Source organism: Methanomicrobium sp. W14 (genome assembly GCF_017875315.1).
Lineage (GTDB): Archaea > Halobacteriota > Methanomicrobia > Methanomicrobiales > Methanomicrobiaceae > Methanomicrobium.
Map to the genome: position 1 here is coordinate 1 of NZ_JAGGMM010000001.1, position 57391 is coordinate 57391.

The 57391-nt window shown below is 44.5% G+C and carries 60 protein-coding genes and 2 tRNA genes (1 of these 62 cut by a window edge); 43 read left to right on the top strand and 19 right to left on the bottom strand.

The window, feature by feature from the left end; genetic code table 11:
* Positions 1–288: 288 nt before the first annotated feature.
* A complete protein-coding gene (ppcA, locus tag J2128_RS00005; protein ID WP_209688740.1) occupies positions 289–1764 on the top strand; it encodes a phosphoenolpyruvate carboxylase in 1476 nt (491 codons plus the stop codon).
* A 61-nt stretch (positions 1765–1825) separates the two neighbouring features.
* Here ppcA and J2128_RS00010 read toward each other — a convergent pair whose 3' ends face one another.
* Genes J2128_RS00010 through dph5 form a run of 3 tightly spaced genes read right to left on the bottom strand, consistent with a single transcriptional unit; the run spans position 1826 to position 4259 of the window.
* Positions 1826–2878 (bottom strand): flippase-like domain-containing protein, encoded by a 1053-nt coding sequence (locus tag J2128_RS00010; protein WP_209688741.1) that lies wholly within the window; start codon positions 2876–2878, stop codon positions 1826–1828.
* 59 nt (positions 2879–2937) lie between these two features.
* A complete protein-coding gene (locus J2128_RS00015) occupies positions 2938–3510 on the bottom strand; it encodes a DUF357 domain-containing protein (protein WP_209688742.1) in 573 nt (190 codons plus the stop codon).
* Positions 3507–4259 carry a diphthine synthase gene (gene dph5, locus J2128_RS00020; RefSeq protein ID WP_209688743.1) on the bottom strand — a complete coding sequence of 251 codons (753 nt, stop codon included), beginning with the start codon at positions 4257–4259 and terminating at the stop codon, positions 3507–3509. Before dph5 ends, J2128_RS00015 begins: the two co-directional genes overlap by 4 nt.
* Before the next feature lie 159 nt (positions 4260–4418).
* Between dph5 and J2128_RS00025 the strand changes: the two genes are divergently transcribed.
* Complete coding sequence (locus J2128_RS00025) at positions 4419–4985, top strand: undecaprenyl diphosphate synthase family protein (RefSeq protein WP_245323226.1); 567 nt, start codon at positions 4419–4421, stop codon at positions 4983–4985.
* Here J2128_RS00025 and uppS read toward each other — a convergent pair.
* From uppS to lysS, 3 genes are read right to left on the bottom strand one after another with little or no spacing between them, the layout of a single operon-like run.
* Positions 4973–5749 carry a polyprenyl diphosphate synthase gene (uppS, locus tag J2128_RS00030; RefSeq protein WP_209688744.1) on the bottom strand — a complete coding sequence of 259 codons (777 nt, stop codon included), beginning with the start codon at positions 5747–5749 and terminating at the stop codon, positions 4973–4975. The two genes, J2128_RS00025 and uppS, sit on opposite strands and share 13 nt — an antisense overlap.
* On the bottom strand, positions 5746–6717 hold the full coding sequence (locus tag J2128_RS00035) for a radical SAM protein (RefSeq protein WP_348632344.1): 972 nt from the start codon (positions 6715–6717) through the stop codon (positions 5746–5748). Before J2128_RS00035 ends, uppS begins: the two co-directional genes overlap by 4 nt.
* Positions 6707–8251 (bottom strand): lysine--tRNA ligase, encoded by a 1545-nt coding sequence (lysS, locus tag J2128_RS00040; protein WP_209688745.1) that lies wholly within the window; start codon positions 8249–8251, stop codon positions 6707–6709. Before lysS ends, J2128_RS00035 begins: the two co-directional genes overlap by 11 nt.
* Before the next feature lie 131 nt (positions 8252–8382).
* Here lysS and J2128_RS00045 point away from each other — a divergent pair, with 131 nt between their 5' ends.
* From J2128_RS00045 to J2128_RS00065, 3 genes are all read left to right on the top strand, one after another.
* Complete coding sequence (locus J2128_RS00045) at positions 8383–9255, top strand: hypothetical protein (RefSeq protein WP_209688746.1); 873 nt, start codon at positions 8383–8385, stop codon at positions 9253–9255.
* A gap of 55 nt (positions 9256–9310) precedes the next feature.
* Positions 9311–10987 (top strand): PKD domain-containing protein, encoded by a 1677-nt coding sequence (locus tag J2128_RS12830; protein WP_209688747.1) that lies wholly within the window; start codon positions 9311–9313, stop codon positions 10985–10987.
* 184 nt (positions 10988–11171) lie between these two features.
* Positions 11172–13769, top strand: coding sequence for a PKD domain-containing protein (locus tag J2128_RS00065; RefSeq protein ID WP_281069270.1), 2598 nt, complete (start codon positions 11172–11174; stop codon positions 13767–13769).
* 117 nt (positions 13770–13886) lie between these two features.
* Here J2128_RS00065 and J2128_RS00070 read toward each other — a convergent pair whose 3' ends face one another.
* The 3 genes from J2128_RS00070 to J2128_RS00080 are packed head-to-tail and all read right to left on the bottom strand — an operon-like array spanning position 13887 to position 15317.
* Positions 13887–14279, bottom strand: a complete 393-nt coding sequence (locus J2128_RS00070; protein ID WP_209688748.1) for a Zn-ribbon domain-containing protein — start codon at positions 14277–14279, stop codon at positions 13887–13889.
* A gap of 10 nt (positions 14280–14289) precedes the next feature.
* On the bottom strand, positions 14290–14670 hold the full coding sequence (locus tag J2128_RS00075; RefSeq protein ID WP_209688749.1) for a DUF2073 domain-containing protein: 381 nt from the start codon (positions 14668–14670) through the stop codon (positions 14290–14292).
* 5 nt (positions 14671–14675) lie between these two features.
* Complete coding sequence (locus tag J2128_RS00080) at positions 14676–15317, bottom strand: Era-like GTP-binding protein (RefSeq protein WP_209688750.1); 642 nt, start codon at positions 15315–15317, stop codon at positions 14676–14678.
* A 287-nt stretch (positions 15318–15604) separates the two neighbouring features.
* Here J2128_RS00080 and J2128_RS00085 point away from each other — a divergent pair, with 287 nt between their 5' ends.
* The 23 genes from J2128_RS00085 to J2128_RS00195 all read left to right on the top strand — a co-directional run bounded on the left by J2128_RS00085 (position 15605) and on the right by J2128_RS00195 (position 32491).
* The gene (locus J2128_RS00085) at positions 15605–16174 is read left to right on the top strand and encodes a CBS domain-containing protein (RefSeq protein ID WP_348632345.1); all 570 of its coding nucleotides are present in this window, start codon (positions 15605–15607) and stop codon (positions 16172–16174) included.
* Between the two features lie 347 nt (positions 16175–16521).
* A complete protein-coding gene (locus tag J2128_RS00090; protein ID WP_209688751.1) occupies positions 16522–17385 on the top strand; it encodes a CBS domain-containing protein in 864 nt (287 codons plus the stop codon).
* Between the two features lie 246 nt (positions 17386–17631).
* Positions 17632–18414, top strand: coding sequence for a CBS domain-containing protein (locus J2128_RS00095; RefSeq protein ID WP_209688752.1), 783 nt, complete (start codon positions 17632–17634; stop codon positions 18412–18414).
* Positions 18415–18616: 202 nt separating this feature from the next.
* On the top strand, positions 18617–19597 hold the full coding sequence (locus J2128_RS00100; RefSeq protein WP_209688753.1) for a deoxyhypusine synthase: 981 nt from the start codon (positions 18617–18619) through the stop codon (positions 19595–19597).
* Between the two features lie 273 nt (positions 19598–19870).
* Positions 19871–19954 (top strand) — tRNA-Ser (locus tag J2128_RS00105).
* A gap of 32 nt (positions 19955–19986) precedes the next feature.
* Entirely contained in the window at positions 19987–20436 is a 450-nt protein-coding gene (locus J2128_RS00110; protein ID WP_209688754.1) for a 30S ribosomal protein S13, read from the top strand.
* A gap of 13 nt (positions 20437–20449) precedes the next feature.
* Positions 20450–20998 (top strand): 30S ribosomal protein S4, encoded by a 549-nt coding sequence (locus tag J2128_RS00115; RefSeq protein ID WP_209688755.1) that lies wholly within the window; start codon positions 20450–20452, stop codon positions 20996–20998.
* Positions 20998–21393, top strand: coding sequence for a 30S ribosomal protein S11 (locus J2128_RS00120; RefSeq protein ID WP_209688756.1), 396 nt, complete (start codon positions 20998–21000; stop codon positions 21391–21393). Before J2128_RS00115 ends, J2128_RS00120 begins: the two co-directional genes overlap by 1 nt.
* Positions 21394–21396: 3 nt before the next feature.
* On the top strand, positions 21397–22218 hold the full coding sequence (locus J2128_RS00125) for a DNA-directed RNA polymerase subunit D (RefSeq protein WP_209688757.1): 822 nt from the start codon (positions 21397–21399) through the stop codon (positions 22216–22218).
* A 2-nt stretch (positions 22219–22220) separates the two neighbouring features.
* Positions 22221–22586 (top strand): 50S ribosomal protein L18e, encoded by a 366-nt coding sequence (locus J2128_RS00130; RefSeq protein ID WP_209688758.1) that lies wholly within the window; start codon positions 22221–22223, stop codon positions 22584–22586.
* Positions 22587–22591: 5 nt separating this feature from the next.
* Positions 22592–23014, top strand: coding sequence for a 50S ribosomal protein L13 (locus J2128_RS00135; RefSeq protein WP_209688759.1), 423 nt, complete (start codon positions 22592–22594; stop codon positions 23012–23014).
* Positions 23015–23029: 15 nt separating this feature from the next.
* Positions 23030–23431, top strand: a complete 402-nt coding sequence (locus J2128_RS00140; RefSeq protein ID WP_209688760.1) for a 30S ribosomal protein S9 — start codon at positions 23030–23032, stop codon at positions 23429–23431.
* Between the two features lie 34 nt (positions 23432–23465).
* Entirely contained in the window at positions 23466–23654 is a 189-nt protein-coding gene (locus J2128_RS00145) for a DNA-directed RNA polymerase subunit N (protein WP_209688761.1), read from the top strand.
* An 8-nt stretch (positions 23655–23662) separates the two neighbouring features.
* A tRNA-Pro gene (locus J2128_RS00150) sits at positions 23663–23735 on the top strand.
* A 48-nt stretch (positions 23736–23783) separates the two neighbouring features.
* The gene (locus tag J2128_RS00155; protein WP_209688762.1) at positions 23784–23951 is read left to right on the top strand and encodes a DNA-directed RNA polymerase subunit K; all 168 of its coding nucleotides are present in this window, start codon (positions 23784–23786) and stop codon (positions 23949–23951) included.
* Between the two features lie 24 nt (positions 23952–23975).
* The gene (rpsB, locus tag J2128_RS00160; protein ID WP_209688763.1) at positions 23976–24584 is read left to right on the top strand and encodes a 30S ribosomal protein S2; all 609 of its coding nucleotides are present in this window, start codon (positions 23976–23978) and stop codon (positions 24582–24584) included.
* 34 nt (positions 24585–24618) lie between these two features.
* Positions 24619–25422 carry an AmmeMemoRadiSam system protein B gene (gene amrB, locus J2128_RS00165; RefSeq protein ID WP_209688764.1) on the top strand — a complete coding sequence of 268 codons (804 nt, stop codon included), beginning with the start codon at positions 24619–24621 and terminating at the stop codon, positions 25420–25422.
* 9 nt (positions 25423–25431) lie between these two features.
* Complete coding sequence (gene mvk, locus J2128_RS00170; RefSeq protein ID WP_209688765.1) at positions 25432–26331, top strand: mevalonate kinase; 900 nt, start codon at positions 25432–25434, stop codon at positions 26329–26331.
* Positions 26297–27058, top strand: a complete 762-nt coding sequence (locus tag J2128_RS00175) for an isopentenyl phosphate kinase (protein ID WP_209688766.1) — start codon at positions 26297–26299, stop codon at positions 27056–27058. Before mvk ends, J2128_RS00175 begins: the two co-directional genes overlap by 35 nt.
* Before the next feature lie 335 nt (positions 27059–27393).
* A complete protein-coding gene (fni, locus tag J2128_RS00180; RefSeq protein ID WP_209690163.1) occupies positions 27394–28455 on the top strand; it encodes a type 2 isopentenyl-diphosphate Delta-isomerase in 1062 nt (353 codons plus the stop codon).
* A 4-nt stretch (positions 28456–28459) separates the two neighbouring features.
* Positions 28460–29806 (top strand): RNase J family beta-CASP ribonuclease, encoded by a 1347-nt coding sequence (locus J2128_RS00185; protein ID WP_209688767.1) that lies wholly within the window; start codon positions 28460–28462, stop codon positions 29804–29806.
* Positions 29807–29836: 30 nt separating this feature from the next.
* Positions 29837–30802 carry a polyprenyl synthetase family protein gene (locus tag J2128_RS00190; protein WP_209688768.1) on the top strand — a complete coding sequence of 322 codons (966 nt, stop codon included), beginning with the start codon at positions 29837–29839 and terminating at the stop codon, positions 30800–30802.
* 3 nt (positions 30803–30805) lie between these two features.
* Positions 30806–32491 (top strand): glutamate--tRNA ligase, encoded by a 1686-nt coding sequence (locus J2128_RS00195; protein WP_209688769.1) that lies wholly within the window; start codon positions 30806–30808, stop codon positions 32489–32491.
* A 77-nt stretch (positions 32492–32568) separates the two neighbouring features.
* Here the strand turns inward: J2128_RS00195 and J2128_RS00200 are convergent, their stop codons facing one another.
* Entirely contained in the window at positions 32569–33318 is a 750-nt protein-coding gene (locus J2128_RS00200; RefSeq protein WP_209688770.1) for a TrmB family transcriptional regulator, read from the bottom strand.
* A gap of 57 nt (positions 33319–33375) precedes the next feature.
* Here J2128_RS00200 and J2128_RS00205 point away from each other — a divergent pair, with 57 nt between their 5' ends.
* The 5 genes from J2128_RS00205 (at position 33376) to rpiA (ending at position 37483) form a co-directional block, all read left to right on the top strand.
* Positions 33376–33558 (top strand): 4Fe-4S binding protein, encoded by a 183-nt coding sequence (locus tag J2128_RS00205; RefSeq protein ID WP_209688771.1) that lies wholly within the window; start codon positions 33376–33378, stop codon positions 33556–33558.
* Positions 33542–34732, top strand: a complete 1191-nt coding sequence (locus tag J2128_RS00210) for an NAD(P)/FAD-dependent oxidoreductase (RefSeq protein WP_209688772.1) — start codon at positions 33542–33544, stop codon at positions 34730–34732. Before J2128_RS00205 ends, J2128_RS00210 begins: the two co-directional genes overlap by 17 nt.
* A gap of 141 nt (positions 34733–34873) precedes the next feature.
* Positions 34874–35827, top strand: coding sequence for an EF-Tu/IF-2/RF-3 family GTPase (locus J2128_RS00215; RefSeq protein WP_209688773.1), 954 nt, complete (start codon positions 34874–34876; stop codon positions 35825–35827).
* A 101-nt stretch (positions 35828–35928) separates the two neighbouring features.
* Positions 35929–36663, top strand: coding sequence for an SIMPL domain-containing protein (locus tag J2128_RS00220; RefSeq protein WP_245323228.1), 735 nt, complete (start codon positions 35929–35931; stop codon positions 36661–36663).
* 130 nt (positions 36664–36793) lie between these two features.
* On the top strand, positions 36794–37483 hold the full coding sequence (rpiA, locus tag J2128_RS00225; RefSeq protein ID WP_209688774.1) for a ribose-5-phosphate isomerase RpiA: 690 nt from the start codon (positions 36794–36796) through the stop codon (positions 37481–37483).
* Here rpiA and J2128_RS00230 read toward each other — a convergent pair.
* Together J2128_RS00230 and J2128_RS00235 are read right to left on the bottom strand one after the other, a co-directional pair.
* Complete coding sequence (locus J2128_RS00230; RefSeq protein WP_209688775.1) at positions 37475–37852, bottom strand: helix-turn-helix domain-containing protein; 378 nt, start codon at positions 37850–37852, stop codon at positions 37475–37477. The genes rpiA and J2128_RS00230 overlap by 9 nt on opposite strands.
* A gap of 133 nt (positions 37853–37985) precedes the next feature.
* Positions 37986–38552: a TATA-box-binding protein gene (locus J2128_RS00235; protein ID WP_209688776.1), complete on the bottom strand. Its 567-nt coding sequence runs from the start codon at positions 38550–38552 to the stop codon at positions 37986–37988.
* Between the two features lie 299 nt (positions 38553–38851).
* Between J2128_RS00235 and J2128_RS00240 the strand changes: the two genes are divergently transcribed.
* Positions 38852–40912, top strand: a complete 2061-nt coding sequence (locus tag J2128_RS00240) for an acetate--CoA ligase family protein (RefSeq protein WP_209688777.1) — start codon at positions 38852–38854, stop codon at positions 40910–40912.
* 192 nt (positions 40913–41104) lie between these two features.
* On the opposite strand, the gene J2128_RS00245 is transcribed toward J2128_RS00240, so the two are convergent.
* Positions 41105–41419 carry a transcription factor S gene (locus tag J2128_RS00245; protein ID WP_209688778.1) on the bottom strand — a complete coding sequence of 105 codons (315 nt, stop codon included), beginning with the start codon at positions 41417–41419 and terminating at the stop codon, positions 41105–41107.
* A gap of 143 nt (positions 41420–41562) precedes the next feature.
* Here J2128_RS00245 and artA point away from each other — a divergent pair, with 143 nt between their 5' ends.
* Positions 41563–42375: an archaeosortase A gene (artA, locus tag J2128_RS00250; protein WP_209688779.1), complete on the top strand. Its 813-nt coding sequence runs from the start codon at positions 41563–41565 to the stop codon at positions 42373–42375.
* On the opposite strand, the gene J2128_RS00255 is transcribed toward artA, so the two are convergent.
* Positions 42350–42988 (bottom strand): CDP-alcohol phosphatidyltransferase family protein, encoded by a 639-nt coding sequence (locus J2128_RS00255; protein WP_209688780.1) that lies wholly within the window; start codon positions 42986–42988, stop codon positions 42350–42352. The two genes, artA and J2128_RS00255, sit on opposite strands and share 26 nt — an antisense overlap.
* Before the next feature lie 230 nt (positions 42989–43218).
* Between J2128_RS00255 and J2128_RS00260 the strand changes: the two genes are divergently transcribed.
* The gene (locus J2128_RS00260; protein WP_209688781.1) at positions 43219–43902 is read left to right on the top strand and encodes a dihydrofolate reductase family protein; all 684 of its coding nucleotides are present in this window, start codon (positions 43219–43221) and stop codon (positions 43900–43902) included.
* Between the two features lie 52 nt (positions 43903–43954).
* Entirely contained in the window at positions 43955–44758 is an 804-nt protein-coding gene (sppA, locus tag J2128_RS00265; RefSeq protein ID WP_209688782.1) for a signal peptide peptidase SppA, read from the top strand.
* A 65-nt stretch (positions 44759–44823) separates the two neighbouring features.
* On the opposite strand, the gene truD is transcribed toward sppA, so the two are convergent.
* Positions 44824–46098 (bottom strand): tRNA pseudouridine(13) synthase TruD, encoded by a 1275-nt coding sequence (gene truD, locus J2128_RS00270; protein ID WP_209688783.1) that lies wholly within the window; start codon positions 46096–46098, stop codon positions 44824–44826.
* Positions 46095–46457: a peptidyl-tRNA hydrolase Pth2 gene (pth2, locus tag J2128_RS00275; protein ID WP_209688784.1), complete on the bottom strand. Its 363-nt coding sequence runs from the start codon at positions 46455–46457 to the stop codon at positions 46095–46097. Before pth2 ends, truD begins: the two co-directional genes overlap by 4 nt.
* A gap of 93 nt (positions 46458–46550) precedes the next feature.
* Here pth2 and J2128_RS00280 point away from each other — a divergent pair, with 93 nt between their 5' ends.
* From J2128_RS00280 to J2128_RS00300, 5 genes are all read left to right on the top strand, one after another.
* Positions 46551–47723 carry an NAD(P)/FAD-dependent oxidoreductase gene (locus J2128_RS00280; protein WP_209688785.1) on the top strand — a complete coding sequence of 391 codons (1173 nt, stop codon included), beginning with the start codon at positions 46551–46553 and terminating at the stop codon, positions 47721–47723.
* Positions 47724–47738: 15 nt separating this feature from the next.
* The gene (locus J2128_RS00285; protein WP_209688786.1) at positions 47739–48047 is read left to right on the top strand and encodes a hypothetical protein; all 309 of its coding nucleotides are present in this window, start codon (positions 47739–47741) and stop codon (positions 48045–48047) included.
* A gap of 233 nt (positions 48048–48280) precedes the next feature.
* Positions 48281–50197 (top strand): DNA topoisomerase (ATP-hydrolyzing) subunit B, encoded by a 1917-nt coding sequence (gene gyrB, locus J2128_RS00290; protein ID WP_245323230.1) that lies wholly within the window; start codon positions 48281–48283, stop codon positions 50195–50197.
* Complete coding sequence (gene gyrA / locus J2128_RS00295; protein WP_209688787.1) at positions 50187–52682, top strand: DNA gyrase subunit A; 2496 nt, start codon at positions 50187–50189, stop codon at positions 52680–52682. The genes gyrB and gyrA overlap by 11 nt, the downstream gene beginning before the upstream one ends.
* A 71-nt stretch (positions 52683–52753) precedes the next feature.
* Positions 52754–53419, top strand: coding sequence for a hypothetical protein (locus J2128_RS00300; protein WP_209688788.1), 666 nt, complete (start codon positions 52754–52756; stop codon positions 53417–53419).
* A gap of 163 nt (positions 53420–53582) precedes the next feature.
* Here the strand turns inward: J2128_RS00300 and J2128_RS00305 are convergent, their stop codons facing one another.
* Positions 53583–53846, bottom strand: coding sequence for a UPF0147 family protein (locus J2128_RS00305; RefSeq protein WP_209688789.1), 264 nt, complete (start codon positions 53844–53846; stop codon positions 53583–53585).
* A gap of 93 nt (positions 53847–53939) precedes the next feature.
* Between J2128_RS00305 and J2128_RS00310 the strand changes: the two genes are divergently transcribed.
* The gene (locus J2128_RS00310) at positions 53940–54311 is read left to right on the top strand and encodes an Sjogren's syndrome/scleroderma autoantigen 1 family protein (RefSeq protein ID WP_209688790.1); all 372 of its coding nucleotides are present in this window, start codon (positions 53940–53942) and stop codon (positions 54309–54311) included.
* Positions 54312–54455: 144 nt separating this feature from the next.
* On the opposite strand, the gene J2128_RS00315 is transcribed toward J2128_RS00310, so the two are convergent.
* Both J2128_RS00315 and glyS read right to left on the bottom strand, forming a co-directional pair.
* The gene (locus tag J2128_RS00315) at positions 54456–56735 is read right to left on the bottom strand and encodes a DEAD/DEAH box helicase (RefSeq protein WP_209688791.1); all 2280 of its coding nucleotides are present in this window, start codon (positions 56733–56735) and stop codon (positions 54456–54458) included.
* A gap of 5 nt (positions 56736–56740) precedes the next feature.
* Positions 56741–57391 carry the final stretch of a glycine--tRNA ligase gene (gene glyS, locus J2128_RS00320; RefSeq protein ID WP_209688792.1) on the bottom strand. 1068 nt of this gene lie beyond the right edge of the window, so the window shows 651 of its 1719 coding nt (coding positions 1069–1719); its start codon lies off the right edge, out of view — the gene reads right to left on this strand; it ends in the stop codon at positions 56741–56743.

A 57391-nucleotide genomic window follows, 5' to 3' on the forward strand; every position in this document is an offset into this window, starting at 1 on the left:
TCAGATGGTGTACTGAGATACGCGAGTTCTCGGGAAACATCTAACGCTGCAACTGCTTAATAGAGAAGTGATGAGTGTCTTTTTTTGTGTTTTTGGTGATTGGTTTAATGATTGTTTTTTGATAAGAGTTAGTGTTTAAGTGGTTGTTTTTTTGTGCGTTCCTTATTGTTAAAAGTGTAAATTTTGTTGTATTCTTCGCTTAAATTTGGTTATTTTTACAGATTTTCTTTTTTGTCAACCAAGACTTTGAATATAGTTGACATCAAATATTTATATGTGAATTTGATAATGAAAGATCAATGTCACTACAACGTGCCGAAAACGATGAGCACGCAGCATCCGGACAATGTAAATACTCCTTTTTTTTCGTGTAATTCTCTTTTGGGTGGTGAAGAAGAGGTTCTCGAGGCTTACTATGCATATTCTCACCTTAACTGCAGGGAGCAGATGTGGGACTGTGAGGGAAAAGAGGTCGATAATTTTGTTGTAAAAAAACTACTTTCTAAGTATGATTCTTACTTTTCCCAGAAACAGCTTGGAAAGGATGTTTTTTTAACTTTAAGGCTTCCTAATCCTGAGATAGAAAAGGCTGAGGCTAAAATTCTTATAGAAACTCTTGAGAGTATACCAAGGTCTTTTGATGTTGCAAAGCTGTTTTATGAAAATGAAATACCCCCGATATTTGAAGTAATTCTTCCGATGACGACATCATATGTATCAGTAGACAACATCTACCAGTATTACTGTGATTTTGTTATAGGAAAACAGCATGAAAGGCTGGGAGGTCGTGATATAACGGTCTCAGACTGGATTGGTGAATTCAAGCCTGAAAGAATTAATGTCATACCTTTGTTTGAGGACAGGGAAGGTATGCTGAATTCGGATGAAATTGTAAGAAGATACGTCGAAAATAAAAATCTGGAATATCAACGTGTATTTTTTGCACGTTCAGACCCTGCCATAAATTATGGGAACATAGGTGCCGTTATTCTTAACAAGATTGCCCTCATGAAGATGTCCCTTCTCTCAGAAAGCCTTGATATGCCGGTTTATCCTATAATCGGGGTAGGATCGTCGCCTTTCAGGGGAAACCTTAGACCTGATAATGTTGAGCGTGTAACTGATGAATATCCTGGTGTACGGACGTTTACTATCCAGTCGGCGTTTAAGTATGACTATTCTCCTGATGTCGTGAGGGAAGGGGTGAAAAAACTTGAGGAAAGAGAATTCACCAGGTCCAGAATTGTTGATGAGAATAAATGCATGTCTCTCTTTGAAAAGTGCTCGGCTGAGTATCATAAAAGACTTGTGGATTTATCCCCCGTGATAAACAAAGTGTCGGAATACATTCCGGGAAGGAGGAAGAGAAAACTTCACATAGGTCTTTTTGGTTATTCAAGGAATCATGAGGGTCTGACTTTGCCAAGGGCAATTACCTTTACGGCGGCATGTTATTCTGTAGGGGTTCCGCCTGAGATCCTTGGAATATCAGTGCTTGGTGACAAAGACAAAGACTTCCTGAATGAGGTGTATCTTCATTTTGAAGATGATTTAAGGGATGCCATGAGATACGTGAACCCGGATTCGCCTTACCTTCCAAAAGAGGATTATAGTTTTGCAAAAGGTATACTGGAAGATTTTGAAATAGATTCTGAGCATAAAGAGGCAACTGATGTGATACTAAAAAAATACACTTCAAGTCATATGGACGAGGCAGAACCTTATATTCTTAAGGCTGCAAATAAAAGGCATTTTCTGGGATAATCTCTGAAAAAAATTGTTTTTTTTATTTTGATGTCCCAAATTCCGGGAATATTTTATTTTTTCATGAATTTTTTTTCAGCTGTATTTTCTTTTTCAGAGCTTTTCTAAGCACTTCTCTTTTGACGATTATAACGGTTCCGAAAATCCCAACAAATATATTGAAGTAATAGAGAAGCAGACGCCATAAAACTACAAATATACCTACTATTGAGGACGGTATGAAAAGACTGTAGAGTGAAGTTGCCGAAAGTTCGGCAATACCAGAACTTCCGGGTGTAAGCGGGACCATCATGATGATTGCTATGATTATCTGTGCAACGAATGATTCGACAATGTGCGGGCCTTCTCCGAGACCCATGAGTATCAGTGACGCTATAAAAAATTCGTTGAACCAGTATATAATGGTAAAAAGAGACCCCCATACAAGACCGGTTTTGGAATGGCTTACATAATTTTTAAGGGCGTGGTTGAAATTGTCTACCTCTGAGTCTATATCCCTGGTGAGTTTTTCAATTTTTTCAGCATGCCAGCGTTTTGTAAAAAATGCCGAAAATTTTTTGATAAGCCTTTTTAAAAATTCAGGATTTTTGACGGAGTAGGCAAAAAGAATTACAAAGCCGGTAATTAAAAACCACATGAAGAACAACGGAAGCGCGATTGAAAGCCCAAGGTCTTCTGATCCTATCCACAGCAAAAGCATTGCAACGCCGCCTATAATTCCAAGCAGAATTCCATCAAGAACCCTTTCCATTATGACGACAGCAGTTGCGTCACCCAGAGGAACGTCAGCCCTGTAAAGCTCGTGAATCCTTACGGGTTCTCCTCCTGCCTGCGACGGTGTTACCGCTGCAACCAGAAGGTTTGCAAAGACAGCATTTAGGCAGTGAAGGAAAGGGACTTTGTAGCCAAGTGACCTTGACATGAATTTTAGTCGCAGGGCCCATGCACATAATGAAAGCATATGGAGGACAATTGCGGCCAGGAGGTATATGGGCTGGAGTTTGCTTAAATATTGTATTGTATTTTCATCAATTGTGAAATATAAAACAAGAACCAGAACTATCACGCTGAACGCAACGGATAATGCCAGCCATCTCCACTGATTTCGATCCATTTGAGTCTCCGGATTTATCTGAAAAGTTTTGTTCTGCGGCTATAAACCTTTTGAGGTTTTCATATTGTAAACAGACTTCTTTTGCCTGTAATTACGAGAAGTCCGCATCTGACCGCTGCATCAAGTATTCCGTAACCGTAACTGAATTCGGCAAGAGCATTTACAAAAAACTGTTTGGACAGATAAAATTCTCCGCTTTTAAGGTGTTTTTGTGCGGACGAAATTATATCTTTTGAGAAAGGAAACATTGTGCACCCTGTATCCGGGGCAGGGCGGACCGATTCCAATGCCTCTTTAAGCATTTGGTTGTACCTGCCGGTTTTTTCGTGCAGGTGTTCCTGAATGTTTGCAGGCATCTTCTCTTCGAAACAAAAAAGTCTTTTTTCGGGGATTTCTCCTTTTATCAGTCCTGAAATGATCCCGAAATCAAGCCACCCGAACCCGTATGTAAATGAGGCATGGGCGTTTACGGGGTCTCCTGATTTTAAAAACGAAAAGCCGTCGCTTCTGTATGCACAGGCCATTTCAAGAATTTCCTCCGAAATTCTGGAGAACGGAGTGCCTTTCTCCGGGAAGATTTTGGATTTTTTAAGCTCGGACTCCAGAAGACTCCCGAAATCTTCAGGTTTCATAGGTCCGCAAAATTCTGGAGATATTCTTTTTCCATCATATGAAGAGATGCAGGGATTGCCATAACGTGCAAAGGCCCGCCGAAATCGACTGATTTCAGTTTTTCAGCATCACCTGCGGATACGAAAGGTGATTTTGAGCCGGCGCGTGCCATTCCTATGTATATTTCAGGAGGTTCTGTCTTCTTTTTTTCTGCCATCTCTTCAATAAGAGTGACTCCCTCTTTTACTGTCATATGTCTGTCGGGCTTTATGTCAAGAAAAACAAGGGTGTGCAGGTCCAGTCTGATGTTCTGCATAATTGTATCAAGAGGGGTTGTAGGAAACCATTTCCCTTCCGGGTATGGTATTGAACAGGATTTCCCGAACCTGTAATTCTGGAGGCCTGACAGCCCGCATACGGCACTCTGGATTGATGCACCGTGGATGATTCCGGTCTCAATGTCCTTTTCTTTTGCCCGGATGCGAAGGTCGGAATGTGTTGTTGAAACCATAGGATCGCCCCCGGTAAGAAAAACGGCGTTTCCGTTAACTGCTGCCTTCAGTATTTTCTCAGGGGACTTCTCCACGTCGTCGCGCCCGAGAAGCGTAATTTTCCTGTCGTAATATTTTTCCATTTTTTGTACGTCCGCCCCCATAAGGCGGGACGTATAGCCTTCAAGGAATACCGAATCTGCGCTTTTAACTGCTTCAAGACCTTTTATTGATATATCTTTCTCATCGTAGAGACCAAGACCAACGAATGTAAGCATTTTTTTCCTCTTTTTTTGGAATCGTATAGTATGTATTTATCTTCAAAGAGAAAAAAGACAATAGTTAGTTTGTGGTGAATGCCACAGACATACATCCGAACGACTGGAATGTCTTTGGGGTGTTGGGAATATATGCTGATTCACCGTTATTATGAACGAATGCTGAGAAAGGAACTGAAAAACTTTCCTGACTCCGTGTGCTTCATGATAACTGATGAGGACATTACCAATGCCCCAATGAAACCAGAAGAGGTCTGCGGGTGGTGCATCAGTTTAGGAATTAAAAGAATTATTTTTCATATAGATACAGATTCTGCAGAATCCGTTTTTTCATATCTTGACGAAATCCGGAAAATATCCGGGATTGCTCATCTTAACCTTTGCTGCGACGGAAAAACAGAGGTGTCAGGTAAAGGTGCCGAAGTATCAGTGGCTATAGGGATGAGCGGAAGGGATGAAATTGTAAATGCCATAAAGCAGATGGCAAAAGACGGCGTTAACCCTGAATCTGTTGACGAAAAAAAGATAGAATCATATTTGAACTTTAAATTTGAGCCTGACCTTGTTATAAAAGCCGGGGGAAGCCACCTGACCGATTTTCTTATATGGCAGTCGGTTTATTCTGAACTGTTTTTCCTTGACGTCAACTGGAAGGGATTCAGGAAAATTGATCTTTTAAGGGCCCTTCGTGATTACCAGCTGAGAAAACGTCGTTACGGAAAATGACCTTCACGGTATCTCTGGTCATACAGTCTCACTCCGCGTAATAGGTCTATTTTACGGAAAAGGGGCCAGTAAGGTGCGCAGAAATATACTGCCGATTCATTTCCGTTGGCAAGCCACGGCAGAAAGTTGGATGTCCTCTTTTCGTTTCCTGTTCTTATGATAAGGTCAACTTTCGGGATATTCACCGTATGATAAAGACTCTTTTCAATTGTGTCGTAATTGATGTCTTCCGTGTTTATTCTCTTTTCACGTATATCTCTTAATATCGAACGTGTTGCGCACAGGATCTCGTTTCTGCCGCCGTATGCAATTGCAAGGTTTATCGTGAAATGTTCGTAGTCTTTTGTAAGCTCTTCGACTCTCTCTATCTTTTCAAGAAGGTCTGCGGGCACAAGGTTTCTGTCGCCGACCATCTGTATTCTTATTTTGTTTTTATGAACTCTTTCGTCAGACCCGGCCTTGACCGCCTTTTCGGTAAACAGCTCAAAAAGTTCGTGCAGTTCGGATTTGGACCTGCTGAAGTTCTCTGTCGAAAAACAGTAGAGAGTCATATGGTGGACTCCGATTTCCTGCGCCCATTCCAGAACCTTTTCAGTAGTCTGTGCCCCCAGCCTGTGGCCTGTTGATACTTCAAGTCCGTATTCTTTTGCGAATCTCCTGTTTCCGTCCTGGATTATCGCGATATGGTTAGGGACATGGGATATATTTCTGAGAAGATGCTTCTCGTAGATTATGTCCAGATATTCTCTTATTTTTGTGTTCACTGTACCGGTGTCACCTCTACTATCATGCCGTTGTTGGGGTATCTTTCAATGATTTTTTTCTCTCCGGGAAAATCATTCGGATAGTCTGTTAAAAGCCACCATGAAAGCTCGATGTGATCTTCAAACCTTTCATACATTGAATCATCAAGGTCTTTTGGCAGTTCACTTTCGGGAGTCAGAAATCCGTATACTACAGTTCCGTCTTCTGTAATCTCTTCGAAAGGCCTTGCAGTATTTTTGGCAATACGCTTGAGCCTCTCTCTAAGCTGCACTGAGTCCTTAAAAGCTGATGAGCACCAGTGAACCTTGCTGTCGGCAGAGATCAGTTTATCGGCCCACTGTTTTGCGCCTGAGACTGCGTTGTGGTAGTTGTCCTCCAGGCTATAGCCCATATTTCTCATAGCTTCTGCGTTTGTCTCGCTCCACTCAAGTTCGTTTATGTTGAGGTGGTCGAGGTACGGGAGCGCAGGGATAAGGTTTTCAAGTCCTGGCAGGGAAGGGACTTCGAATGTAACTTCAAAACCCATCTCTTTTGCTTTTATTGCAGATTTTATGTAGTCTGTTGATATAATATCTTTCCACAGTTCCTGCGGCGGGTGCATTCGCAGTTCATCCACAAGACCGGTAAGTTTTGAAAGCGTTTCTTCATCCGGAGCAGTTCCTGTATACAGGTGTATGTGGTGTTCCTTTCCGAACTCTTTTTTCAGCATGCGACAGCAGTAAACTACTCTTTCTGTCTCAAGAAGCGCTTCTCCGCCTGTGACGCCTGTCCCGAGAGCACTCATCATTCTGGCTTCGTCCAGAATGTCCTGCGGGGTTTTTACCGGTCTGTCGTTGGCATATGTATTGTCTTTTCCTTTTCTTTCATAGGATATCGGGCAGTACCAGCAGGATTTGTTGCATTTGCCTGTTATAAACAGGACCATTTTTGCTCCTTTATGGCACAGTCTGCATCCTTCACTGAGCACCGGCACTCACCGCTTCAGTCAGTCTTCTGGTCACAAAGTCTTTTCCAAGTGCTTCAAGGAACCATCCTGCACGCGGGCCCCTTTCCTGGCCGAGAATTGACCTGTATATGCAGGTGAAGACTGATTTTGGATTTATTCCAGCCTCTTCTGCGGTATTGTATACTGAATTGTGCAGATTTTCAGCAGTCCAGTCAGAAAGTCCCTCCATTTTTGATACAAGGATTCCAAGAGCGTACTTTTCGGCGTCATTAAATGAGAAGACATCCTGCGGGAGCTCTTTTTTGACCGTGAATTTCACCATATCCGGGGCGTATTTCTCTACCCAGATTCTCGCACGGCTTGCCCTCTTCAGGACGGCTCCCTCGTCTTTTATGTCATATCCACTTCTTTTCAGGACTTCCATAACGGATTTGTCATCCTTTGCTATCTGCACGACCGTGACAAGGTGCCTGAACGGGATATCGGTTGCGAGGTTTGAAGAAATCTTTGAAAGCTCGTACTCACGGCTGTCGGCCTTTTCTGCAACTCTTGCATATTCGTCGATAAGTGTCAGAAGACCCATTCCGGGGTCGAAAGTTATGGCTTTTTCCGGTTTGCTTCTTGCTATTAGATATCTCAAAACGTCGGGAGGGACAATTTCAAGCATTGAATCTATTGTAATTGCAACGCCTGTTGACGATGCCATTGCGCCTTTTCCCTTCAGGCTTATCCATTCATACGGGACAGGATATGGTGCATTCGCGTTGAATATTTTTTTGACAATCTCTTTCCCGGTCTCATACGACCCGCCTGATGCTGCATGGTCCTTCCCGAAAGGCTCTATCGTAACGCCGAGGTTTGCCCAGCGCATAGGCCAGTCAACACGCCAGACAAGTTTTCCTTCGCCTTTTGAATAGTCGCAGACTCCTTCGTAACCGCAGCTGCACCTGTATTTTACCTGGTGTTTTTCAGGGTCGTGCTCAAGTATCTCTGCGTTGCTTATTTTTTTGCACTTTTTGCATATAGGGTAAAACGGGACCCAGTTTTCCGGGAGTTTTCTTCTTGATACGCGTTCGAGAATCTCTTTAATCTCCGCCGAATGCTCAAGGACGGTGCTGATTTCCTCTGTAAACCTTCCTGACCTGTAAAGTTCGCTTGATCTGAGAACTGTCGGCTTTACGTCAAGCTCTTCAAGTGCTTTCAGGAAGGGTTCAAGGAAATGCTCCGCGTAGTTTTTGTGCTTTCCGCACGGACACGGGATGTCGCATATAGGAAGGCCTATGTACTGCGAGTAGCTTTCCGGAAGGAAGGGGTATACTTTTCTTAACGGGTCGAAGTCGTCGGCGTTATATATCAGCTTTACTTCAAGTCCCCTGTCTTTTATTGCCTTGTATACGAGGTCGCCTGTGACGACTTCCCTCATGTTGCCGAGATGAATCGGCCCCGAAGGTGTTATTCCTGTGGCTATAAGGTGGGGTGTGTCCTGATTTACTTCTGATGCACAGACATCTGCCCAGTATATTTTTTCATTTGATTTTCCGTTGCTGTTCTGCATGTGCCTTATATATTATTATTCTGAGATTAACAATATGTAGGTTAAGGTCTTCCTGACAATAGAAAAGTAATTAATTTTTGGCGGTTGAATAAAATCATTAATTGTCCTTAAGAATACCGGTATCTGAAACGATGAGTCCTACAAGGAATGAAGATGGTCTTTCCGAAGTAATCGGAATTATACTGATTCTTGCTTTAATAGTGATATTTCTCTCTTTATGGGTTGTTTACGCAGTCCCTGCTGACGGAAGGCAGGACGAAATAGAGCACATGGACTACGTCCAGAACTGGTTTACGCAGTATAAGATTACGGCAGATTCACTGTGGATAAATTATAACGACAACAGTGAGTCAAGGACTTCGGGTATTACTGTTTCCGATTCACTGATGCTCGGTTCGCAGGGAGGCGCCACGAACAGCCAGGGACTGTTTCTTGCTCTGATGAGGCCTTTCGGGTCTTCGGGTACAATATCTGTTGAAAACGAGGGACCTGAGTTTTTTGAAATAAGAAACGGCAGCGGAGTTTTTCTTAACGGGAGTCTGGTGAGGGTCCAGTACGAGGCGCAGAACAATTACTGGATACACCAGACTTATTACTACCAGATGGGAGGTGTGTTTTTAAACCAGAGTGACGGGACGGTTAACAGGATTTCTCCCCTTATCAGTTTTGGTTCAAATGGCAGTCAGAAAATAGCCAATATAATTATAATAAATATCACCCCCGGAAAGGCAACTTCTATCAGCGGAGAGGGTCCGACGAGGATTGACACAGTCCTGACCAGGATTTCAGATCAGGAGAGGCTGGAGGGAGACCATGATCTGGATATAGAACTGACGCTTCAGGACGAATCCGCTGCAAAAGCCTGGCGCAGTATTTTAAGAGGGCTTGGGGGCAATGCCAGTGTTGTCGGCAACAAGGTCACAGTAAGCGGTCTGAGTGAGGTTTACTACAGATATGCAAATTATACTGTTTCTTTGCAGTCAGTTGCAGCTTCATTAACCTGATGACTGAAAGGTTAGAGAATTTACTTAAGCCTGGTAAAAAAGTGGAAGTTTTAAAATGGAGTCGGAGAAGCATGGGACAGACAGGGCAGGGCAGGGGGTTGCGCCCGGATATGATGATGGTGTAGCTGAAATTATCGGTGCACTTCTTCTTATTGCAATTATTTCCGTTACTGTCGGAATAGTTGCAATAGTTGCCTTTTCAAATGTTTCTTCTGTAGTTGAAACTCCTGCCCTGAGAGTAGGGCTTTATGATGACAGCGGAAATATCAGTCTTCTTCACCAGGGAGGAGACCCCATGTACAGGCAGACCACGCGGATAACGGTCGACGGCGTTGACAGGACAGATGATTTTGAAAACGAGGGTGAAGGAGGTGTCTGGAATACGTTTTCGACGGGAGACCTTCTTACAAGTTTTGTTCCTTACGCTGAAGATGCGAAAGTCCAGATAATATATACCGCTTCTGAAAACCCGACGGTCATTGAGGAACTGTCAGGTCAGCCTGAGGTTTCTTCTGCACCTGTTGCAAACTTCTCGTTTTCTCCCACTTCGGGATACGCACCTCTTGAGGTATCCTTCGAAGATCAGTCTTCAGGAGATACAACATCATATTACTGGGACTTCGGTGACGGTAATACCTCAACCGTTTCCAATCCTTCCCACACATACGCCAGTTCAGGCACATACGAAGTAACACTAACTGTGTGCAACGGGGATGCATGCACCTCAATAACAAAGAGCATAACAGTCTTTGGATTTTCAGACTTTGTCGTGAATGAAAGTGTGTTTGTGTACGGTGATTACGTATACCTTCATGGTGGTAATGATGTTACAGGCACAGGTTCTACTGTTATAATAACGGGTGACCTGGAAAATAACGGTGGAGTTCACTTATATGTTACTAATGTATACGTTGACGGGTCAGTTGATCTTGGAGGGAGTGCAGTTCTTGGCTCTGAAACTGACTCAAATATAATTTATATAACCGGAGATATGAGCCTTAAAGGAGACCCAAATGTTTACGGTGATACATACGTAGAAGGGAATGTTGATCTTGGAGATTCATCGTATATTCATGGTGACCTGTATACAAATGGGAATCTCAATTTTGGTACAGGTGATCTTTTTGGTGAAACTCATGTAAACGGAGATTTCACTATGACTAATACTGGTACAATACATGGGAATATGTACATTAACGGTGATCTATCTCTGGAAAAAATTCCTGCTATTGATGACGGGGTGTTTATCTATTATACTGGATCAGATCACAAAGAAAATTATCCTCAGGATATAATTGACAAATGCATTCATGTTGATTCTGTCCCGGAATTTTCAATGCCGGAATTTATTGGTATGCCTATACCTTCTGCAAAATCATCTGACTGGTATGGTTCACGAGGGTACGTTTTGGGTAGCGATGTAAGCGTTCTGAAAAACGGAACGAAGATATATTCTGAGAGCGGATATTCGAAAACCTGGCGGTGGAATGATGAAGGTGCTGAAAATATTGTTATCATTGCAAAGACTGGTGATATCACATTGGATCGTTTCTGGAATATTCCTGTAACAGGTGTTCTCTTTGCCCCCAATGGAAAAGTAACATATACAGGTTCGTCTTTTGAGGGAGTTGTCATTGCAAAGGATGGATTTTATGTCACAAACGGAGGGACAGGTATAGTATTCAAGAATTTGGATGAATACATAGCAGACCCTGCTGATTATCCGTTTTAGTCAATAATCAGCAGTCTGTGATATGGAAGATAATGAGTATATTTTTAAATACCTATAAAATGTAGGAACACACAAAGGTCATCTGTTAAGGGGTTTTCATTGGTGTATGAAAAAATAGGTTTTCCCGTTTTTTTGGATTACAATATAAATTATAATTTTGTCATATTGAGGGGGCTGGCAACTATTGACTGGAGACGGCATGGTGGACGAAGACAGATATAATATATGCGTTTGTGAAGCGGTTTCGGATATCGTCGGAGCTATTCTTATGATATCACTGGTTGTAATAGGTATTGCCATTGTAGGAGTTTTTGTAACAGGCCAGAATACTCCGACTGAAATTCCGAGTCTGTCGGTTATTCCTGATACCACAGGTAATGACCTGCTTTTGTATCATTCCGGAGGAGACTCTCTAAAAAGCGGAGAATTTTATGTCCGTGTCGATGGCACTGATTATTACCCTGATCAAATGGAGCTTATAGATCAGGGCGATGACATATATTCCGGTTCAGATAACTGGAATTCATGGGATGTCGGGCAGACGCTTGTCATACCGGATGAAAGCGATTATAAGCAGGTTCAGATAATCTCCACAACCGGATCCGGCAGTGTTATTGCAAGTATAGGTGATTTCACAGATACGTCTGCACCTACGGGTACCACCTCTCCTACAAGTCCAACAGGCACTACTTCTCCTACAAGTCCTACAGGTACTACTTCTCCTACTCCGGGACCACTGCCTGTAGCGGACTTCACAGCCAATGTCACTTCAGGAATCGCGCCTCTTATAGTGAACTTCACCGACCTTTCCTATGGAAACGGGGCCAATATAACGTCATGGTCATGGAACTTCGGTGACGGTTCTGCCTCGGCGGACCAGAACCCGGTCCATGTGTACAATTACGGAGGCAGCTATAACGTCACTCTTACAGTTTCAACCATTTACGGCAGCGATTCGGAGATCAAAGCCCGTTACATCAACGTGAGCGGACTTCCGCAGCCTGCCGCGTGGTGGAAGTTCGATGAGTCTTCAGGAAATACCGCTGTTGACTCGTCCGGAAATAATAATAACGGGGTCATAAACGGCCCTGTATTGCGTGGTGTTGGAGCATGCGAAAATGCGCTTTATTTCGACGGTACAACAAATTACGTCTCCGTTCCTGACAGCAGCACGCTTGACGCCCCGTCTGAGATTACTTTAACTGCATGGATTTATCCCGAGCACCCGGTAAACAAGTCCGGAATTCAGGACCAGTACAGAAACTACGTTTCCCTCGTTGACAAAGGCGAAGACGACAGTGACAACTACGAATTTTTCGTCCAGAAAACTGACAATATAAGCCGCCTGACATTTGAATCGGGTAACACGTATAATTTCAACAGTCTGTCGTATGGATACAACAGGTGGCAGCACCTTGCATGCGTTATAGATTCGGGCTCTTCAACAGGAACAGTATATATTGATGGTGAAGAGGCCGGAACATTTACGGTCGGGTCATCTCTCACCACAAATGACCAGCCGGTCTATATCGGCATGCAGAGGATAAACTCTCATCCCGACTGGGCGACATTCAACTTCAAAGGATGGCTTGATGACGTTAGACTTTACACGACTGCCCTTACAGGTGACCAGGTAAGAGACATCTATGACACCTGCACACCGCCGGCAACTCCTGTTGCAAACTTTACTGCGAATCAGACTGTCGGAGAAACACCGTTTGCAGTTAATTTCACGGATCTTTCAACGGGAGACCCGATATCATGGATGTGGAATTTTGGTGACAATACCATTTCAACAGAGCAGAATCCGGTTCACACATATACTGATGCCGGAAATTATACGGTTTCACTGACTGCAACAAACAATGGAGGTTCTGATACTGAGGTAAAGACAGATTATATAAATGTCAGTCTTTCTTTTGCAGATTACATTGTAACTGAAAATGTGTTTGTTTATGGGTACCAGCTGGAATTTAACGGAGGAACTATAACCGGTTCCGGTTCAACCATTGTAGTTAGGGGTGGCGGAGTAACAACCGAGGATTTAAACGGCGGAGCCTCACTTTCGGCGTCTTATATTTACATTGATGGCCCTGTGGATCTTGACGGTGGAAGTGCTGATTTGGGATCTCAGGTGTATCCAGGAATTATATCAGTTAATGGTGATGTAACACTTTGGGCTGGTGATCGTGATGTTTATGGGGATCTTTATGTAAATGGCGACTTTGCAATAAAAGATGCCAATATACACGGTGATGTTTATGTTAATGGAGACCTGACACTTGGATGGACACCTAGCTTTGATTCTGATTCATACATTTATTATACAGGAACCATAACTTACCCGGATAATTATCCTGTGGATGTTATTAACAGATGTATACATGTAGATTCTGTCGAAGTCATTGATATGCCTGATTATGAAATTCCCCAGGCAAAGTCGTCTGACTGGTATAATTCCCGAGGATACGTGTCCGGTGGTACTCTTTCGAGCGGAATTAAGATATTTGCTGACAGTTATTCCTCTACAGACTGGATTAAAGGTGGCAAGGCGGAAAATGTTATTGTTGTCGCATCAACAGGTGATATAACGATAAGTCATGGAGGTATTACAGTGACAGGAGTACTATTTGCACCCAACGGAAAGGTAATCTTTAACGGAGCTTCCTTTGAAGGTGTAGTCATTGCAAAGGACGGATTTTATGTCTCAAGCGGTGGAACCTCAGTTGTCTTTAAAAATATGGATGAATACATAACCGACTCATCAGATTATCCGTTCTAAAAATAATTTTAACATTTTGATAAAAAATAGAGAATGTTGGTATATTAAATCTCTAGTATATCCCATTCTATGGTTCCTACCTAAAAAATAAAAAAAAGCACAATTTTTAAAAATATTCTATTTGGTTTTCTTTCTGCCCTTTTTCTTCTTTGCCATTGAAAGAATATCGACGATGTATTTGTCGTCAGACCCCATCTGCATAATCATGTCATCGCCCTTTGCCAGTTTCTCTATATTAAGTTCATAAGAACCGGGACTGACCACCCTGATGCTCTCTATTCTGTCATAAATTTCGGTCTTTTCATCGCTTTTGCCGGTTTTTAACTCGACAATCTCTTCTTTCTTTTCTTCGGCAAGTTTTTTTATGGATTTCTCTTCAAGGACGTCCTTGTGGACGTCCTCGTTTTTGATATACAAAAATTTTTTGCCGCCGCAGCTTGGACAGCCTTTTAAAATCTCCGTGGAACCGTCCCCAAATTCCCTTCCACACTGTATACACTTATGCGGCATGACTATTCTTTCACCTTGAAGAGACCCAGGTACTTATGAGGTCCTTGTCCTTCTTTAATGTCTTCATCTGGTTTGCAGGACCAATTACCGTAAGACGTCCTGAAGAGCTCTCCTTCTTCCCGAAAAGACCGCCGAAAAGACCACCCTGCTTCTGGTTTTCCTGCTTGTCTGCCGAGTAGGTCTCCATCTCGATACCTGCAAAGCCGTCAGGTGTTATCTCACGCATTGTCGTCTCGATGAGCATACTCTGTTCGTCAGGAGAAAGACCCTTTTCGAGGACAACAACGTTTCCATCCATGACCTCGTCCAGAATAAGCCTTACCTTCTCAAGGGTAGTTAAATGTTCGAGACGTTCTGCAGAGATTAGGTCTATTTGTACACCCTGGATCATTGGAATCACCCGAAGTAGTCGATCATTTTTTCATATAGCTCTTCCACGTTGTTGCCCTCAAGTCCTGATATTGAAATTACGGGGTGTTGCGGGAAAGCGCTTTTAATCCTTGCTGAGGATGCGTCAGGCAGGTCGTTTTTGTTAGCCACAATTATAACGGGCAGGTCACGGCTTTCAATAATCCCCACTAACATGATATTGACCTGTATAAACGGATCCTGCGTAGAATCAAGCATGTATATTACTCCGTCGATATCCTCACGGAGCCAGTGCATTGCTTCTGCAACACCTTCTGTCGCCTCTCTTGCCCTGACTATTGCCTCGTCCTTGTCCATTCCGTATTCCAGGAACTCCTTATAGTCAATCTTTGTTGTAACCCCGGGTGTGTCAACGATATCGATTTTGATTGAGTTTCCCTTTTCGTCGGATATCTTTATACCTTCCTTTCTTCGTGCCCTTCGTGTCTCGTGGGGGATCTCGCTTACGGGTCCTATTGCATCCCCGGTCCAGTCACGTACAATTCTGTTGCTAAGCGTTGTCTTTCCGGCATTAGGAGGGCCGTAAATACCGATCCTCATCTGCTTTTTTTTGAAAAGTCCGCTGAACAGTTTGGAAAATTTTTGTTTTGTCCTTACGAAAAAATTCATGTCCCAGTCTCCGTTTGTAACTAAAACTCTTTAATGTATTACATTATGTACAGTATAAAATAATATCATGTATCCTTTTGGTGAATAAGATTTCTATTGAGTTATGCATAAAAACGCCTTTTTTGCAATACATCACTTTTGTATATATTAATAGCGCTTTATGAAAATACAGAGTCATTAGTCTTTTATACTGACAGGATCATAGGTTAGCTTGTAGCCCTCTCTTCTGCCAGGAGAGGTGAAATATCTGCTTTCCTAAAAAGGGGGCAGAAAACGGAGGTGATCATGTGAGTGAGAAAGGGATAGATACAAGGCGCTTTCAGATTGACGTACCCGTTAAGGAGGTCATGAGGTATAATCCTGTAACCATAGGTTCTGAGGCAACAGTATGGAAAGCGGCGGAAAAGATGTGCCGCAATGAAGTAGGCAGCTGTATTGTTTTGCAGAACAATGTGCCCAAAGGCATAGTGACAGAGGAGGATTTGACCTGTAAAATTGTTGCTCTCAACAAAAAACCCGGTGAGGTTTACGTAAGTGAAATTATGAGCACACCTCTGATAACAATTGACTCCGACAAAACAGTGGGAGAAGCGACTCATATGATGGTATCACATAAAGTAAGAAGACTTCCTGTTGTTGAAAACCAGAAAGTGGTAGGTCTTGTTACTGTACGTGACATACTCTCTGTCTCAAACGAGCTCAATGAGATTATGTCAGATTTAATAAAAGTGAATCATGATTATGACGAGTCGATGACAGGAGTATGCGACGTATGCGGAAAGATGTCCGACAGTCTTACACCTGTTGACGGAAGGCTTCTTTGCCCCGGCTGCAAAGGAAGCGATGATACTGATTAATTTAAACAAGGCCTTTTAAGACCTTTAAAAATAATGATAATGGTTCTCTGCTGATGTAGCAGAATAAAAAGAGTAATCCGAAACGGAAATGAAACCGGAGAAGTGATTTTTGTTCTCTTTGGCAGAATTAAAAATCTTTTTTCCTGTTTTTTAAAGGAGAATTGACATAAACTAAAAAAGCGGTAAGAAAATGTAACACCAGTGCAAAAGTTCAGATTACGCTTTACGGCTTCACTGTGTTCATTTTCCCTAAACAATCAAAAAGACTAATATGATTACCAGATTTCAGTATAAACCGTGGATTTTACAGGAATAACTGCCCGGTTACAGCAATAGGGAATGATTTCATGCGTAAGGAAGTGAAACACCGCAATAATAAAGAAGTTGCAGACATAGCCACACATGATGTAATCTCGGTCTCCCCGACCATGAGCATCATAGGTGCTGTTGAAACAATGACCCGCAAGGGCTTCAGACGCCTTCCGGTTACTGATTCCGGAACCAGCAAAATTATAGGAATGGTAACTGCAGGAGACATCATAAATTTCATGGGAGGCGGTGAAAAGTTCAATCTTGTATCCGGAAAGCATAAGGGAAACATGATTGCCGCTTTAAATGACAGTGTCCGTGAAATTATGAGCACAAGGCTTCTGACTGTAAAGGAAAACACCAGAATAACTGATGTCGCAAAGACTATCGTTGATAAAAAATGCGGCGGGATACCAATTGTAGATGAAGAAGGTATTCTTACCGGGATAGTTACGGAAAGAGACATCCTTAAAGTGTTCTGCAAAACCCCGAACTATCTGTGTGTCTCGGATATAATGACAAAAAATCCTCATGTCACAACTCCGGACTCCCCTATATGCAGTGTCACAAAAGAGATGGTGACAAAAAAATTCCGCCGTCTTCCCGTTGTAAGCGACGATGTGCTCTTCGGGATAATCACGGCAATGGATATTATGAATTATGTCGGAGACAAAGATGTCTTTAAGGAAATGATTACAGGAGATGTATCTGATGTCATGTCTGTTCCGGTAAGAAAACTTATAAACGGGAACCTGTATACAACGACTCCTGACGAAAGCATAAGCAACGTCGCCATAGAGATGGTGGAAAAAGGCGTAGGTGCTTTGCCTGTAATCGAAAATTCACGTCTTGTAGGTGTAATCACCGAGTTTGACCTGGTAAGGGAATTATCAGTTGAATGACAGACTAAATGAAATGTATAAGGTCTTTCTTTCATAAAGGAGGGAGAAATCAAATAAGCCTGATGCAGTTGGAAAAAGGGTTTATCCATCTGAAAAATCCAAAAAATAAAAAAATCTGCCTGAAAAATAATCTGACGGCCCTGATGCCTGTTAATAAAAACGGGCGTTTCTGAGCCAGGCCTGGCAGAACGGGGAAATGAAAGAGAATAAAAAAATATCATAAAACCTTAAACAGAGGTGTAAAAAATGAGTGAAAAACTGCTAATAAAAGATGTAATGTCAAAACCTGTAACTATTGCAAAATCTGCTGTAATTACCGAAGCTCTTGATAAAATGCTTGATCTGGGTGTTGATCCGTTAATTGTCACAAACAGTGGTGCCGTTACAGGCACAATATCCCGGCAGTCCATTGCAGATGTACTGGGAAGCAAAAAAACCTCTGCGATTTCTCCTACCCAGATTCATGTCTCAAACAGGATGGATGAAAATTTTACTTCAGCATATCCTGATCAGGATGCAGAACTTCTGGTCCCGCTACTCCAGGAATACAGGATTGTGGTTGTTCTTGACAACGATCATAACCTTGTCGGAAAGGTGGATGCAGCAGATCTTTTGTCAGTAATGCTTCCTGAAGCTCCGGTTGAAAAGCTGATGCAGACTCCGCATACTATACATCCCGGAGACCGCGTCGTTCACCTGCGCAGAAAAATGATGGATGAAAAAGTCATAAAGTTCGTTGTAACAGATGAGGAAACAGGAGAAATAGTAGGTGTTGTCACCGAAACCGACATTGCTAAGTCCATGCGTGACCTGCGTGAGAGCGTAAACGCCAAGCATCAGGAGTACCAGGTCAGAAATCTCCTGGTAAGCGAAATAATGACAAGTCCTGCCATATCTGTTGATGTGGGTGCCGGCCTTGATGAGATAAGAGATCTTATCATAAAAAAGCGCATCAGCTCGGTTCCGGTAATAAAAAACGGAAAACTTGCAGGAATTCTTTCAAAAGAATCAATTCTGGTTGCTCTATAAGAGCATCCTGCTTTTTTTATTTTCAAGAGGGCTTATTATATTTCTATGGCAGAATGAATAGAGTAATGATTAAGCGTTTTATAATGTTTCTGAACGACTTGATAATAATTTATTGAAAATTCAGGAACCTGTACTGCCGGTTTTCATTTCCGGGCAGTTTTCAGGATTTGTTTTATTTGTAAGGAGAAATCAGGGAGAAAAAATGAAGAGAGTAGATCCCGCGGTTCCCGCGGGAAATGTAGCAGAACTGCTTGCCAATATGAGCAATACGGGTTTTCAGGGCAGAAAACTTGGAGAATCCCTGGATATCTGGAGCCGGATGATAGAGGATGAATCATGTACTATATTGCTTGGTCTTTCAGGTGCCATGATACCTGCCGGGATGCAGGAGATTATACGTGAACTTGTTAAAAGAAGGTATATTGACGTTTTGGTCTCTACGGGGGCGAATATGTTCCATGACACCTGCGAGCACCTTGATGTCCACCACTATCTCGGGCACCACCATGTAGATGATGTGGACCTTTTTTCAAAAGGGATAGACAGGATATACGATGTTTTTGCGTATGAAAAGGAGTTTCGGACCATAGATTCGGCAATATCCGGTTTTGCCGGGGAACTTTCGCCTTACACCGGCTCATCACGCGATTTCACCGGCAGACTCGGCAGGTGGCTTTCGGAGAAAAATCCTTCGGGCAAGTCTGTACTTTCGGAATGCGCAAAGTCAGGTGTACCTGTGTTTATTCCGGCTCTCTGCGATTCGTCTATTGGAATCGGGCTTTTGATGGCAAGAAGAAAAGGTGTCAGCACTTTTGTAGACCAGATAGCAGATGTCGATGAAATCACAAAAATCGTCGAATCCTCGGAGAGAACAGGCGTTATATATGTAGGAGGCGGTGTCCCGAAAAATTTCATCCAGCAGACCCAGGTGATAGCCTCAATTCACAATGCCGGGAATGACGGTCATCATTATGCTATCCAGTATACAACGGACTCTCCCCACTGGGGCGGCCTTTCCGGGTGCACATTCGAGGAGGCCATCAGCTGGGGGAAGGAGACGCCCGACTGCCGGAACGTGCAGTGCTTCTGTGATGCTACAATTGCGCTTCCCGTCGTCGTTTCGGGTCTGGTGTCTGCCGGAGTGCAAAGAAAAAAAGTGCCTGATGTCATGAATATGATTTAAAGGTCAGTCCCGCGGGAGATTCCGGATAAAATTTCCCAACCGGCTTATTTGTTAAATTCCATAAACTCCTGATTTCAGGAAATAATGATTAATCTGCCAGGAAGATATTTTCTCCTGCAGAAAAAATTGTTATTGCCGGTGCTGTTTTTTACAGAATATTTTACAGAAAAACCACAATACTTAATAGTGAATCCTTCTGATCTATATAAGCAACATTCATGGAGCAACACAATCTTTGTGTGTTGCGAGTGTCGAAAGATGCGAGATTACTCTGTTGAGGTAGCCAAGCCAGGCATGGCGCGGGGTTGCTAACCCCGTGTCCCTTGGGACTCGGGGGTTCAAATCCCCCCCTCAACGCTTTCGAGCGAATCTCACTGTGAGGCAGTTGAATGGAAGAAAAAGAGATTAACTACTTTGTTAGGATTGAAAACGCTGATCTTGACGGTACAAAACCGGTTCAGATAGCTCTGACCGGACTTCCGGGCATAGGGATGCACACGTCCGTAACAATCGCGAAAATGGCTGAAGTAGACCCTCGTGCAACGATTGGTCTTCTTGAAGAAGATTCGGTCAACCGTATACGCGAGGTTTTATCGTCCTATATAGAGCGTGTTCCGTCATGGATGCTTAACCGCCAGAAGGACTACTACGCAGGAGAAGCAAAGCAACTTCTGGGTTCGGATCTTAGCATGGCGATTGATGACGATGTCAACCGCATGAGAAAGATCCGCTGTTACCGTGGTATTCGTCATGAAACAGGCCAGAAAGTCAGAGGACAGCGTACGAAATCGACAGGAAGACGCGGAACTACTGTTGGTGTCAGCAGGAAGAAGGTCTAAACGGGTGATGTAAATGGTATATCCAGGAAAAAATCACAAATCATATGATACTCCCAAAAGACGCTTTGAGAAGTCCCGTATCGAGGATGAAAACAGGCTTTTGATTGAATACGGTCTCCGTAACAAGAAAGAACTGTGGAAAGCGGAGAGTATTCTTAGACGTTACCGCCGTGCGGCAAGGCATCTTCTTGCACTGAAGTCATCTTCTGTGGACGCAGACCTCGCGAAGAGCAAGGAAGATGAGCTTCTCGGTCACCTTGAACGTTATGGACTTCTTGGTGGAAATGCAGGTATTGGTGATATTCTTTCGATGAAGATTGAAAACGAGCTTGAGCGCCGCTTACAGACAATTGTCTACAGGCGTGGTCTTGCACGTTCACCAAAGCAGGCACGCCAGATGATTACTCACGGTCACATCTGCGTTGAAGGAAGAAGGGTCAACATCCCCGGATTCCGCGTGAGAAAGTCAGAAGAGTCTTCTATTGGTTATTACAACTCATCCCCGCTCAACGATGACGCTCATCCTGAGCGTGCCAGAATCCAGTCGGGAGGCAGAGCATAATGGCAGATTCAAATGAAAAATGGGGTGTTGCGCACATCTTTGCTTCATTTAACAATACTGTGGTAACAGTTACCGATTTATCCGGTGCAGAGACAATAACAAAGTCCAGCGGCGGAATGGTTGTGAAGCAGGCCCGTAACGAGAGTTCACCTTATGCCGCAATGCAGATTGCTGCAAACGTAGCCCAGGCTGCAAAGGATAAAGGGATTTTCGGTCTCCACGTAAAGGTGCGTGCGCCCGGCAGAGGAAAACAGCGCAGTCCCGGTCCCGGTGCGCAGGCAGCAATTCGTGCGCTTGCCCGTGCAGGGATGAAGATTGGACGTATTGAAGATGTAACGCCCGTTCCACACGACAGCATTCGTGCAAAGGGTGGAAGAAGGGGCAGGAGAGTCTGATTAATGGATATTGCGTTCAGCAGACTTGAGAGCGAAGCCGTGAAATTTGTTCTCTCCGGCTCACACCCGGCGTTTGCGAATTCACTGAGACGGTCAATGATAGGTGAGGTTCCAAAGCTTGCAATAGAAGATGTTATGATCTATGATAACAGCAGTGCACTCTTTGATGAAATGCTTGCGCACCGTCTCGGCTTAATTCCGCTCAAAACAAACCTTTCAGATTACAAAAAAAAGTCCGAGTGCTCCTGCGGAGGAAAAGGGTGCCCGTCATGCGAAGCAGTGTATACGCTTAGCGTCGAAGGTCCCGGTCTTGTTAAATCAAGTGATTTAATTCCGCAGAATCCTGATGCAGCACCGGTAAGCCCTAATATCCCTATTGTCAAACTTGAGGAAGGGCAGAAAGTGGTGCTTGAAGCGCACGCAGAGATTAACATAGGCCTTGAACATGCGAAATGGCAGTCGACACTTGCATGTGGCTATAAGGCATACCCTGTCGTTAAGATTGATGACAGGTGTGATGCCTGCGGTCGTTGTGTAGAGGAATGCCCTAGGAATGTCCTGAAGCTTGGTAAAAAATCCGCAGAAGTGGTGGATGGAAAGCTTGAGGCCTGTTCCATGTGCAGGCTCTGTGAAAAGGCATGCCTTGCAAGCGGAAATGAAAAGTCGGCTATACACATCGAACCTGACAATACGAGGTTCGTATTTGTTGTGGAAAGCGACGGATCAATGGCTGTAAAGGATATAATATTATACGGACTTTCCAATCTCAAAGGCAAATCCGATAGTCTGGTGGATGTATTAACCAATATTTCTGGAGCGATCTAAAAATGAAAGCTGCAAAAACAAATCCACGCTATACTGCCCTTGTTACAATGCTCAGGGAAGCATCCCGGGCAAACGAAGCAGGCATCTGGCGTGAAATTGCAAAGAGACTGGAAGCTCCCAGCAAAAATTTCGCTGAAGTGAACCTGGGCAAGATAAACAGATACGCCCGTGAAGGCGAAACTCTGATTGTACCGGGAAAGGTACTCGGGAGCGGAATTCTTGACACCGGGGTCAGTGTAAGTGTTGCAGCACTGAACTTCAGTGACGCTGCCGCATCAAAGATAAAAGATGCAAAAGGAACCTGTATGACAATAGAAGACCTCGTGAAGACCAACCCCGAGGGTAAAAAAATCAGGATTCTGAGGTGAAGGATATGGTGACCGTAATTGATGCAACAGACCTTCGTCTTGGAAGGCTTGCAAGTAATGTGGCAAAGCGTGCCCTTGAAGGTGAGGAAATTGCAATTATCAACGCTGAAAACGCGGTAATTTCCGGTGCCCGTGCCCGTGTCCTCTCGGACTATGACACAAAGCGCAAGCGCGGCTCAAGAGAGGGCGGGCCTTTCTTTCCCAGAAGGCCTGAACATATTGTAAAACGCACGATAAGAGGTATGGTCCCATACAAGAGGCAGCGCGGTGCAGAGGCACTTAAGCTTATCAGAGTTTATGTCGGCACTCCTGTGCAGTTTGCAGATGCAGAGGTTGAAATAATCGAGTCTGCACACGTTGACGGAATGTCAACGCCAAAGTATGTAACTGTCGGTGCGGTAAGCAAAAACCTTGGAGGAAAGTTCTAAGGGGGTTTAACAAAGATGTCCAAAGTTGTTAATACAAGTGGTAAAAGAAAGACGGCAATTGCCCGTGCAACTTTAAGAGAAGGAAATGGACGTGTCCGTATAAACTCCATTCCTCTTGAGATCTACGGGACCGATCTTTCCCGCATGAAAATATCCGAGCCCCTTCTCCTGATTCCGGGAGTCCTTGACGGCGTTGATGCAAGCATTGACGTTAGCGGAGGCGGATACATGGGCCAGGCTGAGGCAGTCAGAACAGCACTTGCACGCGGCATTGTTGAATGGTACAATGACCCGAAGATAAAGGATACGTTCCTTGCATACGACAGGACGCTTGTTGTCAACGATTCGCGTCAGAAAGAAGCCAAGAAACCTCACGGCCGCGGTGCAAGAAAGAAATTCCAAAAGTCTTATCGTTAAGATATGCTAAAACATAAGGGAGAGATCTGATCATATGATACCAGTCCGGTGCTTCACGTGTGGAAAGGTAATTTCTACTGAATGGGAAGAGTTTAAAAGACGCAGAGATGCCGGGGAGGATCCAAGAGAGATTCTTGATGATCTTGGGCTTGAGCGCTACTGCTGCAGGCGTATGCTGCTCACCCATATAGAGATCATAGACGATCTCAACCATTATCAATAAATTTAGGAGGGGTCGTGGGGTAGCCTGGAATCCTATGGCGTTCGGGATGCTGTGACCTGAGTTCGAATCTCAGCGACCCCATTTTCCAAAAATTATTGTAATTACATTATAAGATTTTGTGGAGTCATAATGGAATCATACACCAGATATGAAAGAGCCAGAATTGTTGGGGCACGTTCCCTTCAGATATCAATGGGAGCCCCCGTTCTGGTGAAAAGTGACAAAATCGATCCTTTGGAGATCGCAATTGAAGAGTACCAGAAAGGTGTCATACCAATTACTGTAAAAAGAAGTTAGAGTTAGTTATTAGGAGCTGATGTATTGAACGCAAATGAAATAGATATTGAGCTTAAAGAATCGCTTGTTCCTGTGGAAGACTATCTGGCGGCAGGAGTACATATCGGTACCCAGCAGAAGAGTCAGGACATGAAAAAGTTCATCTACCGCGTACGCGGTGACGGACTGTATATTCTTGACATTCAGCAGACGGATGAGCGTATAAAAACCGCAGCAGAGTTTCTTTCAAAGTATGAACCGGCAAAGATACTCGTAGTCACCTCCCGTCAGTACGGTCAGTATCCTGCGAAGAAATTTGCAGACGCAATCGGAGGAATTTCCAAGGTAGGACGTTTTATCCCCGGTATGCTTACCAACCAGAAGATTTCACAGTATGTTGAACCTGATGTAATTGTTGTAACAGACCCAATCGGAGATTCGCAGGCAATCAATGAGGCAGTTCAGTGTGGAGTTCCTGTTGTTGCACTCTGCGACACAAACAACATCACAAAGTACATTGACCTTGTAATCCCGACAAACAACAAGGGAAGAAAGGCACTTAGTATGATCTACTACCTCCTGACCCGGGAAATTCTTCTGAAGAGGGGAATTACTACTTCACTTACTCCCGAGGATTTCGAGATAGAATTATAAATATTTTTAAGGTTTTTTAGGTACATCACTTTTTATGGTGACACGCAGGGCTACTTATGCGGGGATGTTCTATCCCGACAATCCTGCTTTATTAAAACAAGAGATTGGCGCTTTTTTTGACAATGTAAAATCTGAATCGGGTAAAAGGCCGTATGGAATAGTCTGTCCGCATGCAGGAATAGTTTATTCGGGCCAGACTGCGGCATATTCGTATTCTGCTGTCAAAAATAGTTTTAAGGGGACTTTTATAGTAATAGGCCCGAGCCATGCCGGGTATCCCGACTGCACCTCGTCTCTTTCGTGGCAGACCCCCCTGGGAGTCGCGGAAAACGATTCCGTTTTAACGGAGAGTCTTTCCGGGTATATAAGCGAAGACAATTTTTCCCAGGAACAGAGGGAGAACTCTCTTGAGGTCCAGATGCCTTTCATAAAATACAGGTTTTCCGGTGCGAAGGTTGCAACGGTTCTTATGGGGGATCAGAGCAGGCGCAACGCACTTCGTGTGGCAAAGGCAATATATAATGCTGTTTTAGATACAAACTCTGATGTAATAGTTGTTGCATCTTCCGACTTTTCGCATTACGTTCCTGTTTTTCAGGCGGAAAAATATGATAAATATGCGATAGATGCGCTGAAAAATCTGGATACGGCTGAATTTTACCGTCGAATTTTTGATGAGGGTATCAGCGCGTGCGGGTACGGCCCTATAACGGCAATGGTTGAATACTCCAGGATGAGAGGAGCAGAGTCCGGGGTACTTCTCAACTATTCGACAAGCGGCGAGATATCGGGTGATTATTCACAGGTGGTCGGTTATGCGGCAATATCAGTGGAGTAAGATATCTATATGGCTACCTGGAGTGCACCGGGAAAGGTGTTTTTGTTTGGCGAGCATGCCGTGGTTTTCGGCAAACCCGGCATAGCTATGGCTATAAAACCGAGAGTTTATGTGACCGTAAGAAAGTCGCGGACCCCTGCAAGGGTGAATTCACCATATATAGAAGAGTGCTTTTCAGAGACAGGAGTTACAGGAAGCGTCTATATTCATTCCCAGCTTCCGAGTTCATCCGGTCTCGGCTCATCTGCCGCTGTAACAGTCGCAACGCTTTCTGCAATAAATGACGAGTTCAGACTGAATCTCGGTCGTCTTGATATAGCCTCTCTTGCATATAAAATAGAGAGAAAAGTCCAGAAGGGGCGCGCAAGCCCGACGGACACATTTGTGTCAGCTTATGGCGGCCTCGTCCTGATAAAGGACGGCAAAAGAAGACGGCTCCCTCCAGAAAATTTCAATATAGTCATAGGAAATACTATGGTCTCGCATAAGACATCCGAACTTGTGGAGATGGTTGGTGAGTTTCGGATGAGCAACCCTCTTGTCGTAGACCCTATCCTTGATGCGATTGAGGCCGTAACGACACGCTCCATGCACAACTTCCAGAACCTTAAGCTTCTGGGGAGGTACATGGACGTAAACAATGCACTACTGGAGGCGCTTGGTGTCGGGCACCCCTCGCTTTCAAAACTTGTCTCGGCTTCACGTGCAGCAGGAGCATATGGTGCAAAGATGACGGGCGCAGGAGGGGGGGGGTGCATGATAGCGCTCTGTCCAAAGCGTTCGAAAAGCAAAGTTGCAGGTGCTATTGAAGCGGCTGACGGCAAGGCTATCATAACGACGATTGATACTGACGGCGCAAGAAAAGAGGACGATAATGCCAGAACTGATTATACTAAAACTGGGCGGTAGCGTAATCACCGATAAATCAAAGAAATGCAGCGTGAACGAAGAGCGTATTTCTGCACTTTCACGGGAGATTTCCCAAAGAAAGGACATATTCCCGGTAATAATCCACGGTGCGGGTTCATGCGGACATCCTGAGGCGAAAGAACATCACCTTGATAAAGGGTTAGATCAAACAAATAGAGCAGGTATATTTATCACGCACCGTGCAGTCAAAAGGCTTAACAATGCGGTGGTAAACGCGCTTCGTGCCAGTGGTGTTGAGTCTGTAGGGATTCACCCGCTTGATGCATGTACTGCGAAAAACGGACGTCTAATATCATTTGAATGCAGGCCTCTGGAGCTCCTCATAAAAAACGGGGTTGTACCTGTTCTTCACGGGGATGTCGTGATGGATGAGGATAGAGGAGCCTGCATTGTATCAGGAGATCAGCTGGTAAGTTATCTTGCATGCGCAATTCACGCTGAAAGAATCGGGCTTGCAACAGATGTACCGGGCGTACTTAAAGACGGCAGGGTGATACCCGTTATCACATCCGCTTCCGCCCGGAGTCTTGAAATCAACGAATCAGGAAATACGGATGTCACCGGGGGTATGAGAGGGAAGATAAATGAACTTCTTATGCTTGCAGAGAACGGAATTGAATCAAGCATATTTCACGTCTCAAGGACTGGTGATTTCCTGGACGGGCGCGACCATGGCGGAACGGTTGTTACCAGTGAGAGGTCATAAAAGGGTTTAAGACTTTTTGCAAAGTGGAAATTTAAGAATTCCTGCTTAAAAGAGGCTGACCCCGGCTTAAAACTCAGATAACACCCTAGAAAGGCAGGTGCAGTAAAAAAAGGGCCGTTTGCATGCAGGTGTCAAAGGCCGGTTTATGGGCAGAAATTTAAAAAAATGCGCTGAAATATCGTAAATCGGTTGTTTTGGGACAGACAGAAAAACTTTGGAGATAAAAAAATTTCTGTCCACGGTCTTTTGCAAAGTTCATGCTGTGTTCTGCCTTTTAACTGCAATCAGACACTGTCATATATACTGAATAAATCAAAAACCAGGGGCTGGTTAATATAAAGAAATCCGGATATACTTCCTCGCGGAAAAAAGAGCATCTGGAAATCTGCTGCGAAAAAGATGTGGAAGCAGGATTTTCAGGTTTTGACGATATCAGGCTTGTGCATAACGCACTGCCTGAGTGTGGTATGGATAAGATAGATACTTCTGTCAGGTTTCTTGGGTTTAATATGTCCTCTCCGCTGTTTATTGCGGCAATGACCGGAGGTCATCCCGATACGCGTGAGATAAACATGCGGCTTGCCTATGCTGCCGATATGTTCAATATAGGAATGGGTGTCGGATCCCAGCGTGCTGCACTTGAAAACCCGGAACTGGAGGACAGTTTTACCGTTGTCCGCGAAGCCGCACCCAAAGCATTTCTGTGCGGAAATCTCGGGGCCGTCCAGCTCCGCGAGAAGGGTCCCGAGTGGGCAGACAGGGCCGTGGAAATGATTGACGCCCAGGCTTTATGCATACACCTTAACCCTTTGCAGGAAGCCATACAGCCTGAAGGCGATCATGATTCAGAAGGCTGCCTTGAAGCCATAAGAGACCTGTGCAGAACGTCGAAGTATCCTGTTATAGCAAAGGAAACCGGATGCGGAATCTGCTATGAGACTGCAAAGAAACTATGGGGCGCCGGTGTTTCCGCGATTGACACGGGAGGTCTCGGCGGGACGTCGTGGGCCGCCGTTGAAGCGGTTAGAGCGGATGACATGCGTCTTGTGGGTGCCGGCAGAAAATTCTCAGACTGGGGTATTCCCACGGCAGTCTCTGTCATGGAAATTGCTGGTAAAGATAAGCCCGTTATTGCGACCGGAGGCTTAAGGTCAGGTATAGATGTCGCAAAGGCGGTCGCTCTTGGTGCAGACCTTGGAGGCATGGCCCTCCCTCTTTTAAAGCCTGCAATGCAGAGCCGTGAGATTCTTGTAGAAAAAATAGAGGAATTCCTGCATGAACTTACAATTTCCATGTATCTTACAGGCTCCAAAAACTGCGCCGAACTTTCAGGGGCCAGGACATATATGACCGGTCTGACCCGGGAAATAATTGAATTCGAAAAATTCAGGAGATAACAATATGGATGTTGAAATAATAGCCGTAGGCGGTTATAATGAGGTAGGCAGAAATATGACTGCCGTCCGCTGCGGCAAAGAGATCGTAATCTTTGATATGGGGCTGAGGCTTGACCAGATTATGATCCACGAGGATGCTGAAGTCGAAAATATGCATTCTCTGGATCTAATCGAGATGAAAGCCATTCCCGACGATACAATCATGAATATGGTGGAGGGCAGTGTCAAGGCTATTGTATGCACTCATGGTCATCTTGACCATATCGGCGCAATACCAAAGCTTGCCCACAGGTACAATGCACCGATTATAGGGACTCCATATACTGCCAAACTCATAGAGCAGCAGATTGAGGGAGAAAAAAAGTTCGGTGTTACGAACAAAGTGTTCTCACTTAATGCAGGACAGAAATACAGGTATGAGATTTCAAAGGACTTAAGCCTTGAATTCGTAAACGTCCAGCACTCAATTATTGATACGGCGATGGCGGTTTTGCATACACCTGCCGGAATAATCGTTTACGCCAACGATTTCAAGCTTGACAGGACACCTGTCGTAGGAAACCCACCTGATTTCGCCCGTATGCGTGAACTCGGAAAGGAAGGTGTTCTTGCACTTATCATCGAGAGCACAAATGTCAGGCTTCCGGGAAGATGCCCGAGCGAGAGGGTTGCCCAGAGGCTTGTACGGGATGTGATGACAAGTTATGAAGATGATAAGAGTGCAATGATTGTAAGCACATTCTCATCCCACATCGCCCGTGTAAAGACTATTGCAGAATGCGCATATGAAATCGGAAGAAAGCCGGTTCTTCTCGGAAGGTCCATGGAAAGGTATGCTGCAACCGCTGAACAGATGAAGCTTGTCGGTTTCCCTGACAATGTGTCTATGTTTGGTAACCGTAAGACTGTTGACAGGACTATGCGTCGTATTATGAAGGAAGGGAAGGATAAGTATGTCCCAATCGTTACCGGCCACCAGGGAGAACCCGGTGCGATTCTCACGCGTCTTGCCGCCGGGAATACGCCGTACCGGATTGACAAGGGAGACAAGATTTTATACAGTGCCAATGTCATTCCGAATCCTATGAATTACGGGCAGAGGCATCATCAGGAAATACTTCTTAAGATGAAAGGCGCACGTATATTCGAGGGCCTCCACGTAAGCGGCCATGCACAGCGCGAAGACCATTACGAAATAATCAACCTGCTGAACCCCCAGCATATAATTCCGTCTCACGGCGATGTCGACATGACCGGTGAGTACGTCAAACTTACCGAGGAATGCGGGTATACGCTTGGGAACGATGTGCATCTTTTAAGAAACGGCATGAGAGTCTGTGTAACCAAATAGAAAAAATGTATTACTGAAGGGATTATTGACATGAAACTTGAAGAGTATCTTGAATCTGTTGCAGAGGACGTTGATCTTGAGCTCAACCGGCTTTTCGGTTCGGCTCCGGGGGAACTTAACAAGGCAAGTGCCCACCTTCTTCTTGCCGGAGGCAAGAGGCTCAGGCCTGCTGTAGTAATACTTGCGGCAGACATTGTAAAAAATGGAAGTTCACGTGAAATTTTTCCGGCGGCGCTTGCCCTTGAGGTGACGCATACTTTCACTTTAGTGCATGACGACATAATGGACGATGATTCCCAGCGGCGCGGTGTCCCTACCGTTCACTGCAAATGGAACATGCCGACGGCGGTTCTTGCAGGTGATGTCCTTTATGCTGAAGCCTTTGAGCTTATTACAAGGGCTATTGCTGACAGCCAGGCAAAGGTCCTGAGTGTTGAGATTCTTGCAAGGACCTGCGTTGAAATCTGCCAGGGCCAACACGAGGATATGACTTTTGAAGACCGCAACGATGTGCTTGACTACGAGTACATAGACATGGTCGGGAAAAAGACCGGAAAACTCTATGCGGCAGCAGCCGCTATAGGAGGTACTCTTGCCGGCGGAAACGTAAACCAGGTGCAGGCACTTCACGACTGGGGGTACAACAGCGGAATTGCCTTCCAGATTCAGGACGATCTTATAGATTTGCTCTCAACTTCTGATAAGAGCGGAAAGGACAGGGCTTCAGACCTCCGTGAAGGAAAACAGACTATTGTCGCAATAAAAGCCCGTGAGGCCGGAGTCGACCTCTCCAAATACAGAAAACCCGACCTCACTGATGCGGAGATTGATGAAGCGATAGCTCTTCTTGAAAAGTCAGGTGTTATTTCGGAAGTAAAAAAGAATGCGCAGAAATATGTCACCCGTGCAAAAGAGATGCTGGAAGGTCTTCCCGACTGCGATGAGAGAAAACTTCTTGGAGATATTACAGACTATTTCATCAGCAGGTGTTTTTAAAGTATGCCAGTAGACCCAAAAGAGTTTTTTCTCGTATATGCACTTGAAAATGCAGTCACACATAACAGCGTTCCGAAGGCAGGTGCAGTTCTCGGGATGCTCATGGGGAAGCATCCTGAATTCCGGTCGCAGGCAAAGGAGATGTCTGCTGTTCTTAAGGATGTCCTGAATGAGGTGGAAGCCCTCTCTTCCGAAGAGAGAGTTGAACGCCTTAAAAAGCTATCTCCTGAATTTTTCACTCACAAGGATGAAAAGAAAGAGAAGGTGCGCGGTCTGCGCGAGCTGAAAAATGTCGGTGAGAACGGAGTTGTGATGCGTTTTGCACCAAACCCCAGCGGTCCCCTGCACCTCGGACATGCACGTGCGGCATACCTTAACGACTACTACGTGCGCCGCTACAAAGGGCGCTACATCTTAAGAATTGAAGATACCGACCCGAGACGTGTTGAGCCTGAGAACTACGGTCTTCTCCTGGACGACGTGAAGTGGCTTGGAATAAACATAACCGAGACCGTTTACCAGAGTGACAGGTTTGACATATACTACGAATACGGTAAGAAGCTTATCGAAATTGGCGGGGCTTATGTATGTACATGCGATTCCGAGGTATTCAGGGAGCTTAAAAACAGCAAAAAGGAATGCCCGTGCCGTAAAAATTCGATAGAAAAGAACCTTGAACTGTGGAAGAGGATGCTTGCAGGTGAGTTTCCTGAAGGGACAATCACTGTAAGAGTGAAGACCGACATGAACCATCCCGACCCTGCGATGCGGGACTTTTCAATTTTCAGGGTCGTCGACCACCCTCACCCGAAGATTGATGCGAAGGTCTACCCGATGATGAATCTCTCTGTCGTCATTGACGATCACCTTCTCGGAGTGACCCATGTTATCCGCGGCAAGGACCACATTGCAAACACAAGACGTCAGGCATATATCTACGATTATTTCGGGTGGAATCCTCCCGAGTACCACCATTACGGCAGGATGTCAATAGGTGACGTTGTTCTTTCTACAAGCGCGATGAAGGAAGGAATAAAGACAGGCATCTATACATGGTGGGACGATATTCACCTCGGTACTCTGAAGGCGATTGCAAGGAGGGGAATTCTTCCCGAGGCTGTAAGAAACTGCATGATTGATATCGGCGTAGGTCAGACTGACATAAAGTTCTCATGGGAAAATCTTTTTGCTGAAAACAAAGCACTTGTTGACCCTGTTTCAAACCGCTACTTCTTTGTTCCGAGTCCTGTCAGGTGCGATATAGCCGGCGCACCTAAAGTTACTGCAAAGGCTCTTTTAAACCCGAACGATGAGTCGAAGGGTTACAGAAGTCTTGATTTTGAAGGGTCGCTTTATGCGTGCAGAGACGACCTGAAAGACGTTTCAATGGTCAGGTTCAAGGACCTTTTCAATGCTACGGTAAAACCGGAAGGAGACGGTTTTACTCTTAAATACTGCGGCAAATCCCTTGAAGACGCAAGAAATAAGCATGCCCCGATAATTCAGTGGGTTCCTGCCGGAAAGAATGCAAGATGCACTCTTCTGTCGCCTGATTCAAAAATGGAAGGGTTCTGCGAGGAAGGCGTTATGTCTGAAGTCAACAACGTCGTTCAGTTTGAAAGAATCGGTTTTGCAAGAATTGATTCCGAAAAGGGTGGGAGTGTCACTGCATATTTCGCCCACCACTAATATTTTTATAAATTTTTTAATTGCCGCCCTCTCTCTTGTAAAAAACAGATTTTTTAAAGAAAATTCCTTTTGGAGAGTTATATATGGTCTTCAATCAGATTCAGGTGTGTCAGCCAGCGTGTGATAATATAACTTATGACAGGCAGTTTTGACACAACTCCTATTTTTTTGCTTCCTATATTTACCACGTCAAATGACTCTGTTCTGTCGATTATAACTGAAAAATCGTTTCTGTATTTTATTCCGTCATGGATAATATCCCCCATGATATAGAAAAATTCCTCATTGGCCTTTATAAGGTTCAGGTTTGCACCGGTAAATTTTTCAGGGTCGTCCACAATCACATAAACTGTGCATTTCTTTTGAATTTTCTGCAGTTCAGAGGAGAATCTGCGAAAAAAAAGAGGGTTTCCTGAAAAGACTATAACCTCTTTTCTGGCAGACCTTATAAGAGCGAATATCCTGTTTATTATAGCCTGTTCGTTGTGGATTACCCATAGAGGATATTGTGATGAGGAATCTATATGCAGGTCTCTTAACGTATTCATTGACTGATTTAGCAACTGTGTATACTCGCCGCTAAGGTTCTGGATTACTGTTGTAGGTTCAATGGCACGGTAATATGTTGGGTTTCCATCAAGTATCTCCAAAAATCCTTTTTTCCCCAGTTGTTTGAGGACATCATATATTCTTCCCTGCGGAATGTTTCCTGCCTGGAGGATTTCTCTTGCAGTAGCCTCCCTAAGACCGGCAAGACTTGCATATGCTCGTGCTTCATATTCATTCAGGCCTATTTTTTTGAGATTATCAATCTGTTCTTCAAGCATTGCAACCACTAATAGTTGTATCTGTTTATTATATATGATATTCTGAAATGGTGTATTATGCTAAGGGTAAAAAGAATTTCCTGCTTCTACTGCGGGACATGTGTAGCCATATGTCCACGGGCGAATCTGGAATTAATAGATTCTTATCTTTTTATAGGTAAGGACTGTGCTGAGTGCGGAATATGTGCAGGAGTATGTCCTGTAGGAGCACTGGAGGTTTTAAATGAAGAGCAGATATGATGTCCTTGTTATCGGCGGAGGCCCTGGTGGAGCCGTTGCCGCAGAAAAAGCCGCAGCGGAAGGGTTATCTGTCTGTCTTGCAGAAAAAAGACCAGCTATAGGAACACCTGTGAGGTGTGCCGAAGGTATAGGAAAAGAGGCCCTGAAGAAGTTTATAGATCCCGATCCGTGTTTTATTTCAGCAGAAATTTCCCGTGCGGCTATCACAGCCCCTGACGGGGAAAGTATGATACTTGATTCTTCAAAATGTGGAAATAAAATAGGATATGTTGTCGAGAGAAAAATATTTGACAGGGAACTTGTCAGGCAGGCTGCCGATTCGGGTGCAGATATTTTACTGAAAACAAATGCAAAAGCTCCTGTTATCGAGAATGGTTTTATAAAAGGTGCATATCTGGAGGGAATGGCTGATAAAATAAGTGCAGATGTAGTTATCGCAGCTGACGGCGTTGAGTCACGCTTTTCCAGAATGTGCGGAATAAATACACTTGTTTCGCCCCGCGAGATGATGTCCGGAGCGCAGTATCTTCTGGCAGGTATTGATATTGAACCGGATATGAATATCTTTAATGTAGGCAACAGTGTTGCTCCAAAAGGGTATCTATGGGTATTTCCAAAAGGAGAAAGCATTGCCAATGTAGGCGTAGGCATACAGGGGCTAAAAAGCGGTGAAGGTCACAGGGCTAAGGACTATCTTGATAATTTTGTAAGAAAAAAATTTCCCGGCGGTAAAATTATCGAATTCATAACCGGTGGAGTGCCGGTATGCAGACCACTGCCCGAGACCGCAGCAGACGGTCTTATGGTTGTCGGAGATGCAGCAAGGGTTGTTGAACCGCTTACCGGAGGCGGGATATACAATGCGATGTACACCGGTGAACTTGCGGCAAAAGTTGCTGTTGACAGTATCTCCGGTGAAGACTACAGCAGAGATTCACTTGGCAAATATGATTCTTTATGGCGTTCTTCACCTATGGGTAAAAGTCTGGAGCAGAATTATCTGATGAAAGAATATTTTGTCACTCTTTCAGATGAAAAATTAAACAGACTTATTCATTCCGCATCAAAAATTGCGCTGAAAGATTTCAGTGTCATTCAGCTTGTAAAAGAACTGGTTCTCAGAAATCCTGAATTAATTATTGAACTGCGCTCTGCGGGTATCTTTATGAATTAAAGTTTCAAAAAAAAAGGTATTTTAAAGGCAGAAGCAAGGCTTCATAATATTTTTTGTTGCACCTGTGCGTCTGGAGTTTTTGTCCTCCTTTAATATTAATGAAAACTCTCATTATCACAAAAAACCTAAATATCAGGCATCATGCCAAATCTAAATGTTGCAATGCTCGGAACTGCGGGCTACGCAAAGAATGTCGGGAAAAAGGGAACAAGCTCTGATATAGTTTTCTACAACCTCAAGAAGGGTGAGGACACCTTAACTATGATTGAGCCGCAGAGGTACCCTGAACGCCTTGCACCTCTGTTCTACTCGATTTCAGCGACTGACTGTGCGGTTATCGTCGTCGATTCTGTGAGCCCGGAATTCGGCGAGACAATCGTTGCTCTTGACTGTGCAAATGTGAAAAAAGGTTATGTCATCTTAAGAAACTACCTTGACAAATCCCAGATTGAGCCTCTTATCCGCGGAACTGTAATCGAGAATTATTCTTTCATAGAAGACGACCCGAATGTCCTTAGAGAAAAACTTTTTGAAGACGCTGCAAAAAAGCCTCACGAAGTCACTGAAGAGCCGGGAATCGTTCCTGTTGACCACCATTTCAACGTAAAGGGAATCGGAACAGTAGTTCTCGGAAACGTGATATCAGGGACTATCAGGACGCATGATAATCTGAAGGTCCTTCCTACGCAGAAGACTGCTCTGGTGCGTTCCATTCAGAAGCATGACGCTGACTGTCCGGATGCATCAGGGGGCGACAGGGTGGGTCTTGCACTGAAAAATATAACTTCGGAAGAGCTTGACCGCGGATACGTTCTTACAGCACGCGGGGATGTAAAAACGGGCGATGAGTTTACTGGAAAGCTGAACATGGTTAAATTCTGGCAGACTCCTGTTGCAGAAGGCATGGTAATACACGTTGGCCACTGGATGCAGTATATATCCGGGAAAATAGAGTCCGTATCCAAAGACCCGAAAAATCCTGACATCTCAATATCACTTGAAAAAGAGCTGGTGTACCTGCAAAACGATATTGCACTTGTTTTTCACCTTGATGCCGGAAAACTTCGTGTTGTCGGCACTATTTCTCTCAACTAAACCCGGAATATCCTTCTATTTTTAAAATACTCTCCCTAAAGACTTCAGATTTTTTCGAAGTCAAAGATAGGGTTAATATAGTTTAAATCCATTTATTGCATATGTCTATCAGAAGCAAACTGGTCATTGCTGTCTTTGTGGTTCTTATCGCAGCGGCAGCATTCGTCGGCAGCGTATCCGCGGCCGATGACGAAAAACTAATCCATGTCTCAGGTACCGGAAAGATTACAACCGACCCTGACCTTGTTGAGATATCCATTGCCGTTCAGACAGAGGATACTGATGGTGTAAAAGCACAGCAGGATAACGCAAACAAGATGAGTACCTGTATTGATGCACTGAAAGGTCTGGGACTTAACGACAGCGAGATTAAAACTACAGGATACAGCATGTATTCCTATAAAACAGATTCAAATTCTCCGTTTGGAGGCGACAAGACGGTATACCGTGTCACAAACACGATTCTTGTGAAGACAGACAGGATTGATGATGCAGGAGATATCATAGATACGGCTATTTCAAACGGAGCGAACAATGTGAATTACATTTCGTTCACACTTTCGGACAGCAAGAGCCAGGAATTAAGAGCGCAGGCACTTGCAAGTGCTGTTGCCCAGGCACGCTCTGATGCAGAATCCGTTGCGTCAGCTCTCGGTGTTCAGATAGAAGGTATACAGAGTGTAGATGTAGGCGGAAGTTCAACGCCTGTGACATACTCCGGGACAAGCTACAAGAACATTGCGATGGACGAGGTTGCAGGAGGCTATTCAACGCCTGTACAGACGGATACAGTTGACGTGACAGCAAGAGTATCAATTGATTACATAATCCGTTAAAATCAAAACACCTTTTTAAAACAATTCCATTTTTTGTACGGCAGTTCAAATGTTTTCTCTTTGGATAAAGAAAAAAAGCTGAAAAGTTTATTTGCCATTTGAAGCGACTAATAAACTACGGTTTTGGATCATGTCCGAAAAAATTTTGAATTCAAAGAAAAATGCAGGCTGTTATGCCGCAGAACTTGTGAAATCCGGTGATGTCGTCGGTCTTGGGACCGGCTCGACCGTATTATATTCAATGGAGCGGCTTTCAGAGAGGATAAAATCGGAGGGTCTGGAAATAAAAGGTGTTCCTACCTCTTTTCAGACTGCATCCAGGGCGAGAGCCTTAGGGATTCCCCTTACAACTCTTTATGACTGCCCGGAGATTGATATTGCAATTGACGGGGCTGACCAGGTAGACCCTTCCGGAAATCTTATCAAAGGGCGTGGCGCTGCGCAGACGCGGGAAAGGTGTGTTGCATCAGCTGCAAAGCGTTTTATTGTAATTGTCGACGAGGCAAAGCTGACACAGACACTCTCTTCACCTGTTCCCGTTGAGGTTATATCGTTTGCACTGCCGCTTTTGTACCGGGTAGTAAAGAGTCTCGGGGGAGTAGTGAAGGTCCGTGAGGGTGTAAAAAAAGACGGGCCTGTAATTACTGATAACGGATGCATTGAGACTGACTGCAACTTCGGTGAGATTGACGACCCTGAAAAACTTCAGACCGGACTGAATAATGTTCCAGGTGTTCTTTCCTGCGGGCTGTTTACTGAATTTCGTGAAAAAATAGTTGTTGTTGTTGGAGATGAGGCCGGCACCAGAATTCTATGCTGACACGATTTCACGGACTTTCTGAATAAGTTTCAGCTGGTTTTCAATCTCTTCCTTTTTATCTGACTCTATTGTATCCACAATGTCTTTAATCGGTTTTGAAAGGCAGTATATCTTTACAGGCCTTCCCTTGCTTTCTGCCTTGCTCTCGCGGTTTTCTATCCACTCTTTTTCGCTGAGTGTCCGCATAGCAATGCTCACTTCAGGCTGTCGGAGGTCTGTTCCACGTTCAATATCTCTCGATGTTGCTTCATTTGTATTCGCAAGGTATACAAGGACTTTGGCTACATTTCTTTTTAGTCCAACATCTGTAAGAAGAGTGGCTAACTCCTCTTCTTTCTCTGTAAAAGTAAGCACTTTTTCTAGTTTCATTATTCTCACCAGAAATTACTCTTAATATTCTGTACGTAAGATATAAATAGATTTTTATCAAAGTACTTGTATTAGTTTTGGAATAAATATTCATTTAAAAAAGGGAGTAATATTTTTTTGGGTTAATTCCCGGTCACTGGTGAATCAGCCCGAGATTTGAAAGGTCTGAAAGAATTTTTATAACTGCTTTTTTTGCATCTTCAGGCTGTTTTCCACCTGTAATTATGAGTTTCCCTGATCCAAAGAGAAGGACAACCACTCTCGGCTCTTCAAGACGGTATACGAGACCCGGGAACTGCTCCGGTTCGTATTCAATTCTGTCGAGGTTAAAACCCACTGCAATTTTGTTGAGGTTTATCGGTGTTCCAAGGTCAGCGGATGTCACGATGTTCTGAATTTTGTATTCCAGTTTTTTCGGAATGTTCAGTTTGAGATCACGAAGCTTGTTGCCGAGAATTTCAAGGCCCTTTGAGAGACTGTCAACACTTTTTGCACCGGTAAGGACTACTTTTCCTGATCCGAAGACAAGTGCCGCAATCTTTGGGTCCTGCATCCTTAGTACAACACCTGGAAACCGTTTCTTGTTGTATTCCGCATCCTTTATTTTTTCATTAATCATCTGGAGATCCAGAGTCTCTGCAACCTTTGCTGACGCAACTATATTTTCTATCTTTAATGACTCTTCGGGGTTGACCTTCATATTTATAAAGTGATTTATATGGTATATAAATAGTTGGGTGTTTCAGGATGGCTGAATTTTAATGGAGGTATTTTTGGATGTAGTCATTTGCTCTTATTCCGGCTTATGTTATGAGAGCATTCTTAATGATTAACAATTACAAAATTTTATCTATAAATTCGTTCAATAACTTGTAAGCAATAGTTAACGAATGAAAATTCGACATTTGTTGAACCTGTATGTTTTAAACATTTATATTATTAAAGCAGCAAAGTTTTGCAGTGGCAGCAGAAAAAAATGCAGGTTATGCGAGGTAAGACATGGCAAGATGGATGTTAAGTGAGTCTGAAGGCTACGATTTCCTTAAAAAATACGACGTTCCTGTTCCGGAGTACAGTATTGTTAAATCTCCGGCTGAAGCAGGCAAGGAAGCAGAGAGAATTGGATATCCTGTCGTAATGAAGATAGTCTCTCCGCAGATACTTCATAAAAGCGACGCCGGCGGAGTTATTGTCGGGGTAAAGAACAATGAAGAGGCGGAAGAGGCATACCGGCAGATAATATCAAATGTTGAAGCCAGCAAGCCCGATGCCGATATAGAGGGCGTAATCGTTGAAGCGATGGCAAAACCCGGTGTCGAGCTTATCATAGGCGGAAACACTGATTCAACCTTCGGTAAGACTATAACCTTCGGTATCGGTGGGACGCTTGTAGAATTTTTAAAAGACGTTTCGATGAGAATTCTTCCTATTGATGAGGATGAAGTCAGAAAGATGGTCCGTGAGATAAACTCCTACAAGCTTATAACAGGATACAGGGGATCTGCACCAAAGGATGAGGAAATTCTTGTCAGGACTATAATGAATGTCTGCCGTGCCTTTGAAGAAACCGATGATTTAAAAGAGTTTGATATAAACCCTCTCAGGCTGTACGAATCAGGGGCATGTGCGGTTGATACAGCCCTTATATTTGACGATGATCATGAAAACGGGGCAGACGGAGATGTTCCTGTTGATTTAAATATTTTTGATCCTAAATCAATTGCCGTAATAGGCGCATCCGAGACACCCGGAAAGATGGGTTATGCGGTCATGCACAAGCTCTCTACTTTCCCCGGGAAACTCTATCCTGTAAACCCCAAAAGGGACGTCATTATGTGTTTCAAGACATACCCGACGATTCTTGATATACCTGAAGATATTGATATGGCAGTTATCACGGTCCCTTCTTCTCTTGTTCCGGGAATTATGGAGGAGTGCGGTAAAAAGGGCGTAAAAATAGCGGTCGTGATTACGGCCGGCTTCAGGGAGATGAACGATGAGGGCAGAAGACTTGAAGAGGATACCGTCTCTATTGCAAAGAAGTACGGGACAAGAATCGTCGGTCCGAACTGTCTTGGAATAATCAACCCGCACAAGGGGTATGATACGACATACGTACAGAGGTCTCCTGCGCCGGGAAGCATAGCATTCCTGTCACAGAGCGGCGCTATCGTAAATGCAGTCGTTGACTGGAGCCTGACGCATAATATAGGGTTTTCAGTGGTGGTGTCTGTCGGAAACCAGTCTGATCTCAATTTCTTCGATTACCTGCGGTGGGCCGAGTCAGACCCTAATACCGAGGCTATAATCATGTATATCGAGGAGATAAACCGTGGCAGGAAGTTCCTTGACCTCGTGTCAAGGATTTCAAAGACAAAACCCGTTGTTGCGATTAAATCGGGATCTTCAGAGCGCGGACGCGCTGCTGCCGCTTCCCACACCGGTTCTCTTGCAGGAAGCTATGAAGTATACATGGAAGCGTTCAGGGAGTCCGGGATATTAAGCGTCACAAATCTCGAGGATGCATTTCTTGCAGCAGAGTTTCTGTCCCACAACAAGCAGTACCCTAAGGGCAGACGGGCAGTCATCGTGACAAACGCCGGTGGTTTTGCAGTTCTTTCAAATGACTACGCTGAACGTTACGGCGTTGACATTATTGACCTGCCAAAGGAGGTAATAGAAGAGATGGACCAGTTTCTTCCGCCTTTCTGGAACCGCGGCAACCCGATTGACCTTCTCGGGGATGCAGACGGGGCAAGGTTTGCAAAGACTTTCAATGTCCTTGCAAAGCACGATGACCTCTGGGACATCTGTATGGTCATAGGCTTCCCGAACCTTGTCTTGACGTCAGAGCGTTTTGCAAAGCAGATTATGATGCTTTCGGAGTCAACAGAAAAAAGAGTAGTCTCTGTCCTTATAGGCGGAGCGGAGATGAACGGAGGCCGTGAGATCCTCAGAGAGAACAAAGTGCCCCCGTTTGAAGAGCTTGAGACTGCATTCCGCGTTGTGGGAAGAACCCTTCAGAGCAAATATCGCGTCAAAGGCGTAGGTCTTCTCTGAATAAACGAGTTAAATTTAATTTTTCCTATTCTTTTTATTCTTCAGACGTTTGTGTTTTGTATTTTTTATTAATTTTCAATAAATCGCGTTGATTATGGATTTTTGGAGGATTTTCAGGCAGAAGAAAGAATCAACTGATAATATTTCAGATCCATATAAAAATAAAAAAGGCGAATGAAATTTGAAGTTTTCTCAGTCGTATTCACGCCACGTGTGTTTGCACTTTGTGCAGCGGAAAAAGCGGACTTCACTTTCATCAGCAGAACGGAGCTGGCGCAGCCACCATTCAGCCTTATCATTGCCGCATTCCGGGCATTTTACGTTTATTGTCGGCAGTGTCGTCATGTTTTGATCACCGTCAACAATTATAATTTCCCTTTCAACCCTCTGGTCTGTTTTAAGAAGCTGGGATTTGTCTGTAACGTCCTGCTCATAACCGCATTTTGGACATTTCAGCTTTCCACCAGATGATTTTAGCATGCTTTTGCATTCTGGACAGAACATCATCGTTTATAATATTGTTATCTATTTGATTAATTCTTATGGATTGTACCTTTACAAAAAAACCTTATAACGGCTTTAAAGTATATTTAGGGTTTGAGAACAGGGACATCTGGTTTCATAAGGCAGAACAAAAATAATACTATACAATGGAAGCCATTCTGGTATTTTTGTCTGCCGTTGCATTTATAGCATTTCTTGTTTGTCCCGGCAGCAAAAGAAATTATTTCGCCGCATTTGGATGGATAGCAATAGTTTTGTCCATAATAATTGACATCCCCTATTACATATATGAAGAGAATAATTTTATGTATCCTGTGCTTGGAATACTCGGACTGCCTTTTTTGTATGTAACGGTCCCACAGCTCCTTGAAGGCAATAAATACGTAAATTACCTGAGCCGGGGGGCGGCAATAGCGTTTCTGATATATCTTCCGTTTGCCTATATTCCCGGTGCGGGGGACTGTCTCATAGCAGTCGTGACTTCCCAGGTTTATGCTGTGGGAAGTTTTCTGGGTCTGCCTTTCAGTCGTATTGCATGGAATATGCTTGGATACAATGGTTTTTCCGTAGAAATCATTCTGGCGTGTACAGGAATCCAGAGCATCGCTATAATGCTTGGACTTGCATACTGCGTTCCTACGACGTTCCGGCAGAAAGTGCTTTCATTTCTTATAATAGCCCCGGTAATTTACATACTGAACATCTTCAGGAATGTCTTTGTGGTTGCAGCCTATACAGGGCAGTGGTTTCAGTTTCTGCCTGAGATTGCGTCCAACGGAGAGCTCGGTTATGAAAGTTTTTTCTGGGCCCATAACGTAATGGCAGAACTTGGTGCACTTGTATTTTTGATTATTCTTGCACTTGGTCTTTTTATGGTAATCCCGGGCCTTGGTGATTTTGCAGACGGTCTTATAAAACTGTATACCAAAAAGCTCAAAGGTGTCTGTAAAGGTAAATGATTCTCTGCAGTGCCGAGAGATTTGTGCAGACTGCGATGATTACAACGGCAACCGGCATATATATTATTCCTCCGGCAACCAGAAAGAGTATGGTCTCTGGTCTTCCGAAAAATCCGACTCTTTCAAGCGGGTCGTCTATTTTTCCGTCCTCTCTTTTTTCGAATCCCACCTCTGCATATGTGACCGGTTTTATGAACGTGTTCATCAGGGAGCCTATTATAGCAAAAGCAACGACGGCAAAGTCAAGGGTATACCCGTTAACACCATTTATTGAGATATAAGGGCTTATTATTGCTATTCCGGAAAGAGCTACTCCCAAAAGTACAATACTGTCAACGTACTTGTCTACTATCCAGTCAAAGACAGCACCAAATTTGCTCTCACGGCCGGTTTTTCTTGCGACAGTTCCGTCTACAAGGTCAAGGACGGCGGATATTACAAGAAATACCGCACCGGCCCTGAAAAACCTGATAAAGAAAAGATACGCCGTAATAAGTCCGGCAATAAGGGACAGGGACGAAATCATATTCGGCGTTATTTTAAGTCTTATGAATATATCTGCAAGAGGCTCAAGGCATCCGATAAATTTTGGTCTTAGTGCAGTAATATTCATGTTTTATTTATATGCAGCCCCTTGCATAAAGATTTCACTAAAATTTCCTGTAAATGCATATGCAAATTGGTTTTGATATGTTCTGTTAAACTCTTCATCAGACATAAAGCGCTTTTTTTAACTGTTCTTCAGTGGCATATTAATAATATAAAAAACCAAAAATTGTTCCGAACCGCCGGGGCTAACTTCTTTTATTATAACGAAACAATAAACCTTAAAGAAAGATTGTCATGAAAACAGAATATAAAAGACCTCATGTAATGATAATGTCAGAGATAACTGTTGACGGAAAACTGACATTAAAAAAGGGTGCTTCAAGCAAAATCCTTATGAAATACATGGATCCAAAAACCGATATCCTTCTGCATAAGACAAGGGCCGAATATGATGCCATAATGGTAGGTTCCAATACAATAAGAATCGATAATTCATTTTTAACAGTACGATACGTAGAGGGGGAAAACCCGGTAAGGGTTATCCCGAGCAGTATGGGTGATATACCGCCTGAATCAAACGTTTTGGGAAAGGATGCGAAAACAATAATTGCAGTGTGCAAAAAAGCGCCTCAGGAGAGGGTGGACGCCATTTTAAAGAAAGGCGCCGAGGTTTTGTTCTGTGGAGAAGACAGGGTGAGTCTTCCTCTCCTGATGAATATTCTGGCAACAGACTACAATATAAAGACCCTGATGGTTGAAGGGGGTCCGACGCTGAATTATTATATGCTGCAGGACAGACTTGTTGATGAAATAAGACTTATCCATCTGCCGTTTATAGTTGGAGGAGCAGATACGCCTTCTCTTGTTGGCGGAATGCATATAGACTCGGAGGAGGAAATGTTTCATCTGGCCCTCAAAGAGTACTATATGTGCGGCTCCAATCTTGTAACCGAATACGACGTAAACTATAGTGAATAATACAAAATGCCCGGGAAAAACGGGGTTTAAATAGAAATAACGGAGAATCTGAATGTCATGGCTTGACAGGGAAATACTACTGATAGATAAAAGAAAACAGCGTAAAAACGGCTGGAAATGGTTTGCGGCAGGGATTATTGTTGCAGTCATTATTTTCGCAGTTGTAACCCTTTATCCATACACCCATGATGAGGGTGTCAAAGTAATATATATCGAAGGAACTCTTACTACGGGAAATGCATATGACGGTGAGTACGCCGGAAGCGAATATATAGGCGGACTTATCAGGTCTGCAGCAGACGACCCGTTAACGTCAGGAATAGTGCTTAGAGTGGACAGTCCTGGCGGCTATCCCGCAGCTGCACAGGAGATAATAGAAGATCTCGAGTACGCAAAAAAGAAAAAGCCGGTTGTTGTTTCAATGGGTGAGATGGCGACTTCAGCCGCTTACTATGTGAGTGCCTATGCGGACAGGATATTTGCAAATCCGGACACTATCACGGGGGGAATAGGCACGATATCAACCTTTTATGATAACAGTGAGTCGCTTGAAAAGGAAGGTGTGTCGGTATCAGTTGTAAAGTCCGGGGATATGAAGGATTTGGGCTCGACCTACCGCAATATGACTGAGGAAGAACACAATTATATGCAGAATCTGGTTGATGACAGCTTTGAGCTTTTCATAAGCGACGTTTTGTCCCAGAGGCAGAATATCAGCAGGTCGGATGTGGAGGAGGCGCAGATTATACGCGGTGAGAACGCACAAAAGCTTGGCCTTGTTGATGAAATGGGAAACCTTTACGATGCAATAGATTATGTCAAAAATTATGACATTAAAACAGGCGGAAGCAACTGAAAATCCTTCTGCTTAAAATCCGTAAGGGTGGCTGAAAAAAAAATAATTACTCTTTTTTTGTTTTTTTATGCCATATCCTTTGGATCTGCCTTCATAATTTCACGGCAGACCGTTGTTGCGTAATGCCCCGGCGGGAGTGTAAATTTCAGGTTAATGGTATCACCGCAGACAGAGCTGTTTAAATCTGTTTTAAGATCAATTGCCCTTGAGGCCCCGGTAAATCTTGCACCCACGAAAGATGATATGTTTTCGTAACCTTCCTTTGAGATTCTAAGTTCATCCATTATTGACAATGCGTATCTGTCCATGGCGCCGGTTTCACTGAAGTCTTCAGACCCGGGCATGTATATTGCGACTGAGCATTTCCCGCGTCTGGTGTGGATTTTTGCTGTCTTCAGGGTGCGTTCTGTCACGACGTCCTCTCTTCCGTCTGAAAACAGAAGCCTGTCGCCTGTTTCAGGTTCAAAAATATTCCCGTTCCCTGTTTCAATTCTCATGCTGAGTGTCCTGTTGAACATGTAGGACTGAAAGGCGCTTACAAACATCGACAGAAGTTTCGGTGGGATTGTCAGAAGGGCCCCTTTGTAGTCTTTGGGCTTTTCTATCAGGTGATGAAGAATTGCTCTTTCGTAGTGCATATTTACAGGCATAAGGTCAAGAGCCTCTCTCGGGTTCCGTGTCTCCTCAAACACCTTACGTGCATTCCGTGTCTCCTCTCTTTCATCCCTGCAGGGATATCCTGCATATTTCATCACCGCATCTTCAAAGTCGCCTTTTAGCATGGCAATCCCTACAAGGTGCGATACAGGTCTGAGCGTCCCGAACCTCTGTATCCCGTAGTAGTTGCACAGACCGGTCTTCGCAGCGTCACTGCATTCTTCAAGGACTTCGGGGAGGTTTTCTTTGGTGCAGTCGCAGATGTTGATGTCAAAAGAGTTTCCTTTCAGGTCTCCCAGGGACATCTGCTGTCTTGCATACCCCAGGGGCTTTAACTCAATGTCTTTCAGGTGAACCCTGTCAAGGTCTTCGGCCTTTATACCGTATATTGATATGAGCTGTTTTGTCTCCGCACGTTTGTCCTTAGTCCCCCCCCAGGAGATTCTTTTGTGGCTTATTCCAAGCCTGTTTGCAATCTCTTTTACAGCACGCTGAAGCTCCCAGTTCGTCTTGGAAAGTTCACATATAAGGTGCGGCCCTCCGGTAAGTTTTATGTCTGCAAAAATTTCGTTTACTTTGAAATCCCCGGGAGTTTTTCTTAGAATTCCCCCGCAACCCGGTTTGTCCGTAAGGTAGTATTCTATTCCGAGAAGTCTTTCCGTTTCATATGGGCTTTTAATCATAGTAACGCGAGTGTACCTGTAATTTTATCAAGGTCTTCTGATTTAGCAGGACCCAGTCCAAGCGCCGTAACCGTTCCGGGTTCGACTTCAGTCATACCTGCGTCGGTTATAAGGGCGGTCGAAATGCCGGCGGTCTCGGCAAGAGTTTTCAGTTCATAGAGTTGTTTTAGTGAGTCGGCCTTTAAGGCGACTTTTTTCATACCCTCATCGAACCATTTTTTCTTAGTTGCCTTGTCCGCATGTTCATACGCTGCAACTGCCGCATGTGCCAGCTGGGCGCATTTTTTTCCGCAGGACATTTTGATGTCGTTTCTGATTATAAGACACTGCTTGAATTTAAAATCCGGCGTTTCTTTCATCGTATGGATACCTGTTTGTTTTTAAACCGGAAAAACTGTTTCCACTGAACTGATGGGTTTATACTTTTTAGTGATAAATTCTGAAGAAGAACAATGTACGATGTCGTTGTTGCTGGTGGAGGTCCTGTTGGCAGTTCAGCCGCACGTTTCTGCTCGGAAAAAGGACTTAAGACACTTTTGATAGAGGAACATGCAGGTTTCGGGAGACCTGTACAGTGTGCAGGGCTTTTGAGCAGAAAGGCATTCTTAGAATGCGGTGTTTCGGAAAGGTCTGTTTTAAACGAAGTTTCAGGCGCACGAATCGTATCAGGACTTAAAACTGATCTTTTTTTCGATGCGAAAAAGACAATGGCATATGTCGTTGACCGCAGCGCCCTTGACCTTGAAATGGCCCAGAACGCCGCGAAGGCAGGTGCCGATGTTCTGCTTAAGACGTCTGTTACGGGGTTTCGGGACGGATTTGTTCTGACAACCGGTATTAACGGGAAAAAGTCCGTCAGGTGCAGGATGGTGATTGCAGCTGACGGGCCGAGGTCGGTTTTCACGAGGTTTCTCGGTATGAAAAGGGCGCCTGTTTTTTTATCCGGTATTCAGGCGGAAATATTTGCTGACAAACCCCCGAATATTGTTGAACTGCACCCTTATGCATCTCCGGATTTTTTTGGGTGGGTAATTCCCTCAAATGACAAAGCCGCAAGAATTGGCCTGTGCGGAGAAAGAGACGTTTACAAAAGATTTCTGAGGTTTTTCGGCCGGTTTGAAGGCTCTAATATACATCTTGTAACAGGAACGATTCCCATAGGGGTTATGCCGAAAACATACGGGAACAGGGTTTTATTCTGCGGTGACGCCGGAGGTTTTGCAAAACCGACGTCAGGCGGAGGCGTTTATACCGGCATACGGACAGCAGTGCATGCTTCGGATACGGCACTGAAATGCTGTGAAAGAGACAATTTTTCGGATTCCTCTCTTTCCGGCTATGAAAGGAGCTGGAAAAAGGATATAGGTCGTGAACTTGCCTTTGGCATGACCCTTTTTAAAATGAGGAAAAAAATTTCTGACAAGACTGTGGAAAACCTGTGCAGTTGCATGAATAATCCTGAAATAATCGATGAGATTGTTAAATACGGCGATATGGACAGGCCACGTGAGGTTATAAAGAGAATGGTGCTCAAACCTTCCGTCATGAAGGCCTTTGGCGGTGTCGCAAAAGCGGAACTATGTGACCTTCTGATCGGATCGACAGTCTTAAAAAAAAGAATGTAATACATGAAAACTGATATGGTTAGTCAGTTTGGAAGGGGATTTATAACCAATATTATGTTAATATCAAAGCATGTCGGTCTGCCGCCTGAAAGGGCATGGGTGGGACTTGCCGACCACATGACCGAGGCTGTTCTTCCCGACGCCTTTAAGGGGACAGAGGTTGACGAGCTGTTTTCGCAGCTCAGGCAAAAGATAGTGTGGCACCAGAGCGGTCTTATGGACGCAGATGACCTGGAAGGGGTAAACAGGACTTTAAAAAGACTTGTCGTTGCAATAGACCGTGAACTAGGGGTCTCCGACCCGTCTGTTGGTAAATACGACTAAGGTTTTTTCTGCCGGGGACTGTTTTTATGCAGGCCTGACAATAATAATACTATTTACCGTTTAATCCTGTATACATGGAAAATCAGGATTGATTTAAGTGGTAGTAGACCCAATAATATATGTGTATTTTAGTCCTGAATATGTACTGTTTTTCAAAGAACAAAAATTCCTGAACTGCGCTGGTTTATCTGCATATTTCAGGTATACAGGCTTTAAGTCCGGGGGATATTAAATTGCCAGACGATTGTTACGATGCATCACATATTACGATTCTGGAAGGCCTTGAACCTGTAAGGGAAAGGCCTGCAATGTACATCGGAAGCACTGACGCCCGGGGTCTTCATCATCTTGTTTACGAAGTCGTTGACAACGCGGTTGATGAGGCGCTCGGCGGCTATTGTGATTATATTTCAGTTAAAATCAACAGTGACGGTTCATGTACTGTTCGTGATAACGGCAGGGGTATTCCGGTTGACGAAATGGATGACCAGAGTGGGAAAAGCGCACTTGAAGTTGTCCTCACAGTTCTTCATGCCGGAGGAAAATTTGACAAGAACACTTACCAGGTGTCAGGAGGTCTTCACGGAGTGGGTGTGTCGGTCGTAAATGCGCTCTCTGAATATCTTACCGCCGAAGTGTACCGTGACGGAAGAATATATGAGATGTCCTTTCAGAGGGGCTGTCTTGTCAAAGGCCTGACCTCACGTAAAAATGCCCACAACGACGGTTTTGACCGCGGGACATTTATTACATTCAAACCTGACGCCCAGATATTTGAGACTGTGACCTTTGATTATGATGTCTTAAGTCACCGGATGCGTGAACTTGCATTCCTTAACAAAGGTTTAAGAATAGATATTTCCGATGAAAGAAACGGGTACAGCGATTCTTTCTGTTACGAGGGGGGGATATCCGAATTTGTAAAGTATCTTGTTGCAGGAAAGGAGACTGTCCATCCTGACGTGATTTATCTTACGACAAACGACCCGTCAAACAAGGTGGAGGCTGATGTAGGGCTCCAGTATTCTCTTACATACTCTGAGAATGTCCTGACATTCGTAAACAGTGTCAACACAAGAGAGGGAGGTACGCATCTCGAGGGTTTCAGAAGCGCTCTTACACGTGCCATAAACAAAGCTGCCAAGGACAACAACCTTCTCAAAGGCATAGACTCTCTTAAGGGGGAGGATGTCCGTGAGGGCCTTAATGCCGTAATCAGCATAAAGATTGCAGAGCCACAGTTCGAAGGCCAGACGAAGATGAGGCTTGGAAACAGCAATGTAAAGGGAATAGTAGATTCGCTTGTCTACCAGTCCTTATCAGACTACTTCGAGGAGAACCCCAAGGTAATCCAGGCGATTGTCGAAAAGGCCCTCGGTGCTGCAAGAGCAAGGGAGGCGGCCAGAAAGGCAAGGGAGCTTGCGAGAAGAAAGAGCACTCTTGAAGGAAGCGGTCTGCCCGGAAAACTCGCCGACTGCTCTGAGCGTGACCCTGCAAAAAGTGAAATATATATCGTGGAAGGAGATTCTGCAGGGGGTTCTGCAAAACAGGGCCGTTCACGCCTTACCCAGGCTATACTTCCTCTCAGGGGAAAAATTCTCAACGTTGAGAAGGCTTCTCCGCACAAAATCCTGAAAAATGCTGAAATTCAGACGCTGATATCCGCAATCGGGTGTGGAATAGGTGAAAATTTCAATGTTGAAAAGGCACGTTACCACCATATAATCATGATGACGGATGCTGATGTGGACGGTGCACATATCTGCACCCTTCTTCTGACGTTTTTCTACAGGTACATGCCCCAGCTCATAGAAAACGGCTACATCTACATAGCCCAGCCTCCTCTTTACCGTGTTTCCAAGGGAAAGAAGGAGGTTTACGCTTTCCGTGAAGATGAGATGAGAAAACTTATTGAAGAGTTCGGGGAGAAAGGGACGACAATCCAGAGGTACAAGGGTCTTGGTGAAATGAACGCTGATCAGTTGTGGCACACCACGATGAATCCCGAGTCACGCGTATTAAAGCAGGTTGATATAATGGATGCAAGCTACGCGGATGAGATATTCACAAAGCTTATGGGAGACGATGTGGACGCAAGGCGCGAATTCATTTACCGCCACGGAAAGGAGGTGACAAACCTTGACATCTGATAATTTTGCATTTGGCGAAAGAAGAGTTATTCCTGTAAATATCGAAGAGGAGATGAAGTCTTCCTATATCGATTATGCGATGTCTGTAATCATAGGGCGTGCACTTCCTGATGTAAGGGACGGACTGAAGCCTGTCCACAGGCGTACTCTGTATGCGATGGGCGAGATGGGAAACACCCATGACAAACCGTTTAAAAAGTGCGCCCGTATCGTGGGAGAGGTCATGGGTAAGTATCACCCGCACGGTGATGCCTCTATCTATGATACGCTTGTCAAAATGGCCCAGCCTTTCTCATACAGGCATACTCTCGTCGAGGGGCAGGGAAACTTCGGTTCCATAGACGGTGACTCTGCTGCTGCGATGCGTTATACCGAGGCGAGGCTTGACCCCGTATCGGAGGAGATGCTTGCCGACATCGACAAGGACACAGTCAACTTCGGCCCGAATTTTGATGAATCATTAAAAGAGCCGCTTGTCCTTCCTTCAAAGTTCCCGAACCTTCTCGTCAACGGCTCGGAAGGTATTGCGGTCGGGATGGCAACGAAGATGCCCCCGCACAATCTCGGTGAAGTATGCAGTGCCATCTGTGCAACGATTGAAAAGCCGGATATCTCCCTGGCCGAAATTATGGAAAAGATTCCCGGCCCCGACTTTCCGACAGGCGGAATCATACTCGGGCGCAGTGGCATAGTAGATGCCTATTCCGGGGGAAGAGGCAGAATCCGTGTTCGGGGAGTTGCAGATATAGAAGAGGGAGGAAGCGGCGGCAAAAAGGACAGGATAATTGTCACCGAAATTCCGTACCAGGTAAACAAGTCAAGACTTATCGAGCAGATGGCTGACCTTGTAAAAGACAAAAGGATTGACGGGATATCGGACCTTCGTGATGAGTCGGACAAGGACGGTATACGAATAGTAATCGAGCTTAAGAAAGGGATTGTGCCTCTTATAGTTTTAAACCAGCTCTTTAAGCATACCGCTCTTGAGACGACGTACGGAGTGATTAACCTTGCAATCGTTGACAACCAGCCCAGGTACCTTAATTTAAAGGAGCTTATCGGTGAGTTCCTTAAGCACAGAAAGGAAGTGGTCTTCAGGAGGACTACTTTTGATATAAAGAAAGCTGAAGAGAGACTTCACATATTAAAGGGACTTTTGCTTGCACTGGACAACATTGACGCCGTTATAGCAACAATCCGTGGCTCTTCCACGACAGAAGAGGCTTCCGAGAAGCTCATCGCGAATTTCGGCCTGGACAGCCTTCAGGCGGATGCAATTTTGAAAATGCAGCTCAGAAGGCTTGCGGCACTTGAGCAGCAGAAAATAATCGATGAAAGAGACGGCATCTTAAAAGAGATTGAAAGGCTGAAATCCCTTATTTCAGACGATACCCATATCTTCGCCGAGATAAAAAGGGAGACAGAAGAACTGGGTGAAAAATATTCCGATAAAAGAAGAACAGTTATAACAGCGGATGCCGGAGATTTTGAAAAGGAGGACTTAATTGAGAACAAACAGGTCCTGATTTCGCTGACTTCCGATAACTACATAAAATCGATGCCTCTTGACACCTACAAAGGCCAGCACCGCGGCGGACGCGGTATTGTGGGCATGACGACAAAGGAGGAGGACTTTGTCAAAAATATTTTTGTGGCCTCTACCCATGACTATCTCCTGTGCTTTACGTGCTCGGGACGCGTCTACTGGCTGAAGGTGTATGATATTCCGGAAGCTACAAGACAGAGCCGGGGCAAAGCGATTGTGAACCTCTTAAATCTCAACGATGAGAAGGTCACGGCGGTAATTCCGGTGTCCGAATTTGCAAGCGACAAATACTTCCTGTTTGCGACAAGGACAGGAATGATTGTGAAGATACCCGAGGACGAGTTCTCAAGGCCGCGTCAGACCGGAATAAATGCAATCACGCTTCGTGACGGTGATGAGCTTGTTGATGTAAGGGAGGTCAAAGACAAAGGAGAACTTGTTCTTACAACGAGATTCGGCCAGAGTTTAAGGTTTGATCTTTTAACTGTCCCGTTGAGGCACAGGAATGCCCTTGGCGTCAAAGGAATCAAACTCCGCTTTGAGGACGTTTTGCAGGACATGACTGTTGTCGAAAAAGACCATCTGCTGACGATAACCGAAAAAGGTTTTGGAAAGAGAACCGATTTCGATGAGTTCAGGGGTCACGGCCGTGCAACGATGGGAGTGAAGAACATCCAGGTCGACATTTCAGGGGGTGTCGTCTCCTCAAAGGCGGTAAACGACAGCGATGAGGTAATCCTTATGAGCAGGTCAGGGATTGTCATTAGAACGAAGGTCTCCGAGATCTCAATACAGAAACGCGGGACACGCGGTGTACGTATAATGAAACTTGATTCGGGCGACAGCGTTGTCGGGTTTGCAATACTTGAGGCAGTGGATGAGGACCCTTCAGGCGACGAAGATTTGGATAGTCAGACTGCCCTTTTAGAAGGGGAATAATCCTTTTTTATCAATATTTTAAAATTTTTGCATTTCGTTAAAAGGGAGTATTATTATATTAAACACTCCTAATGGAAATCATGGATAAATGGAAGATCTTCGCAGTGATTATTGTAATTGCGGTAATTGCATGCGGCGGGTATGCAGTCCTGAAATATTACCCGAATCTTTTGTGCCTTAAAAGCCCTGTCAGCCAGGGTGCCGGAGGAAATACTTACATTACGTACCAGGTTTCGGCAACCGAAACGCCGGCGGTGCCAGGTGAAGGCACCGGTTCAGAAAACGGAGAATCCGGTGGTGTTACGTATATTCATAACGGTGAAATCTACTCCTCACCTTCCGCCATAAAAAGCATGGACCTTTATGCCGAACCGGTAGACTGGGATTCCGATCCGGGTAACGATGGTATTGTAATACATTTTAATTTCTATGACGAATACGGAAGGAAAGTTGTCTTTTATGATTCCAGTATTTCCTGTACTGTTATTCTTCTTTCACCGCAGACTGACACTCTCATGCGTACGGTAAGCCCGAGGAAAGTTTTGTATATGGGCTATACAACGATTACAAGCTCTGATCAGGGTGAAGGGGGTCCTCTTGCAGGAATACGCGTTGCATACAGTGATATCAGTTACGGTGAATACACAAGAGGAATCGGCCAGATAAAGGTCTCGGCTTCACTTCCGACGGGTGGAATTGTTACTGGTCTTGAGACTTACCTGTATACGAAGAATTAAATTAATTCTTATTTATTTTTCGGTATCATTCTAAAGGAACTGTGAAACTGAAATTTTAAAAAATGAACTGAGTTAAATTTTTTTATTAAAATAATTTTTTTAGCAGAATTAACTGTATTTTTACTTATTTCGAAAATCCAAAACCTTTAAATGATTAGCCTCTTTAGTCAAGGGGCAGTGTCTCAAGCTTTGATGCGAGCTGCCATATGCGTGTTCTTGCGTGAACAGGCATGTTCGGGTCGTTTGAAATTTCATCTATAAGCGATATGGCTGTTGCTGCACGAAGACCCAGCTCCTGTGAATCGTTCATGAGCACTTTTTTTGTTTCTTCCGCAACTCTTCTTATATTTTTAGGTATTGTCGTGTCATCCATGATTCCTGAAAGCATCTGGATGCAGTAATTTATAGTCTTCTGGGTATCTTCCACTTAAAATCACCATCCTATTATTAATTTAGGTGCCGGCATATATAAGATGAACGAGAAAAGTTTAGTGGTATCATGAGGAATCCTGAAGATATTATGGCCGATTCTCTGCTTAAAGGCGGAAAAATGCTTGATAAAACCTGCCCTGAATGTGGTTCTCCCCTGTTTACGGTGAAGGGAGATACCTTCTGTGTAGTTTGCAGGGAAAACAGGACGGAGAATAAGCCCGCGCCAAAAAAAAGCGGAACGGATGGTGCTGAAAAAAAATACGAAGCGCACACTGAAGAAAAAAGGCAGGCAAAAGAGCCTTTGTGTGTGTCCGATTCAAAACTGTATGATGAGGTGAAAAGCGCAGTCATATCACTTTGCAGGCGTGCAGAATCCGAAAGCAGGCCCAAAGACTGCCTCTGCCTTATGAAATCGGTAAACGAGGGGATAGATGCACTGCTGAAACTGGAAAAAATGTGATGAAAGGACTTTCCTGAAGTTTAATGCAAAGAATGCGTTTTTTGGGTTTGGACTGAAGAATCTTTGGGAAAATCCGGAATAAATAATATTTTCAATATGTTTTAGATTTTTTAACTGCAGTTATTGCAGGCACCTAAATACTAATTAGTATATCTGTCTGGATATTTCATAAATTTTACTGGCCGTTTTTTCACCTATTCCGTCGACTGCCTTTAATTCCTCCTCTGATGCTTTGATTATATTTTCAAGTGTTCCAAAGTTTTCAAGGAGTATCCTTGCGTTTTTAAGTCCGGTTCCGGGAAAAGACGAGAGAATGTACTCAAGGGCTTCACGTTTTGTTTTGTATGACTTGTGAAAGTGCGGAGATTTGGCGCCATCACTGCTTCCCTCCTCCCTGTTTGCAATCACAAAAAGCATATCCGCGGTCTCTTCGGGAGTTTTCGTGTAAAAAATACTTACCCCCATTCCTATTGCTATTGCAGAGAGAGCTCCCCTTACAGCGTTCGGGTTTACATCACGCTGGGAGTAGAGGTCGTCTCCTTCAATTATCAGGACAGGTTTTAGCACCGAGTCAGCCATCCTTTTTATCTGGCCTATAAGGTCACGCTCAACGAGAGTGTCCATGAAGTCCCGTGTAGTTTTTCTTTCGACGACTATCCTGTCACCGATTGCATAATCGCCGTTTTCAAGCCTTTCCAGTGATATTGCGGCGCCTGAGTTGTGAAGGCATTCGACGACCCTTGAAGAGCTTTCCCTGTCGTCTGCTATGATATAAGGCCCGCTTTGCGGGAAAGCCGGTGCATCGAATTTTTCCGACAACGTAGCCTGGCCCTGCGGGTTTTGCCGGATTTCGTTTAATGTTGTTATGTTGTTTTCCAGGGCGTTTTTGGTGAGGCCGGAGAGGTTTAGGATTCCTTTCTTCATTGACCTTTCCCGTCCCCTGCTGACGTAGGTGAACGTCTCGTCCAGTGTGCCTTTCGTTACAAGGACGATTATGCTGCCGCTTCCATGCCTTCCTGTACGGCCTTTTCTCTGGATGCTCCTGATTTCGGAGGGGACGGACTCATAAAATATAACGAGGTCGGTTGAGGGGACATCTAAGCCTTCCTCTCCTACTGATGTTGCTACAAGGACCCTGAAGGCTCCTTCACGAAATTCCGACAGTGTTTCGATCTGCTTTTTCTGGGAAAGCCCTTTTGCCCTGTCCTTTGAAGCCTGCCCTATAAAATGTCTTGCCTCGATTCCTTTATCCGATATATATTTGCAGAGGAGTTCTACTGTGTCGCGGTAGTTTGCAAATATTATTATTCTGCTTTCGGGAGATTCGGTCAGCTGGTTTTTTACTATCTGGTATGACGTCTCAAACTTCGGGAGCAGTTCACCCTCCCATTTGTCCGATTCGCTGACAAGATTTACAAACAGAGAGTCGTGCGCCAGTCTTTTGCTTGCCTTTGTCCCGGATGAGTTCATACCCTCGGCCGTGAGTTTGTTGAGGTAAACTTTAAGGATTTCGCTTCCCTGCGACTCTGCAAGTGTAATTGCATGCCGGATTTTCATAATCTCGGCGTGTATGGATGCGGCAGTGTAGGCGTCCCTGTTTCCTGCCTGAATATTTCTCTGAATCTGTGCATTTATCCCGTTTAATGCCGTCATTGAAAGTTTATCCGGTGACGGAACGATATAACCGGCTGAACCGAGGACCGAGAGGCGCTGTTCAAGGAGTTTTTTAAGAGTAATCCTTGCAAACTCAAGTTCTGGCGGAAGCTCTATGCCAACGTATTTAATCTCACGTTCGTGAATATACGGCCTTACGTCAGAATCAGTTTCTGTCCTTGTCTCGACTGTCCGGATGAAGAGGTTATTGCAGACTTCCATCAGTTTTTCTTCTTTGCTGCCTGGGGATGCAGTCATGCCAAGGATCAGCGGGTTTTGTGCGGTCTTCATGTATTCAGCTGCTATGAAAACGTATGCATAATTTCCGACAGCCCTGTGGCATTCGTCGAATATCACAAGAGAGACGTCCTTTAAGGAATAACGCCCGGCAATTATGTCATTTTTTATGACCTGCGGCGTTGCGAGTATTATATCTGCCGCCCCCCACATTTCAAGCCGTTTTTCAGAGTCGGTTTCGCCGGTAAACATAGCAAAACCGTCCTGGGCGCTGTTTTCAGGAAGGATTATCTTTTCGCTGAAAAGTTTTTTGTGCTGGTCAACAAGCGGCTTTGTGGGGGCAAGGACAAGGACCCTGCCTTTGCATGACTTCAGCCGCATTGCAGAACAGAGAAGAGCAATTGCAGTTTTTCCAAGACCTGTCGGCAGGACGACAAGTGTGTTTGACTCAACCGCATGAATAGCTATTGACAGCTGGTACTGTCTCTCTTCAAGACTTTGAGGTTTTATAAGGGGATGGGTGATGTATTTCATCTGTTTTACTGCAGTTCGTCAAATAAGACTTTTCCCCGTATGAGGTCCCTTAATATGCCGGGGATTTTCTGTGCATCGCACCTTATCTGCTTCATTGAGTCGCGTTCACGCAGTGTTACGGTGTTGTCCTCTTTTGTGTCGTAGTCTACGGTTACCGCAAATGGTGTTCCTACTTCGTCCTGTCTTCTGTAGCGTCTTCCTATTGCGCCTGAATCATCGTACTGTGCAATTATTCCCTCGTCCTGCACCTTCTCCATAATTTTTGAAGCAATGCTGTCAAGTCCGTCTCTTGACATGAGAGGCAGAACCGCGACCTGCACGGGAGCAATCTTTGCCGGGATATGAAGGACCTTTCTTACTTCACCGTCTACGTCCTCCTCATCGTAAGAATGTTCAAGGACACAGTAGAGTATTCTGTCTATACCGTAGGAAGGCTCTATTACGTGCGGCATGATGTATTCTCCCTGGATTTCAGTCTCCTGTTCGCGGATTTCGTATAGTTCAGGGGGTATTGTTATTTTTTCTCCGTCAAGAACGATTTCAGCACCGTTTTCTCCGGGTGTGGACTCTGCAAGTGCGTCTGAAACGGCCTTTGCCCTGTTGCGGTATTTCGGGCCGAGTGCACCCATGTTTGGGATAATTTTTCTTTCCATGAC

Excerpts from the sequence above, each read along its gene's own strand:
- J2128_RS00080 (WP_209688750.1), bottom strand. The coding sequence starts at position 15,317 with ATGAATTTTTTCGTAAGGACAAAACAAAAATTTTCCAAACTGTTCAGC.
- J2128_RS00125 (WP_209688757.1), top strand. The coding sequence starts at position 21,397 with ATGGATATTGCGTTCAGCAGACTTGAGAGCGAAGCCGTGAAATTTGTT.
- lysS (WP_209688745.1), bottom strand. The coding sequence starts at position 8,251 with ATGCAGAACAGCAACGGAAAATCAAATGAAAAAATATACTGGGCAGAT.
- J2128_RS00285 (WP_209688786.1), top strand. The coding sequence starts at position 47,739 with ATGGTTAGTCAGTTTGGAAGGGGATTTATAACCAATATTATGTTAATA.
- truD (WP_209688783.1), bottom strand. The coding sequence starts at position 46,098 with ATGATTAAAAGCCCATATGAAACGGAAAGACTTCTCGGAATAGAATAC.
- J2128_RS00110 (WP_209688754.1), top strand. The coding sequence starts at position 19,987 with ATGGAAGAAAAAGAGATTAACTACTTTGTTAGGATTGAAAACGCTGAT.
- J2128_RS00100 (WP_209688753.1), top strand. The coding sequence starts at position 18,617 with ATGAAGAGAGTAGATCCCGCGGTTCCCGCGGGAAATGTAGCAGAACTG.
- J2128_RS00115 (WP_209688755.1), top strand. The coding sequence starts at position 20,450 with ATGGTATATCCAGGAAAAAATCACAAATCATATGATACTCCCAAAAGA.
- J2128_RS00240 (WP_209688777.1), top strand. The coding sequence starts at position 38,852 with ATGGCAAGATGGATGTTAAGTGAGTCTGAAGGCTACGATTTCCTTAAA.
- dph5 (WP_209688743.1), bottom strand. The coding sequence starts at position 4,259 with ATGCTTACATTCGTTGGTCTTGGTCTCTACGATGAGAAAGATATATCA.
- J2128_RS00120 (WP_209688756.1), top strand. The coding sequence starts at position 20,998 with ATGGCAGATTCAAATGAAAAATGGGGTGTTGCGCACATCTTTGCTTCA.
- J2128_RS00145 (WP_209688761.1), top strand. The coding sequence starts at position 23,466 with ATGATACCAGTCCGGTGCTTCACGTGTGGAAAGGTAATTTCTACTGAA.
- J2128_RS00205 (WP_209688771.1), top strand. The coding sequence starts at position 33,376 with ATGCTAAGGGTAAAAAGAATTTCCTGCTTCTACTGCGGGACATGTGTA.
- J2128_RS00190 (WP_209688768.1), top strand. The coding sequence starts at position 29,837 with ATGAAACTTGAAGAGTATCTTGAATCTGTTGCAGAGGACGTTGATCTT.
- J2128_RS00210 (WP_209688772.1), top strand. The coding sequence starts at position 33,542 with ATGAAGAGCAGATATGATGTCCTTGTTATCGGCGGAGGCCCTGGTGGA.
- artA (WP_209688779.1), top strand. The coding sequence starts at position 41,563 with ATGGAAGCCATTCTGGTATTTTTGTCTGCCGTTGCATTTATAGCATTT.
- J2128_RS00090 (WP_209688751.1), top strand. The coding sequence starts at position 16,522 with ATGCGTAAGGAAGTGAAACACCGCAATAATAAAGAAGTTGCAGACATA.
- J2128_RS00130 (WP_209688758.1), top strand. The coding sequence starts at position 22,221 with ATGAAAGCTGCAAAAACAAATCCACGCTATACTGCCCTTGTTACAATG.
- J2128_RS00300 (WP_209688788.1), top strand. The coding sequence starts at position 52,754 with ATGGAAATCATGGATAAATGGAAGATCTTCGCAGTGATTATTGTAATT.
- J2128_RS00095 (WP_209688752.1), top strand. The coding sequence starts at position 17,632 with ATGAGTGAAAAACTGCTAATAAAAGATGTAATGTCAAAACCTGTAACT.
- sppA (WP_209688782.1), top strand. The coding sequence starts at position 43,955 with ATGTCATGGCTTGACAGGGAAATACTACTGATAGATAAAAGAAAACAG.
- J2128_RS00245 (WP_209688778.1), bottom strand. The coding sequence starts at position 41,419 with ATGATGTTCTGTCCAGAATGCAAAAGCATGCTAAAATCATCTGGTGGA.
- J2128_RS00140 (WP_209688760.1), top strand. The coding sequence starts at position 23,030 with ATGTCCAAAGTTGTTAATACAAGTGGTAAAAGAAAGACGGCAATTGCC.
- J2128_RS00075 (WP_209688749.1), bottom strand. The coding sequence starts at position 14,670 with ATGATCCAGGGTGTACAAATAGACCTAATCTCTGCAGAACGTCTCGAA.
- J2128_RS00255 (WP_209688780.1), bottom strand. The coding sequence starts at position 42,988 with ATGAATATTACTGCACTAAGACCAAAATTTATCGGATGCCTTGAGCCT.
- J2128_RS00135 (WP_209688759.1), top strand. The coding sequence starts at position 22,592 with ATGGTGACCGTAATTGATGCAACAGACCTTCGTCTTGGAAGGCTTGCA.
- J2128_RS00070 (WP_209688748.1), bottom strand. The coding sequence starts at position 14,279 with ATGCCGCATAAGTGTATACAGTGTGGAAGGGAATTTGGGGACGGTTCC.
- J2128_RS00215 (WP_209688773.1), top strand. The coding sequence starts at position 34,874 with ATGCCAAATCTAAATGTTGCAATGCTCGGAACTGCGGGCTACGCAAAG.
- J2128_RS00195 (WP_209688769.1), top strand. The coding sequence starts at position 30,806 with ATGCCAGTAGACCCAAAAGAGTTTTTTCTCGTATATGCACTTGAAAAT.
- pth2 (WP_209688784.1), bottom strand. The coding sequence starts at position 46,457 with ATGAAAGAAACGCCGGATTTTAAATTCAAGCAGTGTCTTATAATCAGA.
- J2128_RS00010 (WP_209688741.1), bottom strand. The coding sequence starts at position 2,878 with ATGGATCGAAATCAGTGGAGATGGCTGGCATTATCCGTTGCGTTCAGC.
- J2128_RS00315 (WP_209688791.1), bottom strand. The coding sequence starts at position 56,735 with ATGAAATACATCACCCATCCCCTTATAAAACCTCAAAGTCTTGAAGAG.
- J2128_RS00260 (WP_209688781.1), top strand. The coding sequence starts at position 43,219 with ATGAAAACAGAATATAAAAGACCTCATGTAATGATAATGTCAGAGATA.
- J2128_RS00220 (WP_245323228.1), top strand. The coding sequence starts at position 35,929 with ATGTCTATCAGAAGCAAACTGGTCATTGCTGTCTTTGTGGTTCTTATC.
- J2128_RS00235 (WP_209688776.1), bottom strand. The coding sequence starts at position 38,552 with ATGAAGGTCAACCCCGAAGAGTCATTAAAGATAGAAAATATAGTTGCG.
- J2128_RS00230 (WP_209688775.1), bottom strand. The coding sequence starts at position 37,852 with ATGAAACTAGAAAAAGTGCTTACTTTTACAGAGAAAGAAGAGGAGTTA.
- J2128_RS00045 (WP_209688746.1), top strand. The coding sequence starts at position 8,383 with ATGAGTCCTACAAGGAATGAAGATGGTCTTTCCGAAGTAATCGGAATT.
- J2128_RS00175 (WP_209688766.1), top strand. The coding sequence starts at position 26,297 with ATGCCAGAACTGATTATACTAAAACTGGGCGGTAGCGTAATCACCGAT.
- J2128_RS00015 (WP_209688742.1), bottom strand. The coding sequence starts at position 3,510 with ATGAAACCTGAAGATTTCGGGAGTCTTCTGGAGTCCGAGCTTAAAAAA.
- J2128_RS00025 (WP_245323226.1), top strand. The coding sequence starts at position 4,419 with ATGCTGAGAAAGGAACTGAAAAACTTTCCTGACTCCGTGTGCTTCATG.
- J2128_RS00280 (WP_209688785.1), top strand. The coding sequence starts at position 46,551 with ATGTACGATGTCGTTGTTGCTGGTGGAGGTCCTGTTGGCAGTTCAGCC.
- ppcA (WP_209688740.1), top strand. The coding sequence starts at position 289 with ATGAAAGATCAATGTCACTACAACGTGCCGAAAACGATGAGCACGCAG.
- J2128_RS12830 (WP_209688747.1), top strand. The coding sequence starts at position 9,311 with ATGGAGTCGGAGAAGCATGGGACAGACAGGGCAGGGCAGGGGGTTGCG.
- J2128_RS00155 (WP_209688762.1), top strand. The coding sequence starts at position 23,784 with ATGGAATCATACACCAGATATGAAAGAGCCAGAATTGTTGGGGCACGT.
- amrB (WP_209688764.1), top strand. The coding sequence starts at position 24,619 with ATGGTGACACGCAGGGCTACTTATGCGGGGATGTTCTATCCCGACAAT.
- J2128_RS00310 (WP_209688790.1), top strand. The coding sequence starts at position 53,940 with ATGGCCGATTCTCTGCTTAAAGGCGGAAAAATGCTTGATAAAACCTGC.
- rpiA (WP_209688774.1), top strand. The coding sequence starts at position 36,794 with ATGTCCGAAAAAATTTTGAATTCAAAGAAAAATGCAGGCTGTTATGCC.
- mvk (WP_209688765.1), top strand. The coding sequence starts at position 25,432 with ATGGCTACCTGGAGTGCACCGGGAAAGGTGTTTTTGTTTGGCGAGCAT.
- J2128_RS00185 (WP_209688767.1), top strand. The coding sequence starts at position 28,460 with ATGGATGTTGAAATAATAGCCGTAGGCGGTTATAATGAGGTAGGCAGA.
- J2128_RS00200 (WP_209688770.1), bottom strand. The coding sequence starts at position 33,318 with ATGCTTGAAGAACAGATTGATAATCTCAAAAAAATAGGCCTGAATGAA.